Source organism: Chryseobacterium sp. 22532 (genome assembly GCF_052044665.1).
In the GTDB taxonomy this organism is placed as follows: Bacteria; Bacteroidota; Bacteroidia; order Flavobacteriales; family Weeksellaceae; genus Chryseobacterium; species Chryseobacterium lathyri.
In genome coordinates this window covers 1-57,671 of record NZ_JBQENJ010000002.1, presented here as the reverse complement: position 1 = coordinate 57,671, position 57,671 = coordinate 1, and the positions used below count along the sequence as shown (strand labels likewise).

Genomic DNA, 57,671 nt, shown 5'->3' with positions numbered 1-57,671 from the left:
CTGCTCCTGCTTCCGAAGCACTGGAAAGCTTTAGATCAACAGTGGGCTTAGTGGGTAGGTACATATAGCTCCCCGAAACTTTCAGTTCCGGAAGCTGCCTGTTTTTGGCTTCCAAAAGATCTGCCGTAGCTTCTTCGATCTTGGCGGCATCGATCTTAAGATTTTTACTGTTCTGGATTCCCAGCTGCACGGCTTCATCGAGAGTGAGCTGTTTTTTCTCCTGAGCATTTATGGCTGCAACTCCCATAAACAGGGATAATGCCAACACCGAGTTATTTATTCTCTTCATAACCTAAAAGGTCTTTTAGTAAATATTTTATATGTTTATTAAGTTCTGTGTAGTACTTTTCATCAAAAACTTCCTCATCATTCGTATCGTTGAGGAATTCTTTGTACATCTCTTTAGCATTGGATGCATAAAATAAAGTCCCGCTTACGGTAGCATGAAGTAAATAAATCGGAGGGTTTTTAGTGAAAATTCCTTTTTCCAGTCCGCTTTCAAGGACCTGCGAATACATGGAGATAAAGCCCATCTTGGTCTGCTTCAGAAATTCCACGATCTGCGGGCTTTCCGTGTGAAGCTGCTCACGCTGCATGATTCTGTAAAAACATTTTTGATGTCTTACTCTTCCGGAAAACTGGTCTACGATCTTTTCTATCTTCTGCCATTCATTGATATCTGTTCTTTCGAGAATATCTTTAGCAAAGAACTGACCTTCATTCATTCTGTATTCCACTAATTTCTCATACAGCTTTTCCTTGGATCCGAAATAATAAGAAATCATAGAGATATTTACATTCGCCGCTTTGGAAATCTCCCTCGTGGAAGTCCCTTCGAAGCCTTTTTCAGCAAAAAGCTTCTCTGCAGCAAATAATATATTTTCTTCTTTTGAAACCATAGCAATTCTATTTTTCAGGGCGCAAATTTACATAACATTTCGAATAAATCAAACGATTGATTGATTTTTTAATCAATATTTAATATTTGCTAATATAAACAGCTGAATATTAATTGCTTTTAAACAAAAATATTTTAAAGAAACTTAGGCCGCTATAAAATTCCATACACTATAAAGTCCGGAAAGGATCGGGACTTTATCATGTTATTTAAAATTTCAGAATGAATCTGTCTTAATTATGAGTTTTTGTGAATGTAACGTGATAGTTTGATTCCAAGGTCTGTCCATACAATTTTAGGATTTCCATTTCGGGTGAGGTGCAGATCCGCAGTGCTGATCTCTTCCAGAATACTTTCAATATTGGCCCCGCTGATGAATTTTGAGAATCCTGCCCAGTTGAAGCCGTCTGCATCAATCTTTTTATACACCAGATTTTCGGACTGATAGTTTTGAAGCAGGGCAAGTCTGAAGATCTCGGAGCAGTAGTTCAGAAAGTTTTTCTGCTTTTCACGATTCCAGCCTGCAATTTCTCTGGCCCAGAGGATAATACTTTTCAGAAACTGAGGCTTCTTTTTTACCATGAATGCATCTCTTACCCATTGTATAAAAAGCTTTTCAAATTCATCGCTTTTATGTCCGGAATTTAAAATCTTCAGGGCTTCATTGAGATCTCCCTGTGCTTCATGAACAATTTCCCTAATCTTTTCTTCTGAAATTTGAAAATTCTTCTTAAAATAGTTTTCAAGATCTTCATCACTGATTCTTGGAACTTCCACAATCTGTGTCCTGGAAAGAATGGTGGGAAGAATATCATTGGCCGTTTCAGCAGTAAGAAGAATGAGCGTTTTTGCCGGTGGTTCTTCCAAAAATTTCAGAAACTTATTCGCGGCAGCTATATTCATTTTATCAGCTCTCCAAACGATCAGGATTTTGGTTCCGCCTTCAAAACTCTTTAAAGCGAACTTCTGATTCTGGTCATCAATTTCATCTGCAGAGATAAAAAGCTGTTTGTTTTCAGATTCCAGAAAAGCGGTCCAGTCGTCATAGCTTGCATAGGGAGAAGCCATGATCATTTCCCTGAAATCCTCAAATTTATTTTTACTTAAAGAATTTTTGTTATCGGTAAAAACGGGGAAACTAAAGTGCAGATCAAGATGATTCAAGTGTTCCACTTTCGAAGCAGCATGCTCATTTTCCTGGCTGAAGATCTCTTTGGCATACGCCAAAACCATAGGAAATGTACCATATCCTTCTTTTCCTAAAAAAAGTTGGGCATGGCTTACCCTGTTTTCAGCAATGCTTTCACGAAGAAGTTTTTTCAGATTTTCCTGTCCGGCGATGTTCTCCCAATTCATGGCTCAAAGATAAAGAATTTTTGGAACGGATGATTTGTGAGATGTGAATTTTGCTTCGCAAGTGAATGGCGGATTTTAGTAATATAATTTATAAATAAGACATAAAAATCATGAACAAAGCGGATTCACAATTGACAATTCATCATAATTATGGCTATTCATCCCCCTTAACAAACTTTAACCACATATAATTTTTACAATTCATTAATATTTAAGATATTTGCGCATTGTTTTAAAAATAAAGAATGAAAAAAATCTTTGCCGTATCATTCATATCAGTTGGATACTTCCTAAATGCACAGAGTATCAGTAACTCTCCGTATGCAGCTTATGGAATTGGAGATGTAAAATATGATAATACGATTGAAACTGCCTCTATGGGTGGTATATCTACTGCTTATATCAGTGATTTCACGAGCAGCTTCAATTTCGCAAACCCTGCGAATAACTCTAATTTCGAGCTTACAAGCATCAGGCTGGAAGCTACCAACGAAAACAATTACTTCAAAACCGATTATAACGATACGAAGTCTACCAAGCACTCTACGTATCTTTCTAATATTGCATTGGCATTTCCATTGTCTCCAAAGGTAAAGATGGGATTTTCTTATCAGCCGTACAGTTCTAAGAGCTATGACATTGTAAATACTATTAAAACCTACGAAACTGTAGATGGAGTTCAAGTATTAAACGGATATTATACTAACCGTTTTAAAGGTAGTGGAACCTTGAATACTGCGCAGGCTGCGATTTCATACAAAATCGACCAAAACTTTGCGGTAGGTTTGAGAGCTAATCTTTATTTTGGAAATCTTTATGATCTGAACGAGCTTAGATCTTATGATAAAGACGGAACTTCCAACGCTGAATACATTAACGGTTATGAAACCAAAAACAAGATCAAAAACTTTAACTTCACTCTTGGGGGTAGCTATCAAAGTCTGAATACCCGTACAGACAGAAAATTAACCATAGGGGCTACAGCTACATTTGGCAATACCAGCAATATGACTACTGATTACACCAACAGTACTTATGTATATGCTGATGCAGCACAAACGGTTAAAGCTTTGGAAACGATTATAGATCAGAAAAGCACAAGCTCTAAAAATCTTCTTCCATTACAGGCATCCTTAGGAGTTGGATATGGGAGTGAAAACCACTGGTTCTTTTCAGGACAACTGGATTATAAAAAAGGAGAAGACATTTCTTATTTTGGGAAAACTTTTGACTTCCAGGATACCTACAGAATTTCTGCCGGGGGATGGTATCTGCCGAATTATAACAACTTCAGAAACTATTTCTCAAGAGTAACCTACAGATACGGGGCGTTCTATGAAAGAGGAAATCTTAAAATAAACGGTACCAGCATCAATAAGTTTGGAGTATCTGCGGGAGTATTGCTTCCATTCAAAACCAGCAGTATTACAAGAATGAGCGGTCTTGAACTTGGCTTGGAAGTTGGAAAAAGAGGAACTCTTAATAACAACCTGATCAACCAGAATTTCATCAACTTAAAAGTCGGCTTCAACTTTGCTGACAGATGGTTCAGAAAGACTCTGTACAACTAAAATGAATTTTTCAATAAAAATATCATATAAAAATATAGCATGCCTTTTTAGTTGTGCTATATTTTTTATACTGACATCCTGTGAAGAAGATCTCACCAAAGCCAATGGAAACAAAAGCAAGAACTTCCCATCGCAGATCATCAATAATGCTAATATTATACAGAGGGATTCAGGTTTTATATCTTTAAAGGCCAAGGCTCCGATCATTGAAAAATACGAGCTGATCGACAGCCCATATGTTGTGGCTAAAAGAGGGATCAACATAGAGTTTTATGATAAAAAAAAGCCAAAGGTACCTGGTAAAATTACCGCTAAATATGCCCGTATTTTTGAATATAAAAGATTTTACGAAGCTAAAGGCGATGTAAGGATTACGACCAATGAAGGGCAGCGATTTGCGATGCAGAGTATTTATTGGGATCAGAAAAAGAAAAGGATCTATACAAAAGATACGGTATATGTCACTATGGAAGACGGCTCTACCCTGGTTGGTGCCAATGGGATGACAGCCAAAGATGATTTCTCCGAATATACTTTCTTCAACAATTCAGGGGATTTCAGTACAAAAAGACTTGAAGAAAAAAAAACACCGCAGTAATATGAAAGTTCAGGCTATTGGACTCATGTCCGGAACCAGTCTGGATGGTCTGGATATCTGTTTTGCCGCTTTTGAAAAAAAGAAGGATTGGAATTTTCAGATCATAAAGGCTGAAACCCTTCCCTACTCTCAAAACTGGGAAGAAAAACTCAGAAATTCGATTCATTTATCTTCGGAAGAATTACTGGAACTTCATTCAGAATATGGTTTTTATCTAGGACAGAGTGTCAGGGAGTTTATTGACCGTAATCATCTTGAAAATATTGATCTGATCGCCTCTCATGGCCACACTGTTTTTCACCAGCCTAAAAAGAAATTCACCCTCCAGATTGGAGATGGAAGAGCCATCAAAATAGAAACAGGGCTTCCTGTTATTTATGATTTCAGAAGCCAGGACGTGTTGATGGGAGGAAATGGAGCCCCTTTAGTTCCCATCGGGGACGAGCTTCTTTTCTCTGAATATGATGCCTGCCTGAATCTTGGCGGATTTTCCAATATTTCTCTAAAGCAGGAAGGCAAAAGAATAGCTTTTGATATTGCTCCTGTCAATATTGTCCTGAACAGGCTTGCTCAGAAATTCAATAAAAACTTTGACGAAAATGGTGATTTTGCAAGAAAAGGCAAGCTCCACGATGATCTTTTAGCCAAGCTTAATTCCTTAGATTTTTACAAGCTGTATCATCCTAAATCTTTAGGAGTTGAATGGTGCAATGAGACTATCTTCCCACTTTTGGAAGGCATTAAAACTGAAGATGCCATAGCTACTTTCACTGAGCATGTGGCCCAGCAGATCTCAAATGTTATTAACTTAAACCGTTTACAAAACGTCCTATGCACCGGTGGAGGCAGCTATAATATCTGTCTTATCGAAAAGATCAGGGAAAAAACAGAATTTACGGTTATCATTCCGGAAAGGCAGATCATTGATCACAAAGAAGCGCTGATCTTTGCCTTTATGGGTGTTTTAAGGATGAACAATGAAATCAATGTCCTTTCTTCTGCAACCGGCAGTACCAGAGATCACAGCTCAGGTGTATGGGCATAAAAAAACCTCCATTGCTGAAGGTCTTCATATTATTTGTAAGCTTCGATTTTATCTGTCAGCGTATTGATAAAGTTTTGAAGCGGTTTTTCTACCATCATTTTTATAAAAGGATTAAATTTCCCTTCAAAAAGCATCTGAACTTCAGTTTGACTTTCATTGATAGAGTTTAAAGCCGCTGTTAAGGTAAAATCCAGACTTGAGCTTGCAGACTTTAAAACGGCTTTCTGCTCATTCACTTCATCTATTTTCAGAGCAATTTCAGGCATTCCCTGAAGACCGAATTTGAATCCATTATCTCTGGTTTCAAATTTCTGAAGACCGTCCGGCATAAAATCTTTATAGTTTTCAGGCGATTTCAATATTTCAGACAAGTCTTTAGATGATTTATTGACAATAATCTTTCGTCCTTCTAAATTCATTTTTTATTTTTGTATTTAAATTCTTAATTCTTACAAATATATGTATAAAGTTTTTGTGAACGAAAAAAAATTATTAGTGTCTAAGCATCCCGAGCCTCTTGAAAAAGAACTTAGGTACGAAAGTTTCACAACTTTAGAGATTGCATTGGATCTTTTGGAAAATACTTCTGTGAAAGAACTTAATGTTTTCGGTGAGAATATTGAAGAAATCTGGAGCGAATTCCAGAAGCTTTTCAGAATCATAGAAGCGGCAGGTGGCCTGGTCAGCAACCCTGATGGAAAGCTACTTTTTATTAAGAGGTTAGGTAAATGGGATCTACCCAAGGGTAAAATGGAAAAAGGTGAATCCCGAGAAGAGTCGGCGGTAAGAGAGATTGAAGAAGAAACCGGACTAAAAGATGTGGAGCTGGTAAAATTCATCAATACAACTTACCACATCTATATTGAAAGAAACGGTGAAAAAATCCTTAAATGCACGCATTGGTTTGAAATGAACTTCAAGGGTGAAGACACCTCAAAACCTCAGATAGAAGAAGGAATTACAGAAGTTGCCTGGAAAAACACCACTCAGATCGAAAATGAAGTTTTCCCAAGCACTTTCCAAAATATTAAGCTGATCGTAAAAGAATTCTGGAATTCAAAGCTTAAATAAATTCGATAGACTTTTCAAGAGCAATTCCCCTTGAACCTTTTAACAGAATATTTTCAGCGTGGATTTTATTCTGTTTAAGGTATTCTATCAATTCTGCCGTATTTTCGAAAGACAGCGATGAAGAATTGACTGCTTTAAAATGCTTTCCTACCGTAATGATTTGGTCAAAAGCTAATTCCTGGGCAAGCTTTAAGATATTTCGATGTTCTTTTTCACTCTCCTCACCCAATTCAAGCATATCACCAATAATGATGGTCTTACTGCCTTCAAAAGTTACAAAATTATGCAGTGAGGCAGTCATAGAGCTTGGATTGGCATTGTAGGTATCCAGAACTAATGTTGTATTTTCTTTTTTTACAACCTGCGAACGCATATTGGTCGGAGTATAGTTTTCAACAGCATGTTTTATTCTTTCAAAGCTGATCTCAAAATAAAGACCAAGACTGGCTGCTGCACATAAATTGGTAAAATTATATTCTCCAGTCAGTTTAGAAACAGCTTTCATACCCTGATAGTCTAGCCCTACAAAGTGTTCTTCGGAAAACAACCCGAACTGATAATCAGAAGTACCTTTCCCAAAGGTAATTTTGGGTGTATAGTTTTCTGTTTTTTCTGCCTGTATCGGATCATTTTCATTGACAACAATAGTCTGATTATGATTTTTCAAATAATCATACAGCTCAGATTTCCCTTTGATCACGCCATCAAATCCACCGAAGCCTTCCAGATGGGCTTTTCCAAAGTTGGTAATATATCCAAAATCCGGCTGTGCAATGGTACATAAAAGCTCAATCTCTTTCTGGTGATTGGCTCCCATTTCTACCACTGCCATCTCATGCTCAGGCTTAATGGAAAGAATCGTTAACGGAACTCCAATGTGGTTATTTAAATTTCCGGAAGTATACTGTACATTGAACTTCTCAGAAAGCACTGCATGGATAATCTCCTTGGTCGTTGTTTTTCCATTACTTCCCGTAAGTCCGATAACAGGGATTTTAAGCTGATTTCTATGGTGAACTGCAAGCTGCTGCAGAAACTCCAGCGTAGAAGGAACATAGAAAATATTTCTATCCTTATTTTCAAATTCCTGTTTCTCCACAATCACTGCCAGAGCTCCGTCATCAGCAGCTTTTTCTGCCAGGGTTGCAGCATTGAAATTTTCACCGGAAAAGGCAAAGAAAATATCATTCTTGCTGACTTTTCTACTGTCAATCGTCACTTTATCTGACTGTAAAAATAAAGGATAAAACTGTTCTATATTCATAGTTCAAAAATAAAAAAACCTTCCGGAAATCCGGAAGGTTTTTTATAAGTATTTTTTGATAATATTATCTTCTAGTTCTGCCTTTATCGTTAGCTCTGGCATCCTGTGCAACACGGAAGCCAATCCATCCATAAGCCTTACCTTCGTTTTTATATCTTCTTTGTCCCGGATCCAGCCAATATGCTGTATCCTGCCAAGAACCACCTTTTACCACTCTTACGTCATTAGACACTGCAGAGGTTCTGTCTCTGGTATCTTTCTGAAGTTTCACTCTTCCTCCTGCATCTACAACAAACCTTCTCTGAGGAGCATTGTACATATCAAATGAAGAAGCCGAATCTGAAGCTCTGTAATATTCTAAAGAAGACTGTCTGTCACCATCTCTGTAGTTTCTGTGATCAGCAACGGTTTCTCTTTCAAACTGTCCCGGAAGACCTCTGTATACTAATCTACCATCTGATAAGGTATCATACTTGATTGTACCTTCGTCGATCATTTTGTAAGTTCCGTCACCGTTTCTTACAATAGCCTGAGGCATATTTCCTCTATAGTAGTTGAAATCGTTGAAGTCTTCATCAATAATTGGTCTGTACACGTCAGCCGTCCATTCAGAAACGTTTCCATACATACCGTAGATTCCAAGATCATTAGAAGGATATTGTCTTACGTCTGCTGTTTGTGCAGCTCCGTCATTTTTCCATCCTGCAATACCGGAATAGTCACCTTTTCCCATTTTGAAGTTTTCAAGGAACATTCCTTTATCTCTTCCTTTGGTACCTCTTAATCTTTCGATTTCAGGCTTTTTACCAAGGTATTGATTGTATTCTCTGTTTTTAGCCATACCAAGCGCAGCATATTCCCATTCCACTTCTGTAGGAAGTCTGAATTTCTGAACCATTGAAGCATTTGGGGCTCTGTTTGCAGAAAGAAGTCTCTGGTTGGTTGTTTTCATACCAGATTTTTGCTGCATTCTTTTCTCGTTGATGTATCCCTGCATTTCCGGATCATTCGCTTTGAATTTATCCATATTGAATGCAGTTCCACCCTGGTTATTGGATTCGTTGATATACAAATCTTTAGCAATAACTCCGGCTTGCATTAAAGCTTTTTCATTCGCTCTGTCTGTAAGCCATTCACAGTATCTGTTCGCCTGAGTCCAGGAAACGCCTACTACCGGGTAGTAATCGAATTCCGGGGAACGAAGATACGTTTCATTATAATCGTTTCTAGCTAGTTTGTTGTCCCATAAGAGAGTATCTGGCAAAGCGCCGTTATAGATCTCCTTGAAGCTAGGGTCACTTGGTGGAAATACATACTTCAACCATGTAAGGTATTCGCGGTATTCGTAGTTAGTAATTTCTGTTTCTCCGATGAAGAATGAACTTACCTGCATTCTGCGCGGTGTGTTATTCCAATCATGCATAACATCATCTTTCACTAATCCCATTGTAAAAGTTCCACCTTCTACATATACCATTCCTGGCCACCCCTTCTGTTTTTGTTGCTTTCCTGCAAAAAACCAACCTTGTTTTTCGTTTGGTTTCCAACCCGTCTTGCTGACAAATTTTTTAGTACCGCCTCCTTTGCTGGTCCCGGATCCGCCACAGCTGGTTAATGCAAGTGTAGAACTTAATGCTATTAATGAAAACAACTTTAGTTTTTTCATAGTCGATATAAATATTTTCAAAGTACAAAGAAAAAATAAATTATTCAATAAATCAAGTAAACATTTGATTTTTTTGAAAAACGTTAACAAATTAATTTTATTGTATCACAATTTAATTCTAAAATTTTCATTTTATTTGTAATTCAGAAATTTCAATAATAAACATGAAACAAAAAATCACCTTTTTATTACTAATCTCTTTTGTGTCAACACTTTGGGCCCAGAGAAAAGCCATAGAATGGGAAGGCTCTAAAATCCAAGATTTTGGTGACACAAAATTAAATCTTCCAAATTTCAAAAATGAAGGTTTTTCGTTCAGCCAAAATAATGTTTTTATCATCACCAAACAAAAAATAGGAGAAAAGCAGCTGAAAGTTTCGGATCTGGCCTGGGAAAGTGTTTCCACTAAGGATTTATATGATCTTGACAAAGGCAGACTGCCGGATTATGACATTGCAGATGTTGCCTACTATACGCTGGAAGGAGAAAGATATGCGAGCATCAGTGTGTCCTTATTTAAGAATGTAAAGGGACGTATCCAGAGACTTTCTTCATTTAATATTTCTGAAACAGCAGCTCCCAACAATTTCACATCCGGAAATGCAAACAAAGTGGGAAGCACTGCAAATCCTCTTTCGAGTGGTGGCTTTTATAAGATTAAAGTAGACAAATCGGGAATATTTAAGATTACAACACAGTTTTTAAAAGATAACGGCATTAATCCGGCTTCTGTAAATCCGAAAAATTTCAGAATTTATGGAAACGGTGGTGTAATGCTTCCTGAATATAACCTGGACACCAAATACAGCGCACTTCAGGAAAATGCTATTCAGGTAGTGGGTGAAGAAGATGGTGTATGGAATGACGGGGATTATGCTTTGTTCTATGCTCAGGGGCCAAACGGATATAATCTTTATGACGCATCCAACGGAAATGGTTTTAAGAGAGTGGACAATAGAATGGACAGAAGCAATAATGTCAAAAATATATATGAAGATTTTTCTTACTATTTTATCAATTTTGACAAGGGTGCAGGTAAAAGAGTTCAGCCTGTCGACGTTAATCTTCCGGCCGGTAATTTAATAACAAGGTATGACAATTACCAGGTGATTAACAATGACCAGAAGAATCTTTTAAAAGTAGGACGAATCTGGGTAGAAGAAGCACCATTTACCACAGATAAAGCAGTAACTTTTACAACCAATTCACCAATACAGGCTGGTGATGTCATAAGATACAGGACACAGGTGATAGGCTATAGGTCTCAGCAGAATACTGTTGAATTTAAAATCAACAACCAAAATCCTATCCCTCAGACGGTTCCTGCCAATACCAATAATTATGTATTTGATTTTTATCAGCTAAGATATGACGGAACGATATCCAACCTGAGCGGAAATCAGATTACTCTTAATTACGCTCCCAATATTTCTGTAAACCCTAACGGAGTTTTCCATTTTGATTATGCGGAAGTACAGTATAAAGAAAATCTTGCCTTCAACGGATCTCAGATGAATTTCAGGGATTTCTCACTTACCAGCGGAACCAATATTAATTACGGCTTTGGCATTTCCAATGCAGCAAACCTTGAACAGGTATGGGATGTAACTGATATTACGAATGCCAACAGAAGAGTAAATAAAGCGGGTGCCGGCAGTTTTAATTTCGGCTATTTTACTTCTGACCCAAATTTCAATAATGAATTTGTGGCTTTCCGTGCTGATGCAGCCTATAACCCTCAGTTTGTAGAAAGAGTTGCCAATCAAAATCTTTCCGGGCTGCAGAATGTGGATTACCTGATCATCACGGTTCCTGAAATGATGGGCCAGGCACAGAGACTGGCCAGCTACCACCAGACTAAAAACAATTATACGGTAGAGATCGTAGATGCGGCTAAGATTTATAATGAATTCGGAAGCGGAAGCAGAGACCTTACTGCAATAAGAGATTTTGTAACAAAACTTAATAACAGCGCAAGACTTAAATATGTATTTATTTTGGGAGACGCTTCTTATGACTACAAAAACAGGATCTCCGGCAATTCCAATATCGTTTCCGGCTATCATGGTGAAAATTCAGCAGATTTTGTTGGTTCTTTTATAACCGATGACTATATCGTAATGACACAGCCGCAGACGGCTTCTTCTATTGAAAATAACCTGCCTGATATCCCTGTAGGAAGAATTCCTGCAGCCAATGTGACTGAAGCAGGAAATATGATCAGTAAAACCCTTGCCTATTACAATGCTCTTCCCGGCCAGTCTTCTCCTTTCGGAGAATGGCGTATGAAGCTTGATTTTGTAGTAGATGATGATAAAGATGGCGGAAGTCCTTTCCATGAGGTAATGAATAATACGCTATCCAGTGTTTTTGAAGCTCCCGGCCAGCAGGATCTGAAAGAATATAATGTGAGAAAATTATATCTGGATGCTTTCCCGGCCCAAAGTACAGCGGCCGGACAAAGGTTTCCTCAGGTGACTCAGGCCATTTCAAATGATATCGGGAACAGTCTTTATTTGTTCTATTTCGGACATGGAGGAATCAACGGATGGGCACAGGAAAGAGTGCTGACGAGTACTGAAATTCAAAATTCCAATAACTTCTCCAATGTATACAGCAGATTTCCGTTTGTATCTACCATTACCTGTGAATTTACATTATGGGATGAACCGGCCACTTCTTCTGCAGGGGAGCAGTTCATTAAGCTTAAGCAAGGAGGTGCTGCTGCCATGATTACATCAAGCCGTGCCATTGGGGTAGATTACGGACGTAACTTCACAGATCTTTATACGAAGAATATTTTCAAACTGACCAGCGACGATTTTGAAACTTTAGGATATGCTCATTTAAATGCTAAAAAACAAAAAGGAGCCAATATCGACCATCTGAAAGTAAATTTACTTGGGGATCCTGCAATGAAACTGAGCAGACCTCAAAGACAACTTGTTATCGACAATATTGAATCTCCGGTTCCGGGATTGATCAGAGGTCTGGATTTCATTAAAGTAAAAGGCCATATCAACAATCCTAACGGAACGGTTAATACAACCTTCAACGGAAGGGTTTCTATCAATATTTTTGATAAAAGATTAAACAAAAAAACCTTGAATAATGACGGAGCATTAGCGCCTGTCATGGATTACACAGAAGAAGGAAGTGCTATTGTTAAAGCTTCAGGCACCGCAGTAAATGGAGTATTCACTGTAGAATTCTATGTACCAAAGGATATCAACTATGCTGTGGGACAAGGAAGAATACTGGGCTACGCAGACAATAAAGTAACGGACGTATTCAATAACCAGGCAGTACAGGTGGGAGATATAAACCCTAACGGAATCAATGATAACGAACCTCCAAAAGTAAAATTGTACATGAATAATACAAATTTTGCTGACGGCGGAATCACGAACCAGAATCCAATGCTTTTGGCTTGTGTTACGGATGACACGGGAATCAACTCTACAGGATCCGGTGTGGGCCATGATATTACCGTTTATCTTGACGGGCAGATCATCAACACGGTTGTTCTGAATGATTTCTTTGCATCAGGCGAAGGAAACGGATGTCTGAACCCGAGTCTTGCTGATTATCAGAAAGGAAATGTAACCTACCCTTTCAGGAATTTAGCAATAGGACAACACCAGTTAACATTTAAAGTTTGGGACATAAACAATAATTCTACAACGTCTACGTTAAACTTTGAAGTTAAGGATGAAACCGATCAGCATTTGATCATTAACAGACCGCTGAACTGGCCGAATCCGTTTACCAATAAAACGTACATCCAGTTTGAACATAACTGCGATGATATTTTAGATGTAAATGTTCAAATCTATACAATAACAGGAAAATTAGTGAGAACATTATCTCAGCCTGTGGTTGCAGAACCGTTCCTACAGGGCTTTAGAACGCCTCGTCAGGCAATAGAATGGGATGGAAGAGACGATTTTGGGTCAACTGTTGCAAAAGGTACGTATATTTTTAAGATATTTGCAAAAAGTCAAAATCAAGAAAAATGCAAAGGAAGTGCTACAGCTGTAGAAAAAATGGTACTTTTGAAATAAATTAAATAATACATAGACAATAATTGTTATAAAAAACTGATAATATATAAAAGACAACATATGAATTTAACTACTAAACTGCTTTTGGGATTTGGTTTAAGTGCTGGTTTTTTAGGCTATTCGCAAGATTTAAGTAAAATAAATCCAGTATTAACCGGAGCTCCTTTTCTAAGAATTGCACCAGATGCAAGAGCTGGAGGTATGGGAGACCAAGGGGTGGTAACTTCACCGGATGCATTTTCACAATTCTGGAATGCGGCAAAATATCCTTTTAGCAGAACAAGTTCTTCCATAGGTCTTAACTATACGCCTTATATGGGGAAACTTACCAATGATGTATTTTTACTATATGGTGCATTCCATAAATTTTTAGGCCAGGAAGAAAGATCCACTATTTCTGCAAGTATCTATTATTTCAACATGGGTGAGGTAGACCTTACTCAGCTGGTAGGTTCAGAAGTCACTTCTATGGGGACGTCAAAGCCTAATGAATTTTCCATTGACGTTGCTTACGGTCTGAAACTTTCTGATTCTTACTCAATGGCCGTTACCGGAAGATTCATCCGTTCGGATTTAGCCGGAGGTTTCAACACAGATACTACCCTTAAAGCTGCTAACTCTTTTGCAGTTGACGTTTCAGGATACTATACCTCTCCAAGATTTTCAAGTTTCGGAGGATATGATGGTAAAGTCAATGCAGGTTTTGCTATTCAGAACCTAGGTCCGAAATTAGACTATACAGGAAATGAAGAATCAAGATCTTATTTGCCTACGATGGCAAGATTAGGACTTGGATATGATATGTATTTGGATGATATGAACAAGATCGGCATTAGTGTAGAAGGCTCTAAGATTTTGGTTCCGGGATCAGAATATGTAGGAATAGATCCTAACACAAGACAGCCAAGATATGAAGTCCCTAACGTAGGAGTAATGGCAGGGATCGGAAAGTCGTTCAAAAATAAAAACTCTATCATGATGAGTGGTGCTCTAGAATATTCTTATGACAATGCATTTGCCGTAAGAACAGGTTACTTCCACGAAAGTGAAGAGCAGGGAGCAAGACAGTTCGCTACAGCAGGTATCGGATTGAAATACCGTTCTTTCGGGCTTGATATTTCTTATCTGATCAATATGTCAAAAATCAATACTGCTTTAGATAATACCCTTCGTTTCGGTCTTACCTGGAACATCGGTGATGAAACATCTAATGTAGATTATTAAGATATTTAATACCCAAATACAAAAAGCCTCATTTTTATGGGGCTTTTTGTATGCACCGAATCGACAACCGGTCAATGGTGAATTTTGCTTCGCAAGTGAATAGTGAATTGAGGGATAAAGAAAATTCACTGCAAAGCAAATTGACAGCGCAGGTTATTCATCATTCACATTCCTTTGGCAAATAGTACAATCCCAGCACTAAATTTGTGTTAGACTCAACCACAATCTATTACCAATTGAAAAATTATTAAAGAAATATAATATATAAGTTTGCAAAAGTCTCATTTTTATAAGGCATTTCTTGTTTTCAATAATTAATTTTGTAGTATGAACTATTCAGCAGAACTCAAAAAATTTGTTACCAGCCAATATGTATATTCTGCGATCAGAATTACGCTGGCAACCGTTCTGCCTTGTTTAGTCCTCGCCCACTTCGGAATCCTGAAAGAATACTTTTTATTTCCTCTCGGAACCAGCTTTGTAGCACTTTGTGATCAGCCCGGACCTTTTATCAGAAGGAGAAATGCATTGACCTTTGCTATTTTTTGTTTTGTGTTCGTTGCATTTATTGCCAGCATGGTCATGAATTTTAAAGTCCTGGTCATCCTGGAGATCATTGTGTTCGGAATGTTTTTTTCCCTTATCGGGGTTTACGGACAGAGACTTGCCGCCGTGGGTTCGCTATCTCTTGTTGTACTGGCGATATTTATTGACGGGCATCTTACAGGAGGTAATATTTTTAAAAGCCTGCTGATCTTTGCATCCGGCTGTATCTGGTTTTTACTGATTTTCCTTGTGGTTACCACCATCCAGCCTTATAAACTGGCAGGACAGATGATCGGGGAAAATTATCTGCAGCTCGCAGAATTTTTAAAAATCAAAGCTAATTATTACCAGAAAAATCCTGATTTTGATAAACTGACCACTCAGGTTATTGCCAAGCAGGTCGGGATCAAAAACCTTCAGGAAGAAACCAGGGAAACCGTTTTCAAGACGAGAACCATCGTTAATGAATCAACAACAACCAGCCGTCTGCTGATGCTGATGTTCTTGAATTCCATGGACCTTCATGAAAAGCTGATGACCTCTGAAAGTGATTATCAGAAACTGCAGCAGAGCTTTGAAGACAGTATGATCCTGGTCAATATCCATGATTACCTCAACCTGCTCGCCGAAGAAATTACCAATATCGGAATCTCGCTTCAGATCGGAACAAGGGCAAAATCCATTTTTGATCTGGAACATGAACTGAAAAACCTTAACGTTCATTATTTTGATTTACGCAATAAGCAGCTGACTCCGGATAATCTGGAAAATTTCATGATCCTCCGCCAGATCCTGATGCGCATCAATGAGATTACAAAAGAGATCAATGAAATTTATAAAGTATTTTCCCAGGATGTGAAACTGGCCAAAAGCCTTTCTACAGGGTTAGATTTAAAAAAATTCATGCCTAATGAAGAAAAGCTCAACTTCAAAGTTTTAAGGAATAATATTTCACTTTCCTCCTCTCATTTCAGACATGCAATAAGAATTACAACTGCCCTGCTTGTGGGCTATCTTTTCTCTATGTTCGATTTTCTGGGCCTGGGTCATACCTATTGGATCCTGATCACGATTACAGCAATATTAAAACCCGCCTATTCCATTACGAAAAAAAGAAATCTACTCCGTTTATACGGAACCATTGCAGGCGCAGTTATTGCCTATACGATTCTACATTTTATACACTTCAATGGTCTTTTATTTACCATTCTGCTTTTGAGCATGATTATGTGTTTCAGCTTTCTGAAAGGCCGATATTTTTGGGCGGTGCTGTTTATGACGATCTATGTATTTCTGAGCTTTAACTTTTTAAATCCCGGAAATGTAAACGTGATCTTTAAGGACAGAATTCTGGATACCATTATAGCCGGAGTTATTGCTTTTGCCGTATCCTATATTGTTCTGCCTGTATGGGAGCATACTCAGAATCTTGATCTGATGAAAAAATCTGCGGCAGATAATCTGATCTATTTTGAAAGTGTCATTTCCAAGTTCTTACAGGGAAATTTTGATATTGAAGATTATAAAGTAAAGCGGAAAAATGCCATTATTTCGCTGGCCAACCTTTCCGACAACTTCCAGAGAATGATCTCTGAACCGAAGAACCAACAGAAAAAACTGGAAGTGGTACACCAGTTTGTCGCAACTTCACACCTGATCACAGCCTATACCGCTTCCCTTTCCCAATACTCTAAAAACAATGAAAAGTATCCTGAAATAGATGCCGAAAGCTGGAGCAGAAAGATTGAAGCCGAAATGCAGCAAACGTCCGTTTTATTACATGGAAACGAGATCAATGAAGCTTTAAAAATGGAAAGCCGTCTGGAACCGGAAGATTCTTCCATTGAAGATCTGATTTCGAAAAGAAAAACGGAGATAGAGGAAAATGATCTGGTTGACAGAAGAGATCCTGATAAAATTTCACATTTAACAGAGCTTAAAAACATCCACGATATTCTGGAACTGATCTACGACGTAGCCAAAGAGCAGAGAAAAGTAATTGAAAAATACAGAAGCGAAGCTGATTCTATTCCTCCACGATCGTAAAGCAGTAGTCATCAAAAAATTCCACTCTCGCCTTGAATTCGTCCGAAAACTGTTCATCATAAACCCTGCAGCTTATTTTATAAAGATGCTTGAGCTCAAACGGCTTTACTTCGTAATTCTTCTTAAGAGACCAGTATTTGGAATGATGGATCTTGTACATGCTTTCCTTTACACTCCATATAATAGTATAGAAAGCGGGGGCATTATCTTCAGGAATAAATCCTCTTTCATTCTCGTAAGTGAATTTATCAATAACCCTTAAAATTTTTGGATTGAATTTTTCAATATCAATACCTATTTTATTTTTAGAAACTGCTATAGCTGCGAAAGGAAATGAATGAGTGATAGAAATTTCCGCATCTTTAGGAGAAAGGAAGGGTTCCCTTTCTTTATATAGTATTTTGGAATTGGGTTTTAAACCTTTCAAAAGTTTACGGACCATGAGTACCTCCAGAAGTTTTTTCGGATGGTAGTCTTTTACCTTTTCAGCATTTTCCGGTTCCAGAAGCTCATTGATGTCAAGTTTTTCGCTTTCATCATATTTCCATACAAGAATCGTGGCATTGTCATCTGAAAAATCTCGGTAAAGGGGCATCGTTTTTTTATTCGATAAAAGTAGTGAAAAGATGTGGAAGATAAAAGAGGATGGGAGAAGGAAGCACGAAGATGGAAGTTACTATTCGTTTGTCCATTAACTTTAAAGTTTTGATTACAAAGAATCTATTAAAAAAGAATTCTTCTTTACTTAATCATTATAAACTTCCATCTCCCCTCTCCCATTCTTATCTATTTATTTCGGCTGATGGTTCACATCATTTCTATGCTCAAGAATTTCAAGATTCTCATCTACAAAATAAGCGCTTCCAAATCCGTTCACATAAGAACCCTTTACAGGCTGCAGGGCAATAAGAATAAAATCTCCCATTTCTGAAATAACTTCAACCACTTTTCCGTGATTTTCTTTAAGCTTAGTAACAACAGTGTTCCAGGTTTCAGAATCTCTTTCTATCTGGGAAGCTGATGCCTCGACGGTGAGACGTTCACGGGCATAGATCTGCTTGGTTGCAGATTCGTCTTCAATAAACATCACTGAAGTTTTTCTTCCGTCCGCAAGATTTTTAGTGTGTCTTGCCATAAAAGATACCAGAACATATAACGTGTTTCCTACCTGTACAAAGGGTGCATAGCTGGAATTAGGAGTTCCTTCCGCATCTACCGTGGCCAAAATCACACTTTTGGTACGTTCTATCAGTTCCTTTACTTTTGGAGCAACCGGCTTTGCTTTTCTGTTAGCCTCTCCATGGATATTCGTATGGTTCATAGTATAAAATTTATCTGAACAAAAATAGTTATTTATATTAAGACTAAATAATATTAAATCATGTATAATCTCATAAACTCTAAGCCTGTCTCCCGTTTTTTTATCTTAATTATTAATTGTAATTTTGCAGTTCGTTATCAATTGAATTTAAACTTATTCATTACATATGAGTACTACAACACAATACGTTCCTTACAAAGTGAAGGACATATCCCTAGCAGAATGGGGAAGAAAAGAAATTACCCTTGCCGAAGCAGAAATGCCAGGTTTGATGTCTATCCGTGAAGAATACGGACCATCTCAACCCTTAAAAGGTGCAAGAATTGCCGGATGTCTTCACATGACGATCCAGACAGCTGTTCTTATCGAGACATTGGTGGCTTTAGGAGCTGAAGTTACCTGGTCTTCTTGTAATATTTTCTCTACACAGGATCACGCTGCTGCTGCTATTGCTGCTGCAGGAATTCCGGTTTATGCCTGGAAAGGTCTGAACGAAGAGGAATTTGACTGGTGTATTGAGCAGACTTTATTCTTCGGTGAAGACAGAAAACCATTGAATATGATTTTGGATGATGGTGGAGATTTAACGAACATGGTTTTCGATAGATACCCTGAATTCACAAAAGATATCAAAGGACTTTCTGAAGAAACCACTACAGGTGTACACAGACTTTATGAAAGAATGAAGAATGGAACTTTAGTAATGCCTGCTATCAACGTAAACGATTCGGTAACTAAATCTAAATTCGACAACAAATACGGATGTAAAGAATCTGCAGTAGATGCTGTAAGAAGAGCTACAGACGTTATGCTTGCCGGAAAAAGAGTGGTAGTTTGCGGATACGGAGACGTTGGTAAAGGGACTGCTGCCTCTTTCAGAGGAGCTGGTTCTATTGTTACAGTTACTGAAATTGACCCAATCTGTGCGCTTCAGGCTGCTATGGACGGTTATGAAGTAAAAAGACTGGATACAGTTGTAGACAATGCAGATATCATCATCACTACTACAGGTAACTTCAATATTGTAAGAGGAGAACATTTCCTTAAAATGAAAGATAAAGCGATCGTTTGTAACATCGGTCACTTCGACAATGAAATCGATATGGCCTGGTTAAACAAAAACTACGGTCAGACAAAATCTGAAGTTAAACCTCAGGTAGACATCTACACCTTAGAAGGCGGGAAAGAAGTAATTATTCTTGCTGAAGGGAGATTGGTAAACCTTGGTTGTGCAACAGGCCACCCAAGTTTTGTAATGTCTAACTCTTTCTCTAACCAGACTTTGGCTCAGATCGAATTGTGGAACAATTCTGCTGCTTACAAAAACGAAGTGTATATGCTTCCTAAGCATTTAGATGAAAAAGTAGCTGCTTTACACCTTAAAAAATTAAGCGTTGAACTGGAAACTCTTTCTCCGGAACAAGCTGAATATATCGGTGTAGATGTAAAAGGCCCATTCAAGCCTGAGTACTACAGATACTAAGATTTATTTTAATCTATATACAATCCCATTATTCAATGTAGTGGGATTTTTTTTGTTTGCTATATTTCCAACCTGACAAGTATTCCTTATTTTTGAAAAATAAAAAAAGAGAATGAAAAAATATTTATTTCTGGGGTTAATGGGCTCAGCGACAATTTTTACAAGCTGCAGCAGCGATGATAACGAAATTACAAATGATCCTTCAGAAAAAAAATTGTTATTGAGTAAAGTCACTACCATTTACTACGACAATCCTTCCAATCCTGAAACCACTGTATCTACATTCGAATACAACAGCCAGGGAGAGCTCATAAAAATGCTGTCCGGAGGGAGATCTTCCGTTTTCGAGTATAGCAACGGAAAACCGACAAAGGTAAATTACTACACAGCCACTCAGACTTTAGAGTATTATGCTGTATTTAATTATAATGGCGATCAATTAGTTGATATCAAAGCTATCTATACGAACCCGGATTTCAACAGAAAAAGCACTTATACATATAATTCAAACGGTAAACTCGTATCTTCCACCCTTTGCCAGTCAGAAGACTGCTCCAATCCCAGTACTTCCACATATGCTTATAACGGAGACAACATTTCCGTGGAAACTTCCACCATCGGAGGAACAATAAGCTCTGCTTATAAAAGAGAGTTGTCGTATGATGATAAATTAAGTCCGTTCACCAATACAAACAAGTACATGAGAATTATGATGGAAAGAGCCTATTCTTTAAGCAAAAACAATTATACAGCAGAAAAAATAAGCTACAAAAACAGTGACGGAAGCTGGACCCAAAATCAGAATATTACCTATACCATACAGTACAACAACGCTCAACTGCCCATTCAGGTGGTTGGAAAAGAAGCCAATGGAAACAATTACGTGCAATACAATTACGAATATATTACACAGTAACAGTTACAGAAAACTTTCCATTAGGAGAGTTTTTCTTTTTTGAAGCTATTCCCGCTATCCGCTTCTACTCCTCGCGCCAGACTTAAGCCTCACTGCTGTGGGGTAACCGCTTCTATCGGGGCTAATGGAATCCCAATTACTGCCGTATCCGTATTTTACCCATATTTTGGGTACAACGACTGTTAAGTTTAGAAAAAATGAATATATTTAGCCCCTAAAACAAAAACATTTAATTAATGAAAAAACAAAGGGTATCAAACGCGTTTGTAGCCGCATCTTGGGTAGCATTGGGAGCAGGAATGATAGGCTTCATCGTAGGTCTTGCCAGAGCAGAAATGCTGCTGAATGAAAAAGGATATTATTTTACCATACTTCTTTATGGGCTATTTGCCGTAGTTTCTCTGCAGAAAGCCGTCCGTGACCGTTTGGAAAATATCCCGGTAACGGATATCTATTATGGGATCTGCTGGTTTGCCACCCTTTCTTCCATCGTGCTGTTGGCAGTTGGGCTTTGGAATGCCACCATACTTCCAAGTGAAAAAGGATTTTATGCATTTGCATTTCTCCTCGCCCTTTTCGGAGCCATCTCCGTCCAGAAAAATACACGGGACAATATGATCCAGGAATAATAAAAAAAACGCTTCAATATTTGAAGCGTTTTTTTATTAAAAGCAATATAATGAGAATACAGGAATAGATTTTCCACCATTTGCAGAATTTTATTAATTTACATATATTTTTTTCCAAAAAACTAATATATGATTAATAAAATTCTATTATTTATTTCAATAATATTATTATTTCAACCTATCAAGGCCCAGGATGAATTTATTACAATCTGGAAGCCCAACCTCCAACCACTGAACTCCGTCACTATAGATGCTCCTGTGCAGGCAGGGGTTAATGAAATATGGTTTCCCGGAATTGGTGAAAACTACACCATTACTTGGGAAGAAGTAAACTACCCCCAGCATAATGGTACAATGGTGAATGTCAATTCGAACAAACAGGTACTGATTCAGTTCGGAGCTCCTCTAAACCCCATTCCTGCCAATGCCACTTATAAAGTAAAAGCAAGCAACGGAAACGGTCTTTTCAAACAGATTCAATTCAGCAGCAACATAGGCAACTCATGGACTAATTACGGAAATATTGATAAGATTATGGAAATAGTTCAATGGGGAAATATCCAATGGACATCTATGAAGAGTGCATTTGCAAACTGCCCTTCTCTCCAGCTGACTGCATCCGACGCACCTGATCTTTCCCTGGTTACTGATGCATCCTATATGTTTTACAATATCAGACAGTTTGCGGGAAACCCATCAATGGACACCTGGAATACATCGTCCATAATAAATTTTGAATATATGTTTGCCTGTCCTCCTTTTTTATCACAGGATAATTTTGATGCACCTATAGGTTCTTGGGATACTTCATCTGCCGGGAATTTCAGTTACATGTTTTACAATAACAAAAAATTTAATCAGAATCTGAATAACTGGAATACATCAAATGTTACAAATATGCAGTATATGTTCGCTGAAACACTTAATTTTAATCAACCCTTGAACAACTGGAACACTTCGAATGTGACCAATATGACCTTCCTTTTCCATTTCAACCCCAATTTTAATCAGCCGCTCAACAATTGGAATATCTCCAACGCCACTGATATTTCCCATATGTTTCATGGCTGTACCGCATTCAACTAACCTCTTGATTCATGGAATACCAGCAAAGTGACTACTATCAGTACGATGTTTACAGGAGCGGTTCATTTTAATCAAAGTCTGGAAAACTGGAATCTTCCATTTCTTACCGATGCGCACACGGCTTTTTATAATTCGGGGATTAACTGTACAAATTACAGCAAAACCCTCTCCGGATGGGCCATGAATATCAATACAGCAAATAATATTAATCTGGGCCCGCTGCAGCCCCTTTCCTATTCTTCGGATATTATTGATAAAAGAAACATCCTGATTGCCAAAGGCTGGATTTTCACTTATGATCTGCCTGGAGATTGCCGTGTATTATCTGTTTCAAACTCACATTTGGAAGAAAGCGGATCTATCTATCCCAACCCCGTGCATCATAGCATTTTTATCAGGAATATGCCGGAAATCATTTCTTATATAATTCTGGATACATCAGGCAGAATATTAATGAAAGACCATATAAAAGGAGATAGCATCAATGTAGAATCTTTACTACCGGGAAATTATATGCTGCAGCTTATTTCAAAAGAAAAAATCAGGTCTTTTAAATTTATCAGGAAATAAAACAAAAATCGCCTTATCTTCTGATAAGGCGATTTTTTAATGGTGTATGTGTTATTTAAACATCAAAATGATTCGGGTGAATGGCTTTGATATCATCCACCGTTCCCAATACTTTGTCTTTTAAAGAATCCTGATATTTCTGAAGGTTTTCAGCAATCACTTCATCCGCACTTCCTAAGATTTTCACTGCTAATATTCCTGCATTCAAAGCTCCGTTTAAAGCTACTGTTGCCACAGGAATTCCACCCGGCATCTGAAGAATAGACAGTACAGAATCCCAACCGTCAATAGAATTGCTGGACAAAATGGGAACTCCAATTACAGGTAAGGTGGTACAACTGGCTACCATTCCCGGAAGGTGTGCTGCCCCGCCGGCTCCTGCAATGATCACTTTAAGGCCTCTTTCCTTTGCCGTTTTTGCATAATCAAACATTCTTTCCGGTGTTCTGTGCGCCGAAACTACCGTCAGTTCGTATGGAATATCGAGGCTTTTCAAAAAATTTGCAGCCTGTTCCATGATCGGCAGATCGCTCTGGCTGCCCATTATAATTCCTACCATCTCAATTTTTATTAGATCGTCAAAGATAAAAAAATATAACCTTTTTTGAAGTATACATTTCTTCCTGCCTTCCAGTCTAAAAAAGATAAAAAGATTTCGCTTTATAAATCAAAAAAGTTAAACTGTGTTAATCTTGATTCACTGTTATCATTTTTTTACAATATTTGTTTCACTAACCAACATAAAATTTATTCAAAATGAAAAATTTAAAAAAGCTTAAAAAAGAAGAACTAAAAAAAGTTTTAGGAGGTATGGAGGCCTGCTCATTCCAGCTTTGCTTTAGAAACGGCAAATGGCAATGTGTTCCTTTTGACACATGCGGAGGATTCCAACCTTAAAAGCCAAAAGAGTACATTAAAAGTGTACTCTTTTTTATTGTTACATATTTTACCCGTTCTTCTGAGCCTTCAAAAAACACAGCAACTGTACCCATCCGCTTAATTTCATAACCTGTATATTTGCTTGGCCTATTTAATTTTTATATTGAAAGACTATAAACTTACTTTTGCAGTACTGACCGTTGCCATTGTATGGGGAACTACCTTTTTGTCGATCAGGGTAGCAGTCGAGACCATTCCCGCATGGTTTGTCGCCGGGATACGTCAGTTTCTGGCCGCTATTATTATGTTTCTGATTCTTCTGTACAGGAAAGAATTTAAATGGATTGGTTGGGAAAAGCTGAAATACCAGCTTATTTTTTCGTCATTAATGCTGATTATTGCAAACGGAATGACGACGGTAGCGGAAGAAGAGGTTACCAGCAGCCTTACATCCCTGATCAGTGCCTGCTCCCCCATTCTCGTTTTTCTGGGAAGCCTGGCATTTGGACTTCAGAAGTTCCATGCAAGGGCTTTTATCGGTATCATCCTGTCTTTCAGTGGGATTGTTTTCATATTTTGGGATGGTATTCATGATCTCAAAAATCCGGACTATGCCTTAGGGATCCTGTTTCTGTTTATTGCCATTGCAGGCTGGGCTTCAGGAACAATCTTTACGAAAAAAATGAATATCCAGAGTGGCAATATTTTTCTGAATCTGTTTTACCAGTTTCTGTTTGCCGGGATCGTACAGATTATTTTTGCATTTCTGCTTTCAGAAAATTATAATTTTGAGAACTGGAGCTTAAAAAGCATATCTGCTATGCTTTATCTGGCCGTTTTTGGCTCTGTAGCAGCATTTTTTGCTTTTCATTATGCTTTAACAAAGATTTCGCCGGTGCAGATATCAATACTTGCCTACATCAATACCCTCATCTCTATATTTTTAAGCTGGCTGATTCTTAATGAGGAAATCAGCATCAAATTTATCATTGCAGCCATACTGATCATCCTTGGTGTATTCATCATTAATTATAATCCGCAAATGTTCAAAAAACAAAAAATAGAATAATAATGAAATTAGACCGTCCAATGGGTGGATATTCCAATTCGTTGAAGTCAAAACTATTGATTTCAACGGCGTAATTTTTCCCGAATTTGAGCGGATAGAGGCAGGGAGATTTTATATTTTCCTTATTTTTCCTTATATTGTTTACACCAACACTGACAATATGCTTAAAAACACATTTTTTATCCTTCTTACCGGCTCATTTTTACTGATCAGCTGTGATTATAAGGAAAAAGAAAAAAATCTGACAGAAAGGGAAAAACAGTTGCTCGAAAAAGAAAAAACATTCGCTCAAAAAGAATCTGAATATCAGTCTCTTTTAAAAATGAGAGACAGTATTTTTGCAAAAAAAGATTCCGTTAGGATCGCTTTATGGCCGGAAGAAATCTCAGGACCATGGACCGGAAAAGTCATCTGTACAGAATCTAACTGCAGTGACTATGTAGTGGGTGATCAGCGTACGGATACCTGGGAATTCGACAGTGACTCTATTCATCTGTCAGCAAAAATCATCAATAACAATAACCTGGTAAGGGTTTATTCCGGAAAGTTTGAGCATAATGAGATTAAGCTTAATTTCAGGACAGATTCCACTTCTCAAAAGAAAGTAGAAATGAACGTTCTGATTAATGATATTTCGGATACCAAACTGAAAGGCACAAGAACTATTATTGCCGACAATGGCTGTACAGCCAAATTTTCCGTCGAATTAGTACGTTCCACAAAATAAAAACACCTATGATTTTACTGAGTATACATAATCTGAGTTTTCCTATAGAAGATCCGGTTCTAAAATTCCTGTTGGTACTGGTTATCATCCTTGCCGCTCCCTTGCTTCTGAATAAAATTAAAGTTCCGCATCTGTTGGGCCTTATCATTGCAGGAGCTGTAATAGGACCAAACGGTTTTAATGTGCTGGCAAGAGACAGCAGCATTGTTGTAACGGGAACTACAGGCCTTCTTTATATCATGTTTCTTGCAGGACTAGAAATTGATATGGGTGATTTTAAAAAGAATAAATGGAAAAGCCTTACTTTCGGAATCTACACATTTACCGTTCCGTTCGTTCTGGGTTATCTGGGCGGTTACTATCTGTTGCATTTCTCTATATTGACTTCCATTCTTTTTGCAAGCCTTTTTTCTTCACACACACTGATCGCCTACCCATTGGTCAGCAAATTGGGAATTGCCAAAAATAAAGCAGTAAATATTACAGTCGGCGGAACCATGATTACTGATATTCTGGCGCTTTTGGTGCTTGCCGTGATTGTAGGAATGTCGCAGGGTGATGTAGGTACGGAGTTTTGGGTTAAACTCTCTGTTTCCTTTATCGTTTTTGCTCTCATTGTTTTGATTGTATTCCCTATAATAGGACGATGGTTCTTCAAAAAGGTAGATGATAAGATTTCACAGTATATTTTTGTCCTTGTGATGATTTATCTGGCAGCAATGCTTGCTGAACTTGCCGGAGTGGAAGCTATTATCGGCGCGTTCTTTGCCGGACTTGCTCTAAACAGGCTGATTCCGCATACCTCATCTTTAATGAACAGAGTAGAATTTGTAGGAAATGCGATCTTCATTCCATTCTTCCTGATCAGTGTAGGAATGCTGATCGACTTTAAAGTTTTCTTTAAAAGTTGGGAAACACTGGAAGTAGCAGGAATCATGCTCGTTGCATCCATCGGAGGAAAGTATATCTCAGCGGTAATGACCCAAAAGACATTCCGGCTGTCCAAGGATGAAGGAAAGCTTATTTTCGGACTTAGCTCCGCTTCTGCAGCAGCAACATTAGCCTCCGTAATGGTGGGATACAATATTATTCTTTCTGAAACTGAGACTGGCGAACCGGTAAGATTACTAAATGAGCATGTACTGAACGGAAGTATTCTTCTGATCCTTATTTCCTGTACCATCTCTTCATTTATTTCAATGGCCAGTGCCCAAAAAATTGCAGAAAGTGACAATGAAGATACAGTTTCCGGCAACAGCCATGAAGAGGAAAATATCCTTCTGGCTATTAACCATGAGGAAACCGTGGAGAGAATGGTGAATCTGGGTATTTTAATCAAGGTCCATTCTAATACAGAAAACCTGTTCGCTTTGAATGTGATTAATGAGGATAAAAATGAATCTTCAGTGAAAAATGCTGAAAAACTTCTCCATCAGGCAGCCGATGCAGCAGCCGCCGCTGACGTTAAAATGCAGTCTCTTAAAAGGTATGACAATGATGTGATCAATGGGGTTAAAAATGTCATTAAGGAGCAGAATATTACCGATCTTATTATCGGTCTGGAGGATGAGAAAGGCTTCTCCCCTTCTTTTGTGTACAACCTTTACAGCGGTTATCTTCAGAATGATGATGTGAATGTACTGGTATATCATGCCGCACAGCCACTATCCACGATAAAGAAATATGCAGTGATGGTCCCGGAGAATGCCCATAAGGAAGCAGGATTTTTCCATGCGCTTCTGAGGGTATGGAATATTGCCAGAAATTCCGGTGCCAGCATAGTTTTTTATGCTCCGGAAAATATTCTGGATATTCTTCAGAAGATTGTTAAAAAAGCCAATATAGAAGCAGAGTTTATCATTATGAGTACCTGGCAGGACGGCGAAAAAACAGCAGCTAAATTGAAAGAAGATGAAGCACTGATTGTCCTGATGGCCAAACGCGGCATGAAGTCCTATATTCCACGGATGAGACTTATCCCGGAACTACTGAACAGATACTTAAATGGTAATAATTATCTGTTAATCTTCCCGTTCTCAGAATTTGATGAAAACAGCCCGGAAATACGCTCAGTAGGGAACCATGGAGACTTTGTGGAAATCGGAAATGTGATCCAGAAGATTTTTAAATGACAGGAATAAATAAAAAAGCCGGAAGAAAAATCTTCCGACCTTAGGCTACCAAAGGGGTATCTTTATTGTATGTACCAACGTCCACAAGCATTATGACAACCCAAATTAATATCAGGGTCATAATTTGGAGATTGAAGACAGGCAGTCTGACTTGTATAATATGGCTGCCCTGAGCCCCACCATTGTGCACATTCCGGCGTAATTCCTCCTTTTACAGATTTTAAAGATTCTCTTGAAATTTTTTTTAAATTTTTCATAGTAAATAATATTTGATGTTTCTCCTCCTTTTATACTTTAGGATTCGTATCATGAAAATACATGTTTTATTTTAATTTCAATATATTTTTTTATTAAAATTACATAAAAAAGTAAAATAATATTATAAAGAGACACAAGTCACCATCTAATGTAATATTTGACAATATAACAAGGCGTTGTAAATTGTTAATGGTTCTGAATAAATAAGAAAACTTTAATATTCCATAAAAAACTTCTCAATAAGAAAGATCTTTTCTACGCAAAAGCCTAATACTATATTGTAAATTTAAGGAATGTAAAGGTGGGATTAACAATTGGATTTGATGAAGCGGACGGATTGGAATCACATAAAAAGAGCTGTAATGATTTTACAGCTCTTTATCTTTTTTCTTTTATCTAAGTTTTATTCAGCGATAACCCTTACCATGCTTTTCACCTTCACCAACTTTTCCATCAGCTCTTCTCTGGAGTCAGCCAGAACATTGATATGTCCCATTTTTCGTCCGGGTTTGGTTTCGGTTTTCCCGTAGAGATGAATGTAGGTTTTCGGTAACTTAAGAACATCATCCATTCCTTCATAGATCACTTTTCCTGCATGTCCTTCTGCGCCAACAAGGTTAAGCATTCCGCTGTAAGTGAAAGCATCTGTGTCTGCCAATGGCAGGTTTTTTACAACCCGGTACATCTGCTCAAACTGGGAATTGGTATTTCCTTCCTGGCTTTGGTGACCTGAATTATGCAGCCTCGGAGCTGTCTCATTCACCCATACTTTCCCATTTTTGTCAAGGAATAATTCGATGGCAAAAAGACCTGGAGAATTTACAGCATTTAGAAATTTCTCAGTAATGGAATCGATCTGCTTCTGGATATCGTCATTTAGAAATACGGGACAGATATTAAAATCCAGTAAATTCAACTTTGGATCAGCTACCATTTCTGTTACGGGAAAAGTTTTGGTTTCACCGTTTTCATTTCGGGCAACGATTACGGAAAGTTCCTTGTCTATATCGACCAGACTTTCGATCACGGAAGCGTCTTTCCATAAATGTTGATAGTCATCTTCGGTTTTAATTACCTGAACTCCTTTACCGTCATAACCTCCTGTATTCATTTTCTGCACAAACGGCAAAGGCATCATGATCTTTTCTTCGCTGTCCCAAACGACCTGAAATTCAGGGCTTGGAATATCGTATGTTTTATAGAATTCTTTCTGGAGGATCTTCTGCTGAATGGTTTTAATAATGGCCGCATTGGGAACTACTTTCACACCCTGTTGTTCAAGCTCGGCTAAAGCATCTGCATTTACGTGTTCTATTTCAATGGTTACCACGTCTTTATCTTTTCCGAAATTCAGTACCGTATCATAATCGTTGAAATTCCCCTGCGTAAAATGGGAAATACTGCTGCACGGCGCATCGGAAGCTGGGTCCAGTGTATAAAATTGGTCATCGTATTTCAGTGCGCTTTGTATCAGCATTCTTCCGAGCTGCCCGCCTCCTAAAATTCCTATTTTCATTCTTACTTTTATTTTTTCTATTAGATTTTTTAATGGAAAGCTTTATTGAATTTTATCGATCTTTAAGTACCCAAGCCCTATTGGGTTTTCCTGATTCTCTGCCTCAGATTTTGAAAGGATGATGGAATATTTTTCTTTCATTTTTTCCGGCAGAATATCATTGACATTGAAGATATCATCAATATCAACACCGTGCTTATCATCAATATGACTTACAGCTCCTTCAAAGCCCATTGTCGCATAAAATTCTGTTGCCTTTGCCCTTTTAATGATTTCTCCCATTGATTTCCCCACCATCAGGTGTTGTTCGTGAAATTCTTCAAAAAAGCCTTTTTTGTACCCTCCTAAATTAAGGAAATACAGCTGGTCTTCGGATGGCAGATCTGTTTTTTCAACAATCTTCACCTCATATCCGTCTGCAAATCTCACTTCCTGATAACAGTCCACATGAATCTTTCCTTCTGCTTCTTTCCAGAAATCTTTCATATCGGGAACAAGATCTTTAAGGTTTTCTGCGATCCCGAAAAAAACGTCATGCTGCTCGATATTCCTGCCTTTGGGCGTTGCACCGAGAATGATATAAAATAATTTCATTTCAGTTTTCATAACTGCAAAAATACGTCAAATTTATCTTTTTTAAACGTTTGGCAGAGTACTACAATAGTTTTATATTTGTAGCATGTCAGAAATCATCATTCTGTTTCTCGGCGCAGTTTCCGCCGGTCTTTTGGGTTCACTTACAGGTTTAGGAGGAGGAGTTATTATTATTCCTTTATTGACGCTGGGTTTCGGCGTTCCGATGCATTATGCTATTGGTGCTTCTTTAATTTCTGTGATCGGTACTTCTTCGGGTGCTGCCGTAGCTTTCGTGAAGGAAGGTTTTACGAATATGCGGATAGGCATGTTTCTGGAAATCGGGACTACTGCCGGAGCGATTATCGGAGCATTAGTTTCCGGAATGCTTAATCCCAATACCATTGGAATTATTTTCGCAAGTATCCTTTTATTAACAGTTATTATCAATCTTAAGGGAAAGCCTGATCACCAGGAACCATTGATAAAAGGAAGCCTTGAAGAAAAACTGAAATTATACGGAACTTTCCCCGATAAAGGAGTTTTAAAAAGTTATTCTGCAAGAAATACGGTTTCGGGATTTCTGATGATGCTGTTTGCCGGTGCCATGTCCGGACTTTTAGGAATCGGTTCCGGTGCATTAAAGGTTTTGGCGATGGACAATATGATGAAGTTGCCGTTTAAGGTTTCTACAACGACAAGTAACTTTATGATTGGTGTAACGGCTGTGGCCAGTGCCCTGATCTACTTCCAGAGAGGCGAGATCATTCCTGTAATTGTGGCTCCGGTACTTATTGGTGTCGTAGTAGGAAGTTTCATAGGTTCAAAAACCCTGATGGTATCCAAAACGAAGAAATTAAAAGTATTCTTTGCGATTGTGATCACCATTTTATCAATATATATGATGTATAACGGTATCAATAAAAGTTTCAGATAATGAGAAAGAATTTTACAGATGTGGATCTGAACCGCTCGGTAGGAAATCTTCTGAGGCTTGGTGTTATTTTGTCTGTGGCAACATCATTGATCGGCTTTATTAAGCTTTTTATGGAAGGCTTTAAAATGCCTAAAAAATATACTTCTCTGGACATGGGTTCCTCTTCTGAAAAGGTATGGGGAATGTTTTGGAATTCTTTATGCAAGGGAGAAGGTATGGCCATCATCCAACTGGGAATATTGCTGCTGATCTTTACGCCTCTGGTTAGGATTATTTTTGCCCTGGTAGGGTATTTAAAAGAAAAAGACTACGTGTATGTAGTCATTTCTTCAATCGTGCTGGCCATTATGGCTGTTAGCTTCTTTACGGGTTATGCCCACTAATTTTTTTTACATTTCATAAAACTCCAGCGGAAGCTGATCCGGGTCCTGGGTAAAGAAAAATTCTTTTCCTGTATATTCATCTATGCGGATGGCTTCACAGGTGAGCCCTTTTGCTATGAGCTCATTTCTTTTGATTCCGACATTATCTACAGAGAATGCCAAATGCCTTAAGCCACACGACTCCGGGCGGGAAGGTCTTGGCGGCGGCTCAGGAAATGAGAACAGCTCAATAACGTAATGATCACCGATAGCAAGATCAAGCTTATATGACTGTCTTTCTTCACGGTAAACTTCGCGGATAATAGTAAGGCCTAAAACTTCAGTGTAGAATTTCTTTGAAACTCTATAATCTGAACATATAATGGCAATGTGATGGATCTTCATTTAAAATGTTTTTAAATTCGTGTGTCAGATTTCTATAGATTTGAAAATGAAATCAGTAATTCTCATTATTTTATTTCTCTGCAGTTCTCTTTTCTTCTGGTATCTATGATGTACTGAATTTTCCAGTCATTTTGCTGCTTAACCAATTGAAAACTGTTCGCTCCGCAATGTGAGAATTTACCTTTGAAGAAGAAAGAATACGGCGTAAAAACACTGGCAAGTCCGCCATCTGTATGCACAGCATCAATGACAATTCTTTCATCCAGATCACCTTTTGAAAATTTGGAAACAGAGGCTATAAATTCCTGTACATTTTCGTTTTTCACTGTTCCGTCTTTAGCAATGCTCTGGAGAATGGCTCCTTCTGCAAAAGCGGATTTCATCAGTTCAGGATCTGCATTCTTCATTCCTAAAAACAGATCACGGACCGGTTTTTCTATTTCCTGATTATGCTGTCCGAAACAGAAAGTACCGAATAGCAGAACAACTGCAATAAGTTTATTCATATGGTTTTATTAATCTGACAGAATAAAAATAGGGAAAATTATGCTAATCTATTAAATTAGCATAGCTAAAAAGCGAATTGATTTGAATTGTATAAAAAATAAACTATTTTTATCCGTTGATTAAATTTTATGTGGGGTATTTATTTGTCGTTAATCGGATTGCTGGTGCTTTTGACACTATTGCCTAAAATTCAGAATTCCCATTGGATATTCAGGGTTCCGGAGTTTGGTAAGATTCAGATTACTTATGCTGTTTTGATCACTTTTGTTTTGGGGCTTTTACTTGATCAGTCTCAGCATCTCTGGTACTCACAGAGTCTTCTGTTGTTATTGTTCATTCACCACGGAGTTACCCTCGTGAAGTATACACCGCTTTATCCGGTCAAAAAACATAAGCAGCAGCATAAATCTTCTCAAAAACTGCATTTTATTTCTGCCAATGTTTATCAGTTTAATAAGGAATACGAAAGATTTATTCAACTTATTAAAAAATACAAACCTGAAGTCTTTATGACTATGGAAAGTAATGGAGATTGGGAACAGGCCTTGAAAGTTCTTGAAAAAGATTATCCGTTCCGGCATAAAGTAACTCTCGAAAACACCTACGGAATGCATTTCTACTCTAAACTTGAGATCAAGAGTGCACAGACTCACTATTTTGTGGCTGATGATATTCCGAGTATTGAAATACACCTAAAGACTGAAGACGGATTTTCATTTGTATTTTTCGGAGTGCATCCGCCTCCGCCAAGCCCTACTGAAGAAGAAACCTCTAAAGAAAGAGACGGTGATCTTTTAAGTACGGCAAAACGGGTAAAAGACATCCATGAACCGGTTATTGTTGTAGGAGATTTTAATAATGTAGCATGGTCGAAATCATCTATATTATTTAGAAAAACGAGTCATTTGATTGATCCCAGAATAGGACGTTCTTTTGTGTCTACCTTTCATGCGAAATACCGCCTGCTAAGATTTCCGATCGATCTGATGTTCCACAGTGAAGATATTTTTATCAAAGAGCTTAAAACCCTGGAAAATTTCGGTTCAGACCATCTTCCGGTATATTGTGAATTTTTCATAGACCATCACAACGATGAACAGGAAGAGCGGGTTCAGGAAGCGACTCCGGAAGAGAAAGCGGAAGCAGAAGAAATGATACAGGAAGGAAAAGAAGAAGACGGTAACCGCGATGAAGTGGTAACTGAAGGATAAATACGTCTGACAAAAACCAATAATTTATATAATAAAAAAGAGACTGTCAGGTGACAGTCTCTTTTTTATTATATTGTATTCTAAAATTTAGAATAATTCTTTTCTGATAATATTCTGGCTTCTTTCAGGACCTACAGAAACCAAATATACATTGATTCCCAGGTATTCCTCAATAAACTCTATATATTTCTGAGCATTATCCGGAAGCTCGTCATAGCTTCTTACTTTGGTAAGATCTTCGTTCCATCCCGGTAAATCGTGATAGATTGGTTCGTAGTTGTATAATTTCTCCGTTGAAGAAGTGAAATAATCAATGATCTTATCATCTTCAGTCTTATAATGTGTAACGATTTTCAGATTTTCAATTCCTGTAAGTACGTCTAATTTTGTAATAACCAGGTTGTTGATTCCGTTAATCATACAAGCGTGCTTTAAAGAAACAAGGTCCAACCAGCCTGTTCTTCTTGGTCTACCGGTTGTAGCACCAAATTCACCGCCGATCTGTCTGATCTTTTCTCCTAATTCGTTATCCAGCTCGGAAGGGAAAGGTCCGTTTCCTACTCTTGTACAATATGCCTTGGCAACCCCGATAAGGTTTTGAAGTGAAGTCGGCGGAACACCGGCTCCTGTACAAACTCCTCCTGTAGAAGGTGAAGAAGAAGTTACGTATGGGTATGTTCCGAAGTCGATATCCAGCATCAATGCCTGAGCACCTTCGAATAAAACATTTTTACCGTCTCTGATCGCTTCATTCAACTCTACTTCCGTATCTACGATTCTGTCCTGAAGCTGCTTTCCGATGGCTAAAAATTCGTTATAAATTTCCTCTACATCCAGTGTTGGCTTTCCGTAGTATTTTTCAAAAAGAGAATTTTTAACTTTTAGGTTTTTCTCAATTTTGTCTCTTAAGATTTCAGGATTTAAAAGGTCTACCATTCTGATCCCGATTCTTGCGATCTTATCTTCATAGCATGGCCCGATTCCTTTTTTAGTAGTTCCGATCTGAGTTCCTCCATGTTCCTCTTCACGGTAAGTATCCAAAAGAATGTGGTAAGGCATGATCACATGCGCTCTTCTGCTGATAAAAATGTGGTCAGTTCTCAAGCCTTTGCTCTCGATCTGGCCAACCTCTTTAATGAAAGATTTTGGGTTTACCACTACTCCATTAGCAATGATACACTTCCCTTTGCACTGCAGTACACCAGAAGGAAGAAGGTGAAGTACAAATTTTTCTTCGCCTACATAAACCGTGTGACCAGCGTTGTCTCCCCCTTGGAAACGAACAACATAATCCGATTTAGCCGATAAAACATCCGTGATTTTTCCTTTACCTTCATCTCCATACTGAAGACCTACAACTACGTAAGTTGACATATTTTACTTTTATTTTAGATTCATGCAAAATTACTTTTTAAAAATAGGGTGGGCAAATTATGAGGGAAATTTATTTTATGGGTGAGGTGGAAATCATGTGTTTATTATATAAAAATTTCTTTATCATGACAGACGGTCCAAAATATTTAATGTAAAAAAGAAAATTATTAATTCCTATATTTGATTGTCTACTGAAATAATAAGGCAACCTATATGACATCAAAAAAATCATCTTACTTCTCCCCAACACCTACCAGCGAGACAAAACTCTTCCATACCCTGTTCACTCCTGATACAGTTCCTGTAAAAGCTACTTTACTCATTATCCACGGCATGCAGGAACACAGCGGAAGATATGCTGAAATTGCCGGTTATTTTGCAGACCGGGGGCTGGCTGTACTCACTTATGATCATCTGGGACATGGAAAATCCGTAAAAGATAAAAAAGACATCGGATTTTTCCAGCTGAACCAACCCGATGAAAAACTTGTTTCAGATGCTGAAGCAATGAGTGAATATCTTCACCAACACTATCCGGAGGTTCCCCACTTCGTTATTGGACATTCTATGGGACCATTTGTTACCCGCTGTCTTCTTCAGAGAGCCAGCAGCCAGTTTACCGGAGCAGTTATTACAGGAACAGGAGGTTCCCTGGCCGGCATCAGTCTGATAAAAGGTTATCTTTCATTAGCGAACAAAATAGCGCCTCATCATCTTACTTACCTCAATACTCTTTTCAATATTGTCAATAACAAACATTTCAAGAAAGATCCGGATTTCAGTGACACAAGCTGGCTCAGCCTGAATCCAGCTAACAGAAAAGCTTTTACTGAAGATGAGCTTTGCGGGCTTCCTTTTACCAATAATGCTTTTTATGCATTGTTCAGTATTTACAAAAAAGCAACGGCAAGAAGCTGGGCTGCTTCTATTCCAAAATCCTTCCCTTTCCTTTTCATTAGCGGACAGAATGATCCTATCGGAGATTTCAGCAAAGGCGTGCTACAGACAATCAATCATTTGAAGCAGGATGGATTTAATGATGTACATACGAAAATCTACCCCGAAATGCGCCACGAAATATTAAATGAAGAAATCAGGGAAGATGTCTTCAATGAAATATACCAGTGGATGTCGAAGCATTTATAACATAACATCTGTGCCATCTGCAAAATCTGCGGGAGATTTTCAACCATGATATCTCCTGCAGACTACTCCTTTATATTTAGATAAGAGATTGCTTCGTCGCTGCGCTCCTCGCAATGACAAAAAACAAAAAAACATCTGCTTAATTAGCAAAATCCACGGGAAGCGTACAACAATCAGAACGTAGCACCTCATTTAGTCCAAAACAATCTCCCTTTCCACCCCAATTTCTTCCAGGAAAAGCTCATCATGTGAAATCACCAACAATGTTCCCTTATAATCTTTAATAGATGCTGTTAAGATTTCTACGTTCTGGAGGTCCAAATTATTCGTCGGTTCATCAAGGACAATCATATCAGGAGCTTTACTGCTTATAGAAAGCCCACAGAGAAGGAGTCTTAATCGCTCTCCTCCGCTCAGTACTCCACATTTCTTATCCCAGGTTTCTTTTCCAAACAGAAATCTGGCCAACAGAGTTTTCACTTCAGATTCCTGCATTGCTCCGTCATTAAACTGCTTCACAAAATCATACACACTTATTTCGTGCCCGATCAGGGAATATTCCTGATCAATGTAAATCGTATTAAATTCTGACCTCGAAATATTACCAACATTCTGTTGTAAACCTCCCAACAACAGTTTTATCAAAGTTGTTTTCCCTGATCCGTTTGAGCCTTTGATAGAAATTCTGTCACCACTCCTGATCTCAAGACTGAGATTTTCCTTCCAGAGATTTTCATGTCCATATTTGAAATTAATGTCTTCCGCACTGATCAGAATTTTTCCGGAATGCAGATTGGAATCGTTGAAATTCACTTTCATCTGATCAGAATTTTTCAGTGAAGAACGAAGATCGCGAAGATCGCCGGAAATACCGCTGATTTTTTCAGCATGAACGCCTTTTAATTTAGAAGTATTTTTTTCAGCACTATTCCGTAAGGTATTCATCATAATTCTCGCTACACCGGATTTCTCCTGCTTCTGTTTTCCTCTTGCATCCAGTTTCTGTTTGCGTTCTATAGTTTCCCGTTCCTTTTCTTTTGCTTTTTTCAGGGCCCTTTCCTTAGCATGAATATCATTCTGGAGTGCTTCCTGCTCTATTTCTTTCTGTTCAGCATAAAAGTCATAATTTCCACCATAAGTAGAAATTCCCTGATTGCTTAATTCAAAAATGGTATCGACCAAATTCAGCAAAGTACGGTCATGGCTCACAATCACAACAGTCGAATTTGTTTTTTCAATAAAATCATACAACAGATTTCGTCCTTCCAGATCGAGATGATTCGTAGGTTCATCCAGAATGATAATGTCCGGCTGACTAATCTGAATACCAGCCAGAAAAACTTTTGTTTTCTGTCCTCCGCTTAAGCTTTCCAGCTTTTGACTTAAGTCCAGGTCTTCAAGTTTCCAGTAACTTAATGCATTCTGACAGCGTTCCTCAATATCCCAGTCATCATTTAAAATTTCAAAATATTCTTCATCTACTTCCCCACTTGTGATCTTTTGAAGAGCATTCAGTTTTTTGTCAATTTTAAAACATTCTGCCACAGTCAGATGATCAAAATTTCCGAACATCTGCGGAACATAGTATACATCACCCTTAACGGTTACACTTCCTTCTAAAGGTTGAATCTCCTGACCCATAATCTTCAGGAGTGTAGATTTCCCAATACCGTTGCTTCCGGCTAATGCCGATACGGTGTGAGGTTGTATGGTTAAATTGATTGAATTAAAAAGGAGATCCCCTCCGGGAAACCCGTAAGATATATTTTGCAGTAAAATCATTATTTCTTTCTTAGTAATAGTTAAACATCAGCAGCACCTGGGCTACTGTTTGATAAAATCGGAAAGAAATCGAATCCTACATGTTATAATTGGGTTTTAGAAATACAAAGATAGCAAATTATTAATTATTCATTTTTTTTAGTCAAAAAACATAAAATCTTCATATAAAAAACAAAGGTAAAAGCACAAAAAAAGCAATATTTTTACAATGATTAAATTCATTGGATCAGAATTTCTTTTACGTAAAGGACTTGTAAAAACGAAGATTTTTTCGAATAGATTATGATAATTGAAGCTTTAAAAGGTGAATTATTTCAAGATATTCGTTTTAAATGATATGTTTATTAAATCCGGAATAAAAGTAGAAAAGATTTTAATCAAAAATCCGTAACTTTGCCGACTACTAAAATTTTTTATGGAAAGCATTAAAGTTCACGACAAAACTTTCGTTCCTTATCTGAAGGACGCCGAAATTCAGGAAATTGTAAAAGAAACAGCGTTAAGGATTTATGAAGATTACAAAGACGAGGTTCCTGTTTTCATCGGGGTTCTGAATGGGGTGATCATGTTCTTCTCAGATCTTTTAAAATACTATCCGGGCGAATGCGAAATTGCTTTTATTCAGATGAGCTCGTATGCAGGAACAGAGTCCACAGGGATTGTTTACCAAAAAATGGAACTGACTAAAGATGTGAAAGACCGTCACATTATTCTTGTAGAAGATATTGTAGATACCGGAAACACGGTTGAGAGTCTGTTCAAATATTTTACGGAAACACAGCGTCCTAAATCTGTAAAGCTGGCTTCATTCTTACTAAAGCCGGATGTTTACAAAAAAGATTTCAAGCTGGATTATATCGGAAAAGAGATTCCAAATAAATTTGTTCTTGGTTATGGTCTTGATTATGATGAATTGGGAAGAAACCTTTCAAACCTGTATCAACTGGAAGAGGGACAGATCAACCATTAATTACTGCTACTAGCTTTTGGCTATTAGCCATTAGCTTTAAATATTAAAATCGAAATAAAGTAAATATTAACTAAAAAAGCTAAAGGCTGAAAGCTTAGTGCCGGAAGCTGCAAGCGAATCAACATTATGATAAACATTGTTCTGTTCGGCCCTCCAGGAAGTGGAAAAGGAACACAAGCTCAAAACCTGATCGAAAAATTCAATTTAAAACAGATTTCAACAGGTGATCTTTTCAGATATAACATGAAAAATGATACGGAGCTTGGAAAACTGGCTAAGTCTTATATCGATAAGGGAGAACTGGTTCCGGATCAGGTAACAACGGATATGCTGGTCGACGAGCTCAGAAAACCTACCGATACCAACGGATTTATCTTTGACGGTTACCCAAGAACTACTGCCCAGACGGAAGCTTTGGAAAAAATTGTAGCAGAGGAACTGAACGATAAGATTGATATCTGTCTTTCGTTAGTAGTAGAAGACAAAATTTTAGTGGAAAGACTTCTGAAAAGAGGGGAAACCAGCGGAAGATCTGACGACAGTAATGTGGAGATCATTGAAAACAGAATTAAAGAATATTATACTAAAACAGCAGAAGTTGCCGAACTTTACAAGCAGCAGGGAAAATATGTTGAAGTAAACGGCGTAGGAGAAATTGACGAAATTTCCCAAAAGCTTTTCGCTGAAGTCGAAAAAATTAAATAATCGGGATATGAGTTACAGGATTTGAAAAATTCAGATTCTGTAACCTACAACCCGCAACACAAACTATATGTCTAACTTTGTAGATTACGTAAAGATCCATTGTAAAAGCGGACACGGAGGTGCTGGTTCTGCCCACCTTCGCCGTGAAAAATATATTCCTAAAGGTGGTCCGGATGGAGGCGACGGAGGCCGTGGCGGACACGTCATCATGAGAGGAAATGCTCAGGAATGGACTTTACTTCCGCTTCGATACACCCGTCATATAAAAGCTGACCGGGGTGAAAACGGAGCGAAAAACCAGCTGACCGGTGCTGACGGTGATGATATTTATATCGATGTTCCGATTGGGACTATCGCTAAAAATGAAGAGGGAGAAATTATCGGTGAAATCCTTGAAGACAAGCAGGAAATTATCTTGATGCAGGGAGGAAAAGGAGGAAAAGGAAATGAGCATTTCAAATCTTCTACTAACCAGACTCCAAGATATGCACAGCCGGGAATGGATGGCGAGGAAGGTTTTGTTGTTTTCGAGCTTAAAATTTTGGCCGATGTAGGTTTAGTTGGTTTTCCAAATGCCGGAAAATCTACCCTTCTTGCATCCGTATCTGCTGCAAAGCCTAAAATCGCGAATTATGCATTTACAACTCTGACCCCCAATCTTGGTATTGTGGACTACAGAAATTACAAATCATTTGTAATGGCTGATATTCCGGGAATCATTGAAGGTGCTGCTGAAGGGAAAGGTTTGGGACACAGATTTTTAAGACATATTGAAAGAAATTCTATCTTATTATTTTTAATTCCGGCTGATTCTGAAAGTCATTTCCAGGAGTTTAAAATTCTGGAAAACGAATTAACGGAGTACAATCCTGAGCTTTTAGATAAAGATTTCATCATTTCTATTTCAAAATCAGATCTTCTGGATGATGAGCTGAAAAAAGAAATTTCTGCTGAATTCCCTGAAAACAGAAAGCCATTATTTTTCTCTGGTGTAACGGGAGAAGGCCTTGTAGAACTGAAAGACGCAATCTGGAAAAAACTTCACGGATAAAAGATGATACACTCATTGAAGAAAATAACAGCACCCGCTGTTATTTTTGTTTCATTTCTCCTGCCTGCCCTGACTTATGCTCAGGACAGCTTTTCATTCATGGAAACATCCAAACAGGATGAACATGCTCCTTTAAATAATAAGGCGTTCTTTAAGTATGAATTCAACAAGAGGTTAAAATATAAATTTACTTACGAAAAGGCAGAGGGTCAGGGTACAGATAATGAGGTGAGCGATATTATAGAATATTACACCAATGAAAGTGATTTTTCTGTGTTGTATTTTAACAACAGCAGAAATGGGATTATCTATAATTTAAACAAAGATACCAATCCTGTACTTCCTGTTTCGATCAAGGATCAAAGTAAAGAGATCAAACCCGGAAATTTTGATTATTTCACCGGCGACATTCCTTTGGAATCTGAAATTGCTGACATCAGAAAAAGGAAAAAATTGAAAACTGATCAGATATTAGAGTTGGTTGAAAAGAAAACGGAAAATGATCTTATCCATTATAAGTATAATCTTATCCGTAATAATAAAGCAAAAACGAATCTGGGAATTATTGAACTGGATGTAACCAACGATGACCAGAATTTCAACAATAATATCCTGTACGATATGGAACCTTTGTTCTTCAAAAATAAGATCATGTTTGACAAAGGCGAAATAAAAAGCTATTCTTATTACAATACTGCCAAGAAGAGAACAAAGTACTATGAATCAATGAATAATGATTCTATACTATTAAGATTATCATTTACCAAAGGTTGTTGTGTTTCATCTCTGGAATAGTTTCTATACTACGACAGTTCAGCATTTGGAATAATTATTGAAAGAAAACAGGAAACCATCGCTATGAAATATATATTAAGTCTTTGTGCATTTTTATTTTTATTTTCTTGTACAACCCAGAAAACCAATTCAAAATACGCTAAAATCGAATATGAAGCAGGAGCATGTTTCGGATCCTGCCCTATCTTCACCATGACCATTAATCCAGACAGAACAGCCATATTGGAAGCTGAGCATTTTAATTTCTCGAAAGATTTTTCAAAAGGTGAATTTTCAAAACCGCGTGAAGGAACTTTTAAAGGGGTAATCAAGGAAGCAGATTATAACAAATTGGTTTCTCTACTGAATGGTCTTGACGTGAAAAATCTAAAAGATAAATACGGAACAAGAAATATCACGGACCTCTCAACTTCATATCTGAGAATTAATTTTACGGACGGAACCTCCAAAAACGTAGAAGACTATGGCAAAAGAGGAAGTGAAAAACTGAGGGAAGTCTACATGTTCATTGAAGACCTGAGACATAACCAAGAGTGGGCAAAAGTAAAATAATCCGTTTAAAAATATTTAGACTACCTTTGCATCGTATCATTCCTTCACATTGAGGGAATTTTATTTTAAATTAAAAAAACAGTTCATTTGAATTTTACAGACCTAAACTTAATAGAACCTATTGCAAAAGCAATTCAGGAACAGGGATATACGAATCCCACGCCCATTCAGGAGAGATCTATCCCTGAAATCTTAAAAGGCAGCGACTTTTTAGGATGCGCACAGACAGGAACAGGAAAGACAGCGGCGTTTGCTATTCCTATTCTTCAGAATTTATCAAAAAATAAGACCAAAAATAATCATATAAAAGCCCTGATCTTAACGCCAACAAGAGAACTTGCCATACAGATCGAGGAAAATATTAATGCATACGGAAAATACCTTCCGCTCAAACAGCTCGTGATTTTCGGAGGTGTAAAGCAGGGAAATCAGGAGGCCGCCTTAAGAAAAGGTATCGACATTCTGGTGGCAACTCCCGGCAGACTTCTGGATTTTATCGCTCAAGGTATTATCAGCTTAAAAAACATTGAGATCTTTGTTCTTGATGAGGCAGACAGAATGCTGGATATGGGCTTTGTACATGATGTAAAAAGAGTGATCAAACTTCTTCCACCAAGAAGACAGACTTTATTCTTTTCAGCAACAATGCCTTCTGAAATCCAGAAACTGGCAGATTCTATCCTGAATAATCCTGTGAAGGTAGAAGTGACTCCGGTTTCTTCCACTGCAGAAACGATTAAGCAATCAGTTTATTTTGTAGAAAAAGACAATAAGCTTAATCTTCTTTCCCATATTCTAGAGAATGACATTGCAGATTCTGTACTGGTATTTTCGAGAACAAAACACGGTGCTGACAAAATTGCAAGGAAACTGCAAAAAGATAATATCTCAGCAGAGGCTATTCACGGGAATAAATCCCAGAATGCAAGACAAAATGCCCTCAGTAATTTTAAGTCCGGAAAAACAAGAATTCTGGTCGCCACAGATATCGCTGCAAGAGGTATTGACATCGATGAACTTAAATATGTAATCAATTTTGAGCTTTCTGATGTTTCTGAAACGTATGTTCACAGAATCGGAAGAACAGGAAGAGCGGGAGCTGAAGGCTCTTCGATTTCTTTTGTAGACAGTCTTGACCTTTTAAATTTAAGGAATACGGAGAAACTTATCGGAAAGAAAATTCCAGTTATAAAAGACCATCCTTTCCACACGGATGATCTTGTAGCCCAGAAAAGAGATTCTAATAACAAGCCTATGGCAGCCGGTGGTGACAGAAGACCTCCGAGGTCTCCAAAGCCACAAAATAATAACAATAAGCCTGCAGGCAGCACCCCAACGAGTTTTAAAAAACCGAAGAATAAAAATTTCACCAGAAAAAAATAATACGAAAGCCCTTTCCAACGAAAGGGCTTTTTTATATTTAACAAACTAAATGGCAGAATGTCTTTTCATTACAATTAATCATTTATTCTTCTGCACCAAATAGTTGACGTGCGTTTTCAGTAGTGATTTTATCAATTTCAGAAAAATCCTTACCATAGATATTCACCAGCTTTCCGGCTACGAGGTCCAGGTAAGAGCTTTCATTTCTTTTTCCTCTGTGCGGAACAGGAGCCAGATAAGGTGAATCTGTTTCCAGAACGATCTTGTCCAGAGGAATTTCATTCAGAAACTGATCAATCTTCCCATTCTTGAACGTCACAACTCCGCCTATTCCCAATATAAAATTCAGATCAATGGCATGTTTCGCCTGTTCGAGATCTCCCGAAAAGCAGTGAAAAATTCCACGAAGCTTCGGATGCTTTTTTCTTTCCAGAACCTCGAATGTTTCATCAAAACTTTCTCTTGTATGAATCACAATAGGAAGATCCTTTTCTATAGCCCAGTCGATTTGCTGTTCAAAGGCTTTAATCTGGATATCCAGTGTTGTTTTATCCCAGTAAAGGTCGATTCCGATCTCTCCTATTGCCGGGAAATTCTTTTCGTCCAGATAATTTTTAACGATATCAAGCTCTTTTTCCCAGGATTCAGGCTTTACATAACAAGGATGAAGCCCCATCATGGAAATGATCTGCCCTGGATATTCAGCTTCCAGCTGAAGCATCTTTTCATGGGATTCCGAATCAATGGCAGGAAGATAAAATTTTGTGATTCCTTTATCTACAGCTCTTTGAATAGCTTCTTTTCTGTCTTCATCAAATTCTTCAGCGTATAAATGCGTATGGGTATCAATCATTGTCTTAAAATTTTAACAGATCTTCATACGGGTTTTTCAAGTCCATCAGTAAACCGAAAGCCGGTTCAGTCTTGATTCCCTGTTTCTTAAGTTCTATTATTTTATGTTTAAAATCTGCTCCTTTTTCTTTTAATATTCTATATTCAGCCAGCATATGCCGGTAAGCATTCTGTTCAAGTGAGGGTTTGTTCTGGCCGAAAATCTCTATTGGAAATTCTTCCAGCATAAAGTTCAGAATAATGCTTTTTTCTCCGTCAACAATGATATTCTCGATTTTCACTTCAATATCTGCAGGACTTAATCGGTTAGACATGATGTCATTCAGAAAATCTTCTTCAAATTCAAGATCAACTTCACAAATGATATCCAGATCACTGTTTTCAATATCAATTTCAATCGGAATAGTTCCGGCAAGAACTGGAGAATAGGGCTTTAATTTCTCAAATATCTGATATTTTTCAAGAACTTCATAAGCCCTTTTTTGCCTTTCGTTTCCGGATTTCAAATAATCGAGGTTCGTGAAATCAATCATTTATAAAAATTTTATGCCTTACTTTTTCCCTCTGAACTTCAATTCTTTGATTTAATTTTTCTCTAAATTCAATATACTTCGGATCCTTTTCATCATCAGTTCTATGTTCCAGTGCTTTACTGATCTTAAAATTTTCTTTGATAAAACTTTTTGTCTCATCTGAGAAATAGGCTTCTCCGAATTTATCAAAAATGTAATTGACAGCCTGCGATGTCGGATGGATCATATCTTCCTTATAAAAACGGTAATCACGCAGATCATCCATCAGTATTTCATAAATGGGCAGGTAATGGCAGTTTTCCAGCTGCAAAAGTGCTTCATGAACAGCGGTGATCAGTTTGGATTTGCTGAGCTGATTCTCAATCATTCCATCCTTGGTATGACGTACAGGTGACACAGTAAAAAGGATCTGTATATCATCCCTGCAGATATCTTTCAGGTTTAAAACTGTATTATAAATGGAATCTGTAAGTTCCTGATGGGAAAGCAACCGTTTTTCAAAAAACTTCTGTGGGATTTTGTGGCAGTTGGCAGCCAGTTTTTTTTTCGGGATAAATTCATAAATAAATGAAGTTCCGTACGTAATGATCACCCACCCTGCATCCTGCAAAAACCTGTTTCCTACTTCTATCCCCGTATTAATCCTGTCCAGAGTCTGATGGACATATCTTCTGTCGAAGCTGCTGTGATGGTCCAGGGAGATAAATTCATCGTTAAAAGTAATCAGCTCATCTTCTGTATAAAACTCTGAATCATGGAGTCTTTTAACAGCGTTACTGATCGAAAACGGATTAAAAATAGTTCCGAACGGATTGTTGACCGTCTGAAGCTGCCCCTGACCCAGCAAATCTGCCATTTCTGAAGCAAAGCAAGAGCCTATTGAAAATATTTTATCTTCAATATCAATCTTTTTTTCTGACCCCGGAATGTCAACTTCAGTTCTGAATTTCATTAATAAGGGATTAGGGCTTAGAAATCAGGGGTTAGGAAGCTACAATAAATAACTAATCCCTACACCCTAATTCCTACTACCTTTATTTAACTCTCTCTTCTTAACAGATAATTAGCCAGCTCTATGAAAGGTTTTTTCTTTTCTTCGGGAATATTGATCTTCTCAAGGTAGCTCTGCCCTATTTCATTGTGCTTTTCGATCAGACGCAATGCTTTTTCATCCACTTTGGTTCTTCTGAAGATCTTTTCAACACCATATACTTTATCAATATTATCAGTTTTCTTACCATACCAATGGTCCAGCTCTCTTCTTTCTTCATCTGTTGCATGTTCTCTGGCTAAAAGATACAGCACTGTTTTTTTATTTTCATAAATATCCCCGGCATGTTTCTTCCCAAACTGAGCCTGGTCTCCAAATACATCAAGATAATCATCCATAATCTGGAACGCAATACCAATATGCTTTCCAAAGTTGAATATAGCCTTGGCATCTTTAAAATTAGCTTTTGCAATAAGTGCCCCTATTTCAAAGGAAGATGCACTCAGAACTCCTGTTTTATAAGTAATCATTCTGATGTAGTCATCATACGTTACATTCTCCTGAGTTTCAAAATTGATGTCGTACTGTTGTCCTTCACACAGAAGAAGTCCTGTATGGGTAAAGATCCTGATACATGCTTTGAAAATTTCAGGCTCAAGGTCTTCGAAAAACTTATAAGCTTTCAGCATCAGCCCGTCTCCGGAAAGGATCCCAACGTTGATCCCATGAAGGGTATGGATGGTAGGTTTATTTCTTCTTAAAGGAGCCTCATCCATAATATCGTCATGGATAAGTGTGAAGTTATGGAAAAATTCAATGGCCAGCGCAGGTTTTATAGCCTGTTTAAGGTCTCCCCCGAAAAGGTCGCAGGCCATTAGCACCATAATAGGACGAAGACGCTTCCCGCCATGGGAAATGATGTAGTTCATCGGATCGTAGAGTTCCGCAGGCTTGTCTTTGAAAGTATACTTAGTGATGGCTTCAGCAACGATCTGCTGGTATCTGTCTAAAAATTCCATAAAATTTAATAGTTTAAACAAAAATACAATTTTTCAAGGCTTTATAAAACAAAAAACTTTGTCCAGAGGGACAAAGTTTATATGATGTATTTGAACATTTAAATTAAGACAGAAACGTTACTGCAAGATAAGTAACCGCAGCCACAATTGCTGAAATTGGAATCGTTAATATCCAGGCCCAAAGAAGGCTTACCGTAATCCCCCATCTTACAGCAGAAATTCTCTTCGTTAATCCTACCCCAATGATAGAACCGGTGATGGTATGTGTTGTAGATACAGGAATACTAAGCTGATCTGTAATAAAAAGCGTGATCGCTCCTGCAGTTTCAGCACTTACTCCTTCTAATGGAGTCACCTTTGTAATTTTCGTTCCCATTGTTTTAATGATCTTCCAACCGCCACTCATAGTTCCTAAACCAATTGCAAGGAATGACACCAAAGGAACCCAAAGATAATGCTGTGCAAAGTAGTCAAAACGACCGGCAGACGGAATGTTAAGATATACCGGATCATGAAGCATCTCCACGTGATAGTAAATAAGGGCTGCTCCAATAATTCCCATTACTTTCTGAGCATCATTCAGACCGTGTCCTACACTGAAAAGTGCTGAGGAAACAAGCTGCAATCTCTTGAAAGACTGGTCTGCTTTATACGGGTTTGATCTTTTGTAAAGGTGAACAATAATTAATGTAATGATGATCGAGATTACCATCCCTATCACAGGAGCCATGAAAATGAACAGGAAAATAGGAATTACTTTATCAAATTTCACAACACTCTGAGTTGTTAACTGATGAAAAGCCTGTGATAATGTATCAAACAATCCCAGGTTAGGTTGTGTCGCTACTACATCGTGATAGTCCAGCATAAAAGCATGCATCAGAGCCGCTCCTAAAAATCCTCCGATAAGGGTATGGGAAGATGAAGACGGGATACCAAACCACCATGTTAAAAGATTCCATGCGATTGCCGCTAAAAGACCTGAAAATATTACTTCAAGCGTGATGAAATTCTCATTCACTGTTTTAGCAATTGTATTCCCTATCCTGAACTCACCTATCACATAGGCTGCTAAAAAGAAGGCTGCGAAGTTCCAGAGTGCTGCCCAAAGTACAGCCTGAAAAGGGCTTAAAACTTTTGTGGAAACAATGGTTGCAATTGAATTGGCCGCATCATGAAAACCATTAATATAATCGAAAATTAATGCCAAAGCAATAATAACCGTAAGTAAAATCGGAAATTCCATTTCTGTAAGTTATAATTGTTTAAGCGTATTTAATCATGATGTTCTCAATCGTGTTGGCAACATCTTCTGCTTTGTCAGTTACTATTTCAAGATAATTAAGTACAGATGAAACTTTGATAATGTTAATGGCATCATTAGTTTCAAAAAGATCTACCATCGAGTTGGAAAGCAGGTCATCTGCAATGTTTTCAATAGAGTTCACTTTGATACATGCTTCTTTTACCTGGTCCATATTTTTGAATCCTTTTAGGTTTTTCATTGCATTCTGGATCTCAAGACAAGCTTTGTGGATCAGTAATGAAAAATCTGAATAAGCCTTCATTTCAGGCGATTTGTATAGGAAGATGTATTTTGTGGAAGCGTAGATGTAATCAGCGATATCATCAAGGCCGGTTGCCAGGGTGTGAATATCTTCACGGTCGAACGGCGTAATGAAGTTTTTTCCTAATTCAACAAAGATCTCATGGGTAAGTTCGTCGTTTTTGTGCTCGTAGTCACTCATTCTTTTTAACATTGTATCATCATTAAGATCGAAATCTTTGATACCGTTATTAAAGTCTTCAGACATTGCCACTAGGTTCTCCGTTACTTTTTCAAAAAGCACAAAGAAGATTTTATCTTTTGGTTGAAAAGCGTGGAAAATATTACCAATTCCCATTTTTATGTATTTATAATTTGAGTGCAAATTTCCTAAAAAAGGATTTGCCCTGAAACAATATAACATTAAGTTTTGTTAACATTAGGTTAACACTTGATTATCAAATAAAAAAACCGGCCAAAAGCCGGTTTTATATATCTTGAGATGCCTTAGTTTGCTACTTCAGCTCTCATTTCTTTTCCTTTAAATTTCATTGAAGGAATATTGCTCATTACATTTTCCTGGAATGATTTTTCCACTTCAAAGAAAGAGAATTTCTCCAGGATTTCAATATCACCGATTTCCGCTCTTTTTTTGCTTTTCCCGGCTGTTGCTTTATTGATGATATCTAATACATCAAGTTTTTTCAACTGATCTTTTTTCCCAAGGTTGAAGAAGAATCTTACCATGTTTTCGTCCTTTCTTCTAGGTTTTCCACCACGGTCTCTGCTATCTCTGCTGCCTCTGGTATCACGATCTCCACGTTCTCTTCCTCTGTCTCTGTCCCTGTCGCGTCCTCTGTCTCTTCTTGAATAATCATCATCTCTGGTACTGAACTTCTGCTCAACAAGGTCATGCTTATCTTTGTAGTACAACGCAAGATCTTTCAACTGGAACTGTAACAATTTATGAACAAGTTCTTCTTTAGTGAAAGCACTCAGATCAGGAATCAAACTGTCGTTGAATTCAAATATATCTTCTTCGTGTTCTGTAAATAGTTTTTCAAAAACTCCTCCAACCTGAGCTTTGATAATATCATCACCCGTTGGAATAAATTTTTCTACAATATCAATCTTAGTTGCAGATTTGATCTGTTTCAGCTTTCTGCTTTCTTCCGGCTTTATTAATGCCATTGAAATACCGTCTTTTCCAGCTCTTCCGGTTCTTCCGCTTCTGTGAACGAATACTTCCGGATCATCAGGTAAAGAATAATGGATCACGTGGGTTAAAGAGTTCACATCCAAACCTCTTGCAGCAACGTCAGTTGCAACAAGGATATCAATGTTTTTCAGTCTGAATTTCTTCATTACCGTATCTCTCTGTGCCTGGGAAAGATCTCCGTGAAGAGCATCTGCCGCATAACCATTCTGCATCAAGAAATCTGCGACTTCCTGAGTTTCCATTCTTGTTCTGCAGAAAAGAATAGAATACTGGTTAGGGTTTGCATCAATTAATCTCTTAAGAGCTTCTTTTTTCTGACGGTAACCCACTACATAGTATTCATGCTTAATGTTCTTTTTAACCTCGTTAATAGAACCTACAGAAATACGGTGAGGATTGGTAAGATAATTTTTAGAAATTCTCTCTACTTCTTTGTTCATCGTTGCCGAGAATAAGAAAGTTTGCTTTGTGTCAGGTGTTTCGCTTAAAATTGTTTCCAATTCATCTTTGAAACCCATAGAAAGCATTTCATCAGCCTCGTCTAAAACTAACCAATGAATGGCAGAAAAATCAAGTGCTTTTCTGTTGATAAGGTCAATTACTCTACCAGGAGTACCTACAATAATTTGTGGCTTGTCCTTTAAAGAGCGAATTTGATCCATAATACTGCTTCCACCGTAAACCGCTGTGGTTTTGATGTCTTTCATGTATTTGGAATAATTTTTTATGTCTTTAGAAATCTGAAGACATAATTCCCGTGTCGGACAAAGGACCAAAAATTGGATTTTGCGACTCGTTTCGTCAATCATATCCAAAATCGGAAGCGAAAACGCTGCTGTTTTGCCTGTCCCTGTCTGCGCAAGTGCGATCAAATCGCGAATATCTGAAAGAATGAAAGGGATAGTCTGTTTTTGGATTTCTGTCGGGCTTTCATAACCCAGTTCGCCAACTGCCTTAAGGATGTCAGGACTTAAATTGGACTCCGTAAATAAATTCATTAAATATTTTAAAATTTTTGCAAAGATACAACAAATATTTGATTTGTTTTTGAATAAAGTTTTAAATATGTAAACTTTAATTCAGAATCCTTTAATAATTTCTTAATTTTTAAAAAATTAAATCCAAAAAAACACGGTCTGCATTAAAAACATGTTAAACATTATTTTTTTTTATTAAATTGGATTGATTTTTTCGGTATTATTTATGAATTTTCAAAAATAACATTATTCATGGTAAATTTTTCTTTAAAATTACCTTTCTTTCCCAACCGCGTTATTTCCTTTAGCTGCCGCAGTTTTTAGATATTGATCACTCAATAGTTAAGCATAATTTTCTTTACGTCCGGTTATTTTAAGTATTATATTTATTTTTTTAAACTGCAGGAATTGCCTGCTTTTATTTTAAGGCATGGACTGCAGTATATAAGTTTGGTCAGCATAACTTTATTTTTTAACTTGGTTTAAATAAATTCAACAGCACATCATATTAAACATTAAAAACATGAATAGTATAAATCCGGAAACACTGACATTTCTAAAAAACCTAACCGTTAACAACAACCGTGAATGGTTTAATGAAAATAAAGCCGCTTATACCGAGGCACAGGAAAATGTTATTACCTTCCTTGATGGACTGATCAAAGAAATGTCCGGTTTTGATGAAGAATTAGGGAAAATTGATGGTAAAAAATCACTCTTTAGAATTTACAGGGATACAAGGTTTTCAAAAGACAAATCACCATACAAAACCAATTTTGGAGCATCTCTGGGAATGGGCAAAGGAAGCCAGAAAGGAGGCTATTATCTTCATATGGAACCAGGAAAGTCTTTTCTTGCAGGCGGTATCTATATGCCGGAATCGTCTGTCCTGAAAGAAGTAAGGAAAGAAATTTCGTTATATGGCGACGATTTCCTTAAGATCATCAATCAAAAAGACTTCAAAAAGCACTTCCCAGAGCTGGATCAGGATGATAAACTGAAAAAAATTCCTCAGGGATTTGAGAAAGAAGATCCAATGGGCGAATATCTGAAATTAAAGAATTTTATTGTGATTTATTATTTAAAAGACGAAGAAATTCTGGATAAAAAAGCCATAAAAAACATCACTAAGATCTTTAAGCTTATGAAGCCTTTTAATGATTTCCTGAATGCCCCCTTTCAATAAAATTTTGATTAATTTTCTTTGCGTACTACATATTTTTTAACGCAAAGGGTAATTTTTAACCTTGTAATTTTAAACCTGCAAAGAGGGAATCAATTGCATTGATTTGATGAAGCAGAGATATGATACCTTAATCAATACATTTTAATTAAGATTAGTATTAAAAAGAATCTGCTTGATCTGCTAAATCTGCGAGAAACTTTTTGCACTCGCAGATTTAGCAGATCAAGCAGATATTGATATTCTTTATTCTTAAAACTTCATTACATCTTTCACTACTCCATTTTTCTGGGTATGCTGCAGTAATTCTGTTTCGATAAATGCTTTGATTGTATCTTCAGATCCATTGTCAGGGAATAGAAGATGAACATTAGCTCCTGCATCCAGTGTGAAGAATAGCGGAAGAGCCGTTTCTCTTCTAAAATCCCAGATCTTATTGATCACTTCCAGTGTTCCGGTTTTCATCAGGATAAAAGCAGGATCACTCATCATCATCATGGCGTGAAGAGTAAGTGCTTCATGTTCTACCAATGTGATGAACTGTTCCATATTTCCGCTTTTAAGAATTTCCTTCATCGGAACAAAATTGTCTCTTGCTTCCTGAAATCTTCTTTCAGCATAAGGATTGGTATTCATCAAGCCGTGTCCTACCGTTGAGGAAACACTTTTCTGGCCTTCATGGATCAACAGCACCCAGTCGTTGAAGCTTTTAAATATATCATGAATTTCGGTATCCGGATATTTTACCGCAAACAGATCTGAACTTCCTGCTACCTCATCTGATGTTCCCCAGACCACCAATCCATTGTATAGACTTCTGCATGCGCTTCCGCTTCCTAATCTTGCTAAAAATGATGCTTTTCTTAATGATTCTTCTTCAGATTGATCTCCTGAAAATTCTGCATCCAGCTTCATCAGGCATTTGGCAATAGCTCCGAACCCAGAAGCAGAGCTCGCAATCCCGGAACTGTGGGGAAAGGTATTTTCTGTTTTGATGATGTATTTTCCTTTCAGAATCCATGGAAGATACTGTTCAATATTTTTAAAATACTTTTCTATTTTTTCAGCAAATTTCACCTCCTCATTTCCTGACAGGAAAGTCTGAACAGAGAAAGGTTCATCTGCCAGAAATTCTATAGAAGTATTGGTCTTACAATGATTCAATGTATAACTGATGCTTGGGTTTGCAGGAATCTGATTATCGTATTTGCCCCAGTATTTGATCAGGGCAATATTGGATGGACAGCTTTCTGAAACTGTCTGAGTATGGATAGTGAAATTTTGTTTTCCTAGGAATTCTTGTGTTGTCATAGTCTGATTTAAAATGGTAAAACGCTTTTATTTAACCACAAAAGTCACAAAAGAATCTTAACACTTGAGTTATTGATAAAGTTAGATAAAACTGTCTATTCTAGACCACTTAAGTTTTCAAAAATCTCTGACTTTTTATTGAAAAAGCCGTTTGTGTCTTTTGTGATTTAGATCGTTTTATTTTAATACATTTTTTCTATAATATCTGCATATTTTTTAAGAACCACATTTCTTTTGACCTTCAATGTAGGCGTAATTTCGCCTGTATTGATATCAAATTCAGCAGGCATTAATGTGAATTTTTTCACTTTTTCAAAATCCGCCAGGTGAACCTGCAGTTCTTTAATTTTTTCTTTGTATAAAGCAATGATTTTCTCATTTTCCACCGCTTCTTCCCAGTTGGTAAAAGGAATATTGTTTTTCTTCATAAAGTCCTGCAGAAACTCGAAGTTAGGAACGATAAGAGCTGAAACAAACTGCCTGCCTTCCGCTACAAGCATAATCTGCTGGATAAAATTATTATTGGTAAGAAGATTCTCGATCTGCTGTGGGGCTACGTATTTTCCGTTGGACGTTTTCATCAGATCTTTGATCCTGTCTGTGATAATCAGGTTTCCTTTATCATCAAATTTTCCGGCATCCCCGGTTTTGAACCATCCGTCTTCCGTGAAAACTTTCTGTGTTTCTTCGGGTTTATTGTAATAGCCTTTCATAATCCCGTTTCCTTTAGCCTGGATCTCGTCATTTTCTCCGATGCGGATTTCTACACCCGGCAAAGGTTTTCCGCTTGTTCCGTGCTCGAAATGTGTTAATGGGAAAAGCGTCAGTGTTGCCGTTGTTTCGGTCAGTCCATAGCCTACTGTTACGTGAATTCCCACCGAGTCGAAGAATTTTGTAACTTCCGGTGAAAGGGATGCTCCTCCACAAGGTAGGAACCACAGCCTTCCGCCCATCTTTTCTTTAATTTTGCTGAACACCAACATATCTGCCACGGATTCTTTCAGTTTTAACCCGAGAGGAATCTGTTTTTCGTTTCTTCTCAGTTCTGCAGTCTGCCATCCTGTTGCCAATGCCCAGTCGAAGATTTTTTTCTTCAATGATGAACCTTCTTCTGCTTTTTCGAGAACACCGGCATATACTTTCTGGAAAAACCTCGGCACCGCACACATCATGGTAGGTTTCACTTCTTCCAGAGTTTTGGCAATATTTTTTGGATCTTCTAAGAAATAAACTCTCGCACCACCATACAAACAAAGCAGGCTCCAGCTTCTTTCGAAAACATGGCTTAATGGAAGAAATGCCAATGACAATTCTTCTTCAAAATTTTTGAATTTAAAAAATTCAAAATGGGAATCGAAAGCTTTGATGAAATTGCCATGAGTAAGCATTACGCCTTTTGGAGTTCCTGTAGTTCCAGAAGTATAGATCAGGGTTGCTGTATCGTCATATTCTTTTTTACAGATCTCCAGTTTAGGAGAAGATTTGGCAATGAAATCTTCGAGGTAAAAACTATTGAATTCTTTCTTGATCCAGACAGATTTTTTGGAAACAATAATGGTTTCCAATTGATTTTCTTCTTTCTGCAACAACTCCAGACAGGCATCATACTGCTCCTGGCTGCCAACAAGCACAGCCTTTGCAGAGGAATCATTAATGATATATTCTGCCTGCTCTGCATTATTGGTAGAGTAAACAGGTACGGTAACCGCACCAATGGCCATTGAGGCCAGATCAAAAATCATCCATTCAGAGGAATTATCTGAATAAATGGCTACTTTATCATTTTCCTGAATTCCTGCATTTTTTAGTGCATTGGCTGTTTTAAAAACGATTTCACCGAATTTTTTCCAGCTCAGTTCTTTCCACGCCTCATCTTTCTTTTTAAAGCCTATCGCTGATTTTACCGGATGCTTTTCTACATTTTTAAGGATAATTGCTGCTGCAAGATTCATGAATTCAGCTTTTTGTCGTTAATATAATTTTTAAGATGAAAATCAATACTGTCCTTCACAGGAATAAATTGATAATCAAGTTCTTTTTTAATTTTTTGGTTGGAAATGGTATTAAGCGATGATATGGATTCAACATTTGATTTGGTGATGATTCTCAGCTTCGGAATCAGCCATCCAAAAAGGATATTGGCAAATCTCCCCAGGCTCAATTGAGATTTTGTAAGGATTTTCGCTTCTTTCAGACCAAGCTGTGATCTGATCTGTTTTCCAAGCTCTGCATATCTTTTATTTTCGGAAATGAGAATAAAACGTTCTCCGAAAGCATTCTTTTCCATGAGCTCAATGGAAATCCGAGCAGCATCTCTAACGTCTATATAACTGGTTCCCCCTGAAAATGTAAAGCCGTTTTTTTCAAACGTAGGAAATATATCTCCACTGCTCTGTCCCCAGTTTCCACTTCCGATGATCATTCCCGGATTCACAATTATGGTGTTCAGCCCTTCAGCAGACGCTCTCCAGACTTCCATTTCAGCAAGATGTTTGGAAACAGCATAAGCAGAATGTTCTTCTTTGGGATTAAATTCTGAAGTTTCGTCCAGTTCTCCTTTTTCATTAAAAACATCCAAAACAGCAATTGTGCTTACGTGCAGAAATTTTTTCACTTCTGTACCTTCGCAGGCAAACAACAGATTTTCTGTACCTTTTACATTGGTATGGTACATTTCTTTTGCATCATGAGGATGGAAACTTACTTTTGCGGCGCAGTGATAAACCTCATCTACCCCTTTCAATGCATTTTGAAGGGAATCAAGATTATCAAAATCTACGTCTACCCACTCGATCTTATTAAAAAGATCTTCGGGATTCTCCGTATAGAAGCCGTAAGAATGTTTTACATCGTTCAAATTGCTGCCCGGTCTTTTGGAGGCACGTACGTCTCTTCCTCTTTTTAAAAGTTCCAAAACGATTACTCTACCCAAAATTCCCGTTGCTCCTGTTACAAATATCATTTACTGATTTAATTTATTTTTCCGCTCCCAAGCATTGTCTGCCATACAGGTTTATATATCGTATTTTTAATACCTTCTGTATGATAAGGATTCTTTTTATTTCCTTTATTGGGATTCTCTAATGAAAAGTCTATTTTTTTATCTAAGGCAAAGATATGATCTTTTGGGATTTTTAATGCGGTACATATTTCTATTAAAGATTTAGCAGCTACTTCATCAATATGATAGGCGGCATACCATTTCTCTACCGGTGTTTTGCTTTTATTAAAATACCAGCCGGCAATTTTTTTCTCTTTAGAATCTGAATAATCCCAACCGCCTGAAAAGCTAATGACCCTGTCTACAGAATTATTCTGAGCAATAAATTCTGCCATACCTCCGCCTTGTGACTGTCCGGCAATGGCAATTTTGTTCCAATCAGGATTTTCATTTTTCAGATAGACAGACCAGCCTCCCTGAAGATCAGATTTTGAAAGACTTTGTAACAGTTTTGTCAGCCTGGGTACTATTGCATCCTGAGGCTTATCCGGAATTAAAGAAAAAGCGGGTGTTCCGTAAATTCTCATCCTTCTAAATTCAGCAGCACAATCTGTATCTGAATTTAAAGTATCCCCTATGCAAACCTGAGAAACTCCCGGTTCAGAGATAAACGAAAGTGCAATTACTCTATACCCGCTTTCTAAAGCCGTATTGATAAATAATTCGGGAACATGTTTTGTTGTTCCTCCTGTTCCTGTAAGCCAAAGCAAAATTTTATTATTTTTTACTTTTGGATCATAAAAAACAATATGGGGATCGTCCGCCATCCGGACAGATTGATCTAGCTTGCTTGGTTTCACTTTAATTATTTTGTAAACAGCTGAATCTATATTTTTTTGTGCTGTTACCATTACAGGAACATACATTAAAGCTATAATTATAACCAGAATGTTCCTACTAATACCTTTTTTCATTCCTTTATGTGCTTATTTCACAAAGGTAGTATTTTAGCTAATGATAAAAGTATTTTTGCATGGCTGTTGCTTAAATTTTATGACTTTTTAGGAATTGTTGAAAATTAGATTTATTTATACCAAAATCCTATTATTTCTTCTTGGCGCTTTGTCGCAGAGAACGTCTGCGATACTTTTGGAAATCAGGTTTTCTTCCGTTAAATTATCTAACCAGAAAAATTCTCCTGCAGCATTGATCTCGATGAAATAGTATTCGTCTTCGGGAGAAACAATGATGTCTATAGCACCATAATCTACATTGTAAACATCTAAAAGTTCCAGAAGCTTAGCTTCAATATCTGAAGGAAGTTCTGTTCTTATCCATTTGGTAAGCAGATTTACCCCGTCTTTTCTCCAGTCCACCTTTGCATCTTCGGACTGCTGGGAATCTATTTCAA

The 57,671-nt window shown here is 37.6% G+C and carries 54 protein-coding genes and 2 pseudogenes (1 of these 56 running past the window's edge); 28 read left to right on the top strand and 28 right to left on the bottom strand.

Annotation, left to right across the window (positions count from 1 at the left end; all coding sequences use genetic code 11):
* From ACTJIV_RS04550 to ACTJIV_RS04540, 3 genes are all read right to left on the bottom strand, one after another.
* On the bottom strand, window positions 1–289 hold the start of the coding sequence (locus ACTJIV_RS04550; RefSeq protein WP_440625865.1) for a TolC family protein. Its footprint begins 1,031 nt before the window's first position; only the first 289 of its 1,320 coding nucleotides appear in the window; it begins with the start codon at window positions 287–289; the stop codon falls past the left edge of the window.
* Window positions 273–899 carry a TetR/AcrR family transcriptional regulator gene (locus tag ACTJIV_RS04545; RefSeq protein ID WP_111960635.1) on the bottom strand — a complete coding sequence of 209 codons (627 nt, stop codon included), beginning with the start codon at window positions 897–899 and terminating at the stop codon, window positions 273–275. The genes ACTJIV_RS04550 and ACTJIV_RS04545 overlap by 17 nt, the downstream gene beginning before the upstream one ends.
* Before the next feature lie 236 nt (window positions 900–1,135).
* Complete coding sequence (locus ACTJIV_RS04540; RefSeq protein WP_111960637.1) at window positions 1,136–2,254, bottom strand: DNA polymerase III subunit; 1,119 nt, start codon at window positions 2,252–2,254, stop codon at window positions 1,136–1,138.
* A 245-nt stretch (window positions 2,255–2,499) separates the two neighbouring features.
* On the opposite strand from ACTJIV_RS04540, the gene ACTJIV_RS04535 reads away from it, so the two are divergent.
* From ACTJIV_RS04535 to ACTJIV_RS04525, 3 genes are read left to right on the top strand one after another with little or no spacing between them, the layout of a single operon-like run.
* Window positions 2,500–3,825 carry a hypothetical protein gene (locus tag ACTJIV_RS04535; protein WP_440625862.1) on the top strand — a complete coding sequence of 442 codons (1,326 nt, stop codon included), beginning with the start codon at window positions 2,500–2,502 and terminating at the stop codon, window positions 3,823–3,825.
* A gap of 1 nt (window position 3,826) precedes the next feature.
* Window positions 3,827–4,423 (top strand): LPS export ABC transporter periplasmic protein LptC, encoded by a 597-nt coding sequence (gene lptC / locus ACTJIV_RS04530; protein WP_111960641.1) that lies wholly within the window; start codon window positions 3,827–3,829, stop codon window positions 4,421–4,423.
* Window position 4,424: 1 nt separating this feature from the next.
* Window positions 4,425–5,468: an anhydro-N-acetylmuramic acid kinase gene (locus ACTJIV_RS04525; RefSeq protein ID WP_336378698.1), complete on the top strand. Its 1,044-nt coding sequence runs from the start codon at window positions 4,425–4,427 to the stop codon at window positions 5,466–5,468.
* A gap of 29 nt (window positions 5,469–5,497) precedes the next feature.
* Here ACTJIV_RS04525 and ACTJIV_RS04520 read toward each other — a convergent pair whose 3' ends face one another.
* Entirely contained in the window at window positions 5,498–5,887 is a 390-nt protein-coding gene (locus ACTJIV_RS04520) for an SRPBCC family protein (protein ID WP_111960645.1), read from the bottom strand.
* A 40-nt stretch (window positions 5,888–5,927) separates the two neighbouring features.
* Here ACTJIV_RS04520 and ACTJIV_RS04515 point away from each other — a divergent pair, with 40 nt between their 5' ends.
* Window positions 5,928–6,539, top strand: a complete 612-nt coding sequence (locus ACTJIV_RS04515; RefSeq protein ID WP_111960647.1) for an NUDIX hydrolase — start codon at window positions 5,928–5,930, stop codon at window positions 6,537–6,539.
* Here the strand turns inward: ACTJIV_RS04515 and ACTJIV_RS04510 are convergent.
* A complete protein-coding gene (locus tag ACTJIV_RS04510; RefSeq protein ID WP_111960649.1) occupies window positions 6,532–7,803 on the bottom strand; it encodes a UDP-N-acetylmuramoyl-tripeptide--D-alanyl-D-alanine ligase in 1,272 nt (423 codons plus the stop codon). The two genes, ACTJIV_RS04515 and ACTJIV_RS04510, sit on opposite strands and share 8 nt — an antisense overlap.
* 64 nt (window positions 7,804–7,867) lie before the next feature.
* Window positions 7,868–9,469, bottom strand: a complete 1,602-nt coding sequence (gldJ, locus tag ACTJIV_RS04505) for a gliding motility lipoprotein GldJ (protein ID WP_111960651.1) — start codon at window positions 9,467–9,469, stop codon at window positions 7,868–7,870.
* 164 nt (window positions 9,470–9,633) lie between these two features.
* Between gldJ and porU the strand changes: the two genes are divergently transcribed.
* The 3 genes from porU (at window position 9,634) to ACTJIV_RS04490 (ending at window position 17,349) form a co-directional block, all read left to right on the top strand.
* On the top strand, window positions 9,634–13,533 hold the full coding sequence (gene porU, locus ACTJIV_RS04500) for a type IX secretion system sortase PorU (protein WP_440625858.1): 3,900 nt from the start codon (window positions 9,634–9,636) through the stop codon (window positions 13,531–13,533).
* Between the two features lie 60 nt (window positions 13,534–13,593).
* Window positions 13,594–14,757, top strand: coding sequence for a type IX secretion system outer membrane channel protein PorV (gene porV, locus ACTJIV_RS04495; RefSeq protein ID WP_111960656.1), 1,164 nt, complete (start codon window positions 13,594–13,596; stop codon window positions 14,755–14,757).
* 327 nt (window positions 14,758–15,084) lie between these two features.
* Window positions 15,085–17,349 (top strand): FUSC family protein, encoded by a 2,265-nt coding sequence (locus ACTJIV_RS04490; protein WP_111960658.1) that lies wholly within the window; start codon window positions 15,085–15,087, stop codon window positions 17,347–17,349.
* Here the strand turns inward: ACTJIV_RS04490 and ACTJIV_RS04485 are convergent.
* A complete protein-coding gene (locus ACTJIV_RS04485; protein ID WP_111960660.1) occupies window positions 17,330–17,944 on the bottom strand; it encodes a 4'-phosphopantetheinyl transferase family protein in 615 nt (204 codons plus the stop codon). The genes ACTJIV_RS04490 and ACTJIV_RS04485 overlap by 20 nt on opposite strands.
* 195 nt (window positions 17,945–18,139) lie before the next feature.
* A complete protein-coding gene (locus tag ACTJIV_RS04480) occupies window positions 18,140–18,670 on the bottom strand; it encodes a HugZ family protein (protein ID WP_440625855.1) in 531 nt (176 codons plus the stop codon).
* A 166-nt stretch (window positions 18,671–18,836) separates the two neighbouring features.
* Here ACTJIV_RS04480 and ahcY point away from each other — a divergent pair, with 166 nt between their 5' ends.
* The 6 genes and pseudogenes from ahcY to ACTJIV_RS04450 all read left to right on the top strand — a co-directional run bounded on the left by ahcY (window position 18,837) and on the right by ACTJIV_RS04450 (window position 23,354).
* Entirely contained in the window at window positions 18,837–20,153 is a 1,317-nt protein-coding gene (gene ahcY / locus ACTJIV_RS04475; protein WP_111960665.1) for an adenosylhomocysteinase, read from the top strand.
* A 112-nt stretch (window positions 20,154–20,265) separates the two neighbouring features.
* On the top strand, window positions 20,266–21,069 hold the full coding sequence (locus ACTJIV_RS04470; protein WP_440625853.1) for a hypothetical protein: 804 nt from the start codon (window positions 20,266–20,268) through the stop codon (window positions 21,067–21,069).
* 236 nt (window positions 21,070–21,305) lie between these two features.
* Window positions 21,306–21,698 carry an inner membrane protein YiaA gene (gene yiaA, locus ACTJIV_RS04465; protein WP_111960669.1) on the top strand — a complete coding sequence of 131 codons (393 nt, stop codon included), beginning with the start codon at window positions 21,306–21,308 and terminating at the stop codon, window positions 21,696–21,698.
* 129 nt (window positions 21,699–21,827) lie between these two features.
* Window positions 21,828–22,784, top strand: coding sequence for a BspA family leucine-rich repeat surface protein (locus tag ACTJIV_RS04460; RefSeq protein WP_440625850.1), 957 nt, complete (start codon window positions 21,828–21,830; stop codon window positions 22,782–22,784).
* Window positions 22,785–22,799: 15 nt separating this feature from the next.
* Window positions 22,800–22,955, top strand: a pseudogene (locus ACTJIV_RS04455) (BspA family leucine-rich repeat surface protein); the annotation flags it as partial.
* Between the two features lie 9 nt (window positions 22,956–22,964).
* Entirely contained in the window at window positions 22,965–23,354 is a 390-nt protein-coding gene (locus tag ACTJIV_RS04450) for a T9SS type A sorting domain-containing protein (RefSeq protein ID WP_440626674.1), read from the top strand.
* A 55-nt stretch (window positions 23,355–23,409) separates the two neighbouring features.
* On the opposite strand, the gene purE is transcribed toward ACTJIV_RS04450, so the two are convergent.
* A complete protein-coding gene (gene purE, locus ACTJIV_RS04445; protein WP_440625848.1) occupies window positions 23,410–23,913 on the bottom strand; it encodes a 5-(carboxyamino)imidazole ribonucleotide mutase in 504 nt (167 codons plus the stop codon).
* A 197-nt stretch (window positions 23,914–24,110) separates the two neighbouring features.
* On the opposite strand from purE, the gene ACTJIV_RS04440 reads away from it, so the two are divergent.
* From ACTJIV_RS04440 to ACTJIV_RS04425, 4 genes are all read left to right on the top strand, one after another.
* Window positions 24,111–24,251, top strand: a complete 141-nt coding sequence (locus ACTJIV_RS04440; protein ID WP_157963416.1) for a bacteriocin-like protein — start codon at window positions 24,111–24,113, stop codon at window positions 24,249–24,251.
* 145 nt (window positions 24,252–24,396) lie between these two features.
* Entirely contained in the window at window positions 24,397–25,302 is a 906-nt protein-coding gene (locus tag ACTJIV_RS04435; protein WP_440625847.1) for a DMT family transporter, read from the top strand.
* A gap of 160 nt (window positions 25,303–25,462) precedes the next feature.
* On the top strand, window positions 25,463–26,029 hold the full coding sequence (locus ACTJIV_RS04430; RefSeq protein WP_440625845.1) for a hypothetical protein: 567 nt from the start codon (window positions 25,463–25,465) through the stop codon (window positions 26,027–26,029).
* 8 nt (window positions 26,030–26,037) lie between these two features.
* Window positions 26,038–28,161 carry a cation:proton antiporter gene (locus tag ACTJIV_RS04425; protein WP_440625843.1) on the top strand — a complete coding sequence of 708 codons (2,124 nt, stop codon included), beginning with the start codon at window positions 26,038–26,040 and terminating at the stop codon, window positions 28,159–28,161.
* Window positions 28,162–28,223: 62 nt separating this feature from the next.
* Here the strand turns inward: ACTJIV_RS04425 and ACTJIV_RS04420 are convergent, their stop codons facing one another.
* The 3 genes from ACTJIV_RS04420 to ACTJIV_RS04410 form a co-directional block, all read right to left on the bottom strand.
* Entirely contained in the window at window positions 28,224–28,418 is a 195-nt protein-coding gene (locus tag ACTJIV_RS04420) for a bacteriocin-like protein (protein WP_146897209.1), read from the bottom strand.
* A 404-nt stretch (window positions 28,419–28,822) separates the two neighbouring features.
* Window positions 28,823–29,935, bottom strand: coding sequence for a 5-(carboxyamino)imidazole ribonucleotide synthase (locus ACTJIV_RS04415; protein WP_440625840.1), 1,113 nt, complete (start codon window positions 29,933–29,935; stop codon window positions 28,823–28,825).
* A gap of 42 nt (window positions 29,936–29,977) precedes the next feature.
* On the bottom strand, window positions 29,978–30,529 hold the full coding sequence (locus ACTJIV_RS04410) for a DUF1543 domain-containing protein (protein ID WP_223558916.1): 552 nt from the start codon (window positions 30,527–30,529) through the stop codon (window positions 29,978–29,980).
* 85 nt (window positions 30,530–30,614) lie between these two features.
* Between ACTJIV_RS04410 and ACTJIV_RS04405 the strand changes: the two genes are divergently transcribed.
* Both ACTJIV_RS04405 and ACTJIV_RS04400 read left to right on the top strand, forming a co-directional pair.
* The gene (locus ACTJIV_RS04405) at window positions 30,615–31,445 is read left to right on the top strand and encodes a sulfite exporter TauE/SafE family protein (RefSeq protein WP_111960971.1); all 831 of its coding nucleotides are present in this window, start codon (window positions 30,615–30,617) and stop codon (window positions 31,443–31,445) included.
* A complete protein-coding gene (locus tag ACTJIV_RS04400; protein ID WP_111960970.1) occupies window positions 31,445–31,828 on the top strand; it encodes a DUF1634 domain-containing protein in 384 nt (127 codons plus the stop codon). The genes ACTJIV_RS04405 and ACTJIV_RS04400 overlap by 1 nt, the downstream gene beginning before the upstream one ends.
* A gap of 6 nt (window positions 31,829–31,834) precedes the next feature.
* Here the strand turns inward: ACTJIV_RS04400 and gloA2 are convergent, their stop codons facing one another.
* Window positions 31,835–32,212: an SMU1112c/YaeR family gloxylase I-like metalloprotein gene (gene gloA2 / locus ACTJIV_RS04395; RefSeq protein ID WP_440625837.1), complete on the bottom strand. Its 378-nt coding sequence runs from the start codon at window positions 32,210–32,212 to the stop codon at window positions 31,835–31,837.
* A 65-nt stretch (window positions 32,213–32,277) separates the two neighbouring features.
* Window positions 32,278–32,718, bottom strand: a complete 441-nt coding sequence (locus tag ACTJIV_RS04390) for a nuclear transport factor 2 family protein (RefSeq protein ID WP_440625835.1) — start codon at window positions 32,716–32,718, stop codon at window positions 32,278–32,280.
* 129 nt (window positions 32,719–32,847) lie between these two features.
* On the opposite strand from ACTJIV_RS04390, the gene ACTJIV_RS04385 reads away from it, so the two are divergent.
* A complete protein-coding gene (locus tag ACTJIV_RS04385) occupies window positions 32,848–33,930 on the top strand; it encodes an endonuclease/exonuclease/phosphatase family protein (RefSeq protein ID WP_223558913.1) in 1,083 nt (360 codons plus the stop codon).
* 87 nt (window positions 33,931–34,017) lie between these two features.
* Here ACTJIV_RS04385 and ACTJIV_RS04380 read toward each other — a convergent pair whose 3' ends face one another.
* Window positions 34,018–35,304: an adenylosuccinate synthase gene (locus tag ACTJIV_RS04380; protein WP_111960966.1), complete on the bottom strand. Its 1,287-nt coding sequence runs from the start codon at window positions 35,302–35,304 to the stop codon at window positions 34,018–34,020.
* A gap of 213 nt (window positions 35,305–35,517) precedes the next feature.
* Here ACTJIV_RS04380 and ACTJIV_RS04375 point away from each other — a divergent pair, with 213 nt between their 5' ends.
* Entirely contained in the window at window positions 35,518–36,450 is a 933-nt protein-coding gene (locus ACTJIV_RS04375; RefSeq protein WP_440625832.1) for an alpha/beta fold hydrolase, read from the top strand.
* A 192-nt stretch (window positions 36,451–36,642) separates the two neighbouring features.
* Here the strand turns inward: ACTJIV_RS04375 and ACTJIV_RS04370 are convergent, their stop codons facing one another.
* Window positions 36,643–38,232 carry an ABC-F family ATP-binding cassette domain-containing protein gene (locus ACTJIV_RS04370; protein WP_440625830.1) on the bottom strand — a complete coding sequence of 530 codons (1,590 nt, stop codon included), beginning with the start codon at window positions 38,230–38,232 and terminating at the stop codon, window positions 36,643–36,645.
* Between the two features lie 415 nt (window positions 38,233–38,647).
* Between ACTJIV_RS04370 and ACTJIV_RS04365 the strand changes: the two genes are divergently transcribed.
* From ACTJIV_RS04365 to ACTJIV_RS04340, 6 genes are all read left to right on the top strand, one after another.
* Window positions 38,648–39,202, top strand: coding sequence for a phosphoribosyltransferase (locus ACTJIV_RS04365; RefSeq protein ID WP_223558909.1), 555 nt, complete (start codon window positions 38,648–38,650; stop codon window positions 39,200–39,202).
* A gap of 126 nt (window positions 39,203–39,328) precedes the next feature.
* Complete coding sequence (locus tag ACTJIV_RS04360) at window positions 39,329–39,907, top strand: adenylate kinase (protein ID WP_440625827.1); 579 nt, start codon at window positions 39,329–39,331, stop codon at window positions 39,905–39,907.
* A gap of 67 nt (window positions 39,908–39,974) precedes the next feature.
* Window positions 39,975–40,958, top strand: coding sequence for a GTPase ObgE (gene obgE / locus ACTJIV_RS04355; protein WP_111960961.1), 984 nt, complete (start codon window positions 39,975–39,977; stop codon window positions 40,956–40,958).
* A gap of 3 nt (window positions 40,959–40,961) precedes the next feature.
* Entirely contained in the window at window positions 40,962–41,753 is a 792-nt protein-coding gene (locus ACTJIV_RS04350; protein ID WP_440625825.1) for a hypothetical protein, read from the top strand.
* A 63-nt stretch (window positions 41,754–41,816) separates the two neighbouring features.
* The gene (locus ACTJIV_RS04345) at window positions 41,817–42,305 is read left to right on the top strand and encodes a DUF6438 domain-containing protein (RefSeq protein ID WP_440625823.1); all 489 of its coding nucleotides are present in this window, start codon (window positions 41,817–41,819) and stop codon (window positions 42,303–42,305) included.
* 87 nt (window positions 42,306–42,392) lie between these two features.
* Window positions 42,393–43,688 (top strand): DEAD/DEAH box helicase, encoded by a 1,296-nt coding sequence (locus tag ACTJIV_RS04340; RefSeq protein WP_111960958.1) that lies wholly within the window; start codon window positions 42,393–42,395, stop codon window positions 43,686–43,688.
* Window positions 43,689–43,770: 82 nt separating this feature from the next.
* Here ACTJIV_RS04340 and ACTJIV_RS04335 read toward each other — a convergent pair whose 3' ends face one another.
* The 7 genes from ACTJIV_RS04335 to ACTJIV_RS04305 form a co-directional block, all read right to left on the bottom strand.
* Window positions 43,771–44,541, bottom strand: a complete 771-nt coding sequence (locus ACTJIV_RS04335) for a TatD family hydrolase (RefSeq protein ID WP_440625821.1) — start codon at window positions 44,539–44,541, stop codon at window positions 43,771–43,773.
* 4 nt (window positions 44,542–44,545) lie between these two features.
* Complete coding sequence (locus tag ACTJIV_RS04330; protein ID WP_440625819.1) at window positions 44,546–45,073, bottom strand: DUF4269 domain-containing protein; 528 nt, start codon at window positions 45,071–45,073, stop codon at window positions 44,546–44,548.
* Entirely contained in the window at window positions 45,066–46,025 is a 960-nt protein-coding gene (locus ACTJIV_RS04325; RefSeq protein ID WP_440625817.1) for a GSCFA domain-containing protein, read from the bottom strand. Before ACTJIV_RS04325 ends, ACTJIV_RS04330 begins: the two co-directional genes overlap by 8 nt.
* Window positions 46,026–46,111: 86 nt before the next feature.
* Window positions 46,112–47,083: a polyprenyl synthetase family protein gene (locus ACTJIV_RS04320; RefSeq protein ID WP_111960953.1), complete on the bottom strand. Its 972-nt coding sequence runs from the start codon at window positions 47,081–47,083 to the stop codon at window positions 46,112–46,114.
* A gap of 103 nt (window positions 47,084–47,186) precedes the next feature.
* Entirely contained in the window at window positions 47,187–48,329 is a 1,143-nt protein-coding gene (locus ACTJIV_RS04315; protein WP_111960952.1) for an inorganic phosphate transporter, read from the bottom strand.
* A gap of 19 nt (window positions 48,330–48,348) precedes the next feature.
* Window positions 48,349–48,987, bottom strand: coding sequence for a DUF47 domain-containing protein (locus ACTJIV_RS04310; RefSeq protein WP_040998750.1), 639 nt, complete (start codon window positions 48,985–48,987; stop codon window positions 48,349–48,351).
* Between the two features lie 149 nt (window positions 48,988–49,136).
* A complete protein-coding gene (locus ACTJIV_RS04305) occupies window positions 49,137–50,846 on the bottom strand; it encodes a DEAD/DEAH box helicase (RefSeq protein ID WP_111960951.1) in 1,710 nt (569 codons plus the stop codon).
* Window positions 50,847–51,348: 502 nt separating this feature from the next.
* Here ACTJIV_RS04305 and ACTJIV_RS04300 point away from each other — a divergent pair.
* On the top strand, window positions 51,349–52,011 hold the full coding sequence (locus ACTJIV_RS04300; RefSeq protein ID WP_440625814.1) for a DUF2461 domain-containing protein: 663 nt from the start codon (window positions 51,349–51,351) through the stop codon (window positions 52,009–52,011).
* A gap of 249 nt (window positions 52,012–52,260) precedes the next feature.
* On the opposite strand, the gene ACTJIV_RS04295 is transcribed toward ACTJIV_RS04300, so the two are convergent.
* The 5 genes and pseudogenes from ACTJIV_RS04295 to ACTJIV_RS04275 all read right to left on the bottom strand — a co-directional run.
* On the bottom strand, window positions 52,261–53,319 hold the full coding sequence (locus tag ACTJIV_RS04295) for a diphosphomevalonate/mevalonate 3,5-bisphosphate decarboxylase family protein (RefSeq protein ID WP_440625812.1): 1,059 nt from the start codon (window positions 53,317–53,319) through the stop codon (window positions 52,261–52,263).
* A gap of 182 nt (window positions 53,320–53,501) precedes the next feature.
* Window positions 53,502–55,271 carry an AMP-dependent synthetase/ligase gene (locus tag ACTJIV_RS04290; protein WP_336378189.1) on the bottom strand — a complete coding sequence of 590 codons (1,770 nt, stop codon included), beginning with the start codon at window positions 55,269–55,271 and terminating at the stop codon, window positions 53,502–53,504.
* Entirely contained in the window at window positions 55,268–56,281 is a 1,014-nt protein-coding gene (locus ACTJIV_RS04285; RefSeq protein ID WP_111960947.1) for an NAD-dependent epimerase/dehydratase family protein, read from the bottom strand. The genes ACTJIV_RS04290 and ACTJIV_RS04285 overlap by 4 nt, the downstream gene beginning before the upstream one ends.
* A gap of 8 nt (window positions 56,282–56,289) precedes the next feature.
* Entirely contained in the window at window positions 56,290–57,234 is a 945-nt protein-coding gene (locus tag ACTJIV_RS04280) for a BPSS1187 family protein (protein WP_223558897.1), read from the bottom strand.
* Window positions 57,235–57,348: 114 nt separating this feature from the next.
* Window positions 57,349–57,671: pseudogene (locus ACTJIV_RS04275) on the bottom strand (MvdD family ATP-grasp ribosomal peptide maturase); the annotation flags it as partial.

Bases quoted from the DNA above. Each gene is read 5' to 3' on its own strand.
- ACTJIV_RS04545 (WP_111960635.1), bottom strand. From the start codon at position 899: ATGGTTTCAAAAGAAGAAAATATATTATTTGCTGCAGAGAAGCTTTTT.
- ACTJIV_RS04540 (WP_111960637.1), bottom strand. From the start codon at position 2,254: ATGAATTGGGAGAACATCGCCGGACAGGAAAATCTGAAAAAACTTCTT.
- ACTJIV_RS04535 (WP_440625862.1), top strand. From the start codon at position 2,500: ATGAAAAAAATCTTTGCCGTATCATTCATATCAGTTGGATACTTCCTA.
- lptC (WP_111960641.1), top strand. From the start codon at position 3,827: ATGAATTTTTCAATAAAAATATCATATAAAAATATAGCATGCCTTTTT.
- ACTJIV_RS04525 (WP_336378698.1), top strand. From the start codon at position 4,425: ATGAAAGTTCAGGCTATTGGACTCATGTCCGGAACCAGTCTGGATGGT.
- ACTJIV_RS04520 (WP_111960645.1), bottom strand. From the start codon at position 5,887: ATGAATTTAGAAGGACGAAAGATTATTGTCAATAAATCATCTAAAGAC.
- ACTJIV_RS04515 (WP_111960647.1), top strand. From the start codon at position 5,928: ATGTATAAAGTTTTTGTGAACGAAAAAAAATTATTAGTGTCTAAGCAT.
- ACTJIV_RS04510 (WP_111960649.1), bottom strand. From the start codon at position 7,803: ATGAATATAGAACAGTTTTATCCTTTATTTTTACAGTCAGATAAAGTG.
- gldJ (WP_111960651.1), bottom strand. From the start codon at position 9,469: ATGAAAAAACTAAAGTTGTTTTCATTAATAGCATTAAGTTCTACACTT.
- porU (WP_440625858.1), top strand. From the start codon at position 9,634: ATGAAACAAAAAATCACCTTTTTATTACTAATCTCTTTTGTGTCAACA.
- porV (WP_111960656.1), top strand. From the start codon at position 13,594: ATGAATTTAACTACTAAACTGCTTTTGGGATTTGGTTTAAGTGCTGGT.
- ACTJIV_RS04490 (WP_111960658.1), top strand. From the start codon at position 15,085: ATGAACTATTCAGCAGAACTCAAAAAATTTGTTACCAGCCAATATGTA.
- ACTJIV_RS04485 (WP_111960660.1), bottom strand. From the start codon at position 17,944: ATGCCCCTTTACCGAGATTTTTCAGATGACAATGCCACGATTCTTGTA.
- ACTJIV_RS04480 (WP_440625855.1), bottom strand. From the start codon at position 18,670: ATGAACCATACGAATATCCATGGAGAGGCTAACAGAAAAGCAAAGCCG.
- ahcY (WP_111960665.1), top strand. From the start codon at position 18,837: ATGAGTACTACAACACAATACGTTCCTTACAAAGTGAAGGACATATCC.
- ACTJIV_RS04470 (WP_440625853.1), top strand. From the start codon at position 20,266: ATGAAAAAATATTTATTTCTGGGGTTAATGGGCTCAGCGACAATTTTT.
- yiaA (WP_111960669.1), top strand. From the start codon at position 21,306: ATGAAAAAACAAAGGGTATCAAACGCGTTTGTAGCCGCATCTTGGGTA.
- ACTJIV_RS04460 (WP_440625850.1), top strand. From the start codon at position 21,828: ATGATTAATAAAATTCTATTATTTATTTCAATAATATTATTATTTCAA.
- ACTJIV_RS04450 (WP_440626674.1), top strand. From the start codon at position 22,965: ATGAATATCAATACAGCAAATAATATTAATCTGGGCCCGCTGCAGCCC.
- purE (WP_440625848.1), bottom strand. From the start codon at position 23,913: ATGGTAGGAATTATAATGGGCAGCCAGAGCGATCTGCCGATCATGGAA.
- ACTJIV_RS04440 (WP_157963416.1), top strand. From the start codon at position 24,111: ATGAAAAATTTAAAAAAGCTTAAAAAAGAAGAACTAAAAAAAGTTTTA.
- ACTJIV_RS04430 (WP_440625845.1), top strand. From the start codon at position 25,463: ATGCTTAAAAACACATTTTTTATCCTTCTTACCGGCTCATTTTTACTG.
- ACTJIV_RS04425 (WP_440625843.1), top strand. From the start codon at position 26,038: ATGATTTTACTGAGTATACATAATCTGAGTTTTCCTATAGAAGATCCG.
- ACTJIV_RS04420 (WP_146897209.1), bottom strand. From the start codon at position 28,418: ATGAAAAATTTAAAAAAAATTTCAAGAGAATCTTTAAAATCTGTAAAA.
- ACTJIV_RS04415 (WP_440625840.1), bottom strand. From the start codon at position 29,935: ATGAAAATAGGAATTTTAGGAGGCGGGCAGCTCGGAAGAATGCTGATA.
- ACTJIV_RS04410 (WP_223558916.1), bottom strand. From the start codon at position 30,529: ATGAAATTATTTTATATCATTCTCGGTGCAACGCCCAAAGGCAGGAAT.
- ACTJIV_RS04405 (WP_111960971.1), top strand. From the start codon at position 30,615: ATGTCAGAAATCATCATTCTGTTTCTCGGCGCAGTTTCCGCCGGTCTT.
- ACTJIV_RS04400 (WP_111960970.1), top strand. From the start codon at position 31,445: ATGAGAAAGAATTTTACAGATGTGGATCTGAACCGCTCGGTAGGAAAT.
- gloA2 (WP_440625837.1), bottom strand. From the start codon at position 32,212: ATGAAGATCCATCACATTGCCATTATATGTTCAGATTATAGAGTTTCA.
- ACTJIV_RS04390 (WP_440625835.1), bottom strand. From the start codon at position 32,718: ATGAATAAACTTATTGCAGTTGTTCTGCTATTCGGTACTTTCTGTTTC.
- ACTJIV_RS04385 (WP_223558913.1), top strand. From the start codon at position 32,848: ATGTGGGGTATTTATTTGTCGTTAATCGGATTGCTGGTGCTTTTGACA.
- ACTJIV_RS04380 (WP_111960966.1), bottom strand. From the start codon at position 35,304: ATGTCAACTTACGTAGTTGTAGGTCTTCAGTATGGAGATGAAGGTAAA.
- ACTJIV_RS04375 (WP_440625832.1), top strand. From the start codon at position 35,518: ATGACATCAAAAAAATCATCTTACTTCTCCCCAACACCTACCAGCGAG.
- ACTJIV_RS04370 (WP_440625830.1), bottom strand. From the start codon at position 38,232: ATGATTTTACTGCAAAATATATCTTACGGGTTTCCCGGAGGGGATCTC.
- ACTJIV_RS04365 (WP_223558909.1), top strand. From the start codon at position 38,648: ATGGAAAGCATTAAAGTTCACGACAAAACTTTCGTTCCTTATCTGAAG.
- ACTJIV_RS04360 (WP_440625827.1), top strand. From the start codon at position 39,329: ATGATAAACATTGTTCTGTTCGGCCCTCCAGGAAGTGGAAAAGGAACA.
- obgE (WP_111960961.1), top strand. From the start codon at position 39,975: ATGTCTAACTTTGTAGATTACGTAAAGATCCATTGTAAAAGCGGACAC.
- ACTJIV_RS04350 (WP_440625825.1), top strand. From the start codon at position 40,962: ATGATACACTCATTGAAGAAAATAACAGCACCCGCTGTTATTTTTGTT.
- ACTJIV_RS04345 (WP_440625823.1), top strand. From the start codon at position 41,817: ATGAAATATATATTAAGTCTTTGTGCATTTTTATTTTTATTTTCTTGT.
- ACTJIV_RS04335 (WP_440625821.1), bottom strand. From the start codon at position 44,541: ATGATTGATACCCATACGCATTTATACGCTGAAGAATTTGATGAAGAC.
- ACTJIV_RS04330 (WP_440625819.1), bottom strand. From the start codon at position 45,073: ATGATTGATTTCACGAACCTCGATTATTTGAAATCCGGAAACGAAAGG.
- ACTJIV_RS04325 (WP_440625817.1), bottom strand. From the start codon at position 46,025: ATGAAATTCAGAACTGAAGTTGACATTCCGGGGTCAGAAAAAAAGATT.
- ACTJIV_RS04320 (WP_111960953.1), bottom strand. From the start codon at position 47,083: ATGGAATTTTTAGACAGATACCAGCAGATCGTTGCTGAAGCCATCACT.
- ACTJIV_RS04315 (WP_111960952.1), bottom strand. From the start codon at position 48,329: ATGGAATTTCCGATTTTACTTACGGTTATTATTGCTTTGGCATTAATT.
- ACTJIV_RS04310 (WP_040998750.1), bottom strand. From the start codon at position 48,987: ATGGGAATTGGTAATATTTTCCACGCTTTTCAACCAAAAGATAAAATC.
- ACTJIV_RS04305 (WP_111960951.1), bottom strand. From the start codon at position 50,846: ATGAATTTATTTACGGAGTCCAATTTAAGTCCTGACATCCTTAAGGCA.
- ACTJIV_RS04300 (WP_440625814.1), top strand. From the start codon at position 51,349: ATGAATAGTATAAATCCGGAAACACTGACATTTCTAAAAAACCTAACC.
- ACTJIV_RS04295 (WP_440625812.1), bottom strand. From the start codon at position 53,319: ATGACAACACAAGAATTCCTAGGAAAACAAAATTTCACTATCCATACT.
- ACTJIV_RS04290 (WP_336378189.1), bottom strand. From the start codon at position 55,271: ATGAATCTTGCAGCAGCAATTATCCTTAAAAATGTAGAAAAGCATCCG.
- ACTJIV_RS04285 (WP_111960947.1), bottom strand. From the start codon at position 56,281: ATGATATTTGTAACAGGAGCAACGGGAATTTTGGGTAGAGTAATCGTT.
- ACTJIV_RS04280 (WP_223558897.1), bottom strand. From the start codon at position 57,234: ATGAAAAAAGGTATTAGTAGGAACATTCTGGTTATAATTATAGCTTTA.